Raw genomic sequence first — 57671 nt, 5'->3', positions numbered from 1 at the left:
AAACGGATATAAAAAATATGCTTACTTTCTACCTTACAACCATAGTAAAAACACAGTTACCAATAACCCTGTAAAGATAAATTTAAGGTGGAGTTATAATAATGAAGAAGGATTTGAAACTAAACTTTTAAACAAGCCTTTAATTGAAACGCAACAAATTAATAACAAAACATTTTTACTATTAAAAGAACGCGTTCATAACGGAAATATGTACAATGCTGTTGTTACAAAAGTTTTTGAATTAACTCCTAAACTCGACATGCAATTAAAATTTTGTTTTGAAGAAGTTTCTCAGTTAACTTTTGAAGAAACAATGATTAACCGACAATTTTCTAAAAACAAAATTGACTCTTTTATTAATGGTAAACTTATAGGTTCAGTAACAATTGATATTGAAAAAGGAGTTATTATAAACAGTAAATGTATAAACAACGATTACTGTAATTACCTGATAAAAAGCAGTGGCGAAAATCAATCTGATTTCTTAAAAAAAGGATATGAGGTTTGGTATTAAACACTATTCTTAACACTAATACTTATTCCTAAACCATACTTTTTGCCACTCTCTTTTTAATATTAAAAAGGCAACCTGCTCACTAAGGTCAGCTATATCGCTACCATCTAAAGCCCTTATCTCTTTTTCAGGAACATCTATTATATACAACAGGTTTAAGTATTCAGCAAAACGATGCTGAATTAAAGTATATATCTTTTCATGCAACCCTATTTTCAGGTTTATAGGGGTAATATCCAAAGGAAAATCAAGCAACTCGTTAGCCAGTGAAAAGTCTTTGTTTAACTGTTCAACCAGTTTTACATAAAGTGCTTCTTTCTGTGCTTCACTAAGTAGTAAATCGGTACTTTTTGGCGCAATATATGTCATAGTAAAACTGAATATTACTCTAGTATTTTAAACATTTCTCCCCATAAGGAACTCACCAAAATTTCTTAAAAGCTCTTTTTTATCTTCATCTATTTCTAGTTTATTTAAAATATCAAAAGCTTTTTCAGTATAGTCCTTTATAGCATCTCTTGTAGCTGTATCGGCTTTTGTAGCTACAAAAAGTTCTTTTACATCAATTATTTTATCGGTAGTATCTTCCGGTTGCATGGCAAACCATTGTAATAAACGTTCTTTTTGGTACGGGTTACATTGTTGTAATGCTTTTAAATAAAGGTATGTTTTTTTATTCTCAATAATATCGCCCCCTACTTGCTTGCCAAATGTTTCAGGATTACCAAATGCATCTAAATAATCATCCTGCAACTGGAATGCCAAACCTAAATTTAAACCGAAATCATATATTAGGTCACAGTTCTGTTTAGTTGTTCGGGCAACTATACCTCCCATTTTCATGGCTGCACCTACTAAAACCGCCGTTTTATATTCTATCATTTTTAAATACTCAGGTATCGTTACATTGCTGCGCTCTTCAAAATCTACATCCCATTGCTGTCCTTCACAAACTTCAAGTGCCGTTTTACTGAATAGTTTTGCCAAATCTCTAAAAACATCAGGCTCATACTCTTCAAAATACTGGTATGCTAATATCAGCATAGCATCTCCGGAAAGAATACCTGTGTTTACATCCCATTTTTCATGTACCGTTTCATTACCCCTGCGTAACGGGGCATCGTCCATAATATCATCATGTACTAATGAAAAATTATGAAACATTTCTACTGCTATAGCTGCCGGTAAAGCTTTCTTACAGTCAGCATTAAAAACATCTGCTGCCATTAAGGTTAAAACGGGACGCATTCTTTTACCGCCAAGTGATAATATATACTGTATAGGTTCATATAAATTTTTGGGTTGTTTTACTAACGAAATTTGAGTAAAATAATCTTGAATTATCTGCTGATACTGCGCTATAGCCTGCATGAAATGTTTTTTTTGCTAAAGTAAACCTTTATACACTGATTTCAAATAAAGAAATTTTGTTACAAAAACTTTGGAAACTTTTTTTGTTTCTAAAGTTTCCTTGCTACATTTGCCACGTTAAAACAATTAAGTGTATGAAGGAGGCGATAGTAGACAAAGCAACTGAAATGTTTTTAAACCTTGGCTTTAAAAGTGTTACTATGGATGACATAGCCAACGAAATGGGAATTTCCAAGAAAACGATTTACAAATATTTTTGTAACAAGAATACATTGGTAAAAGCTAGTGTAGACAGCATTTTTGGAAAAGTCTGTTCAGGAATTGACGGAATAAAAAATCTGGATAAGAATTCTATTGAAGAAATTTTCATGATACGGGGCTTTATGATGCAGCAGTTAAAACATGAAACAACAGCTCCTATTTATCAATTACAAAAATTTTTCCCTAAAGCATTTTCATGCCTGCGTAAAAATCAGTTTGAAAAAGTACACAGCTCTATGATAGATAATTTACAAAAGGGAATAGACAACAAAATATACAGAGCAGACATAGATATAGAGTTTATATCGAGAATGTATTTTACAGGGTTAACCGGCATTAAAGACAACTATGTATTTCCTGCCGAAATATTTACAGCAGCGAACCTTACAAAGCAGTTTTTAGAATATCACCTACGGGCAATAGCAACGCCTAAAGGGGTTGAAATACTGGAATCCATACTTAAAAATGAGGACCTATAATTAACCCAAAATTAATTTTGAAAATTGGAGAGAATGCTCTTAAATTTGCATTTGACAAAAATGTCAAACAAAAAAGTTAAACAATAATGTCAGATAAAAAAGATAGCGTTACCGAACAGTTAATTAAAGACACCGCAAAAAAACTTTTTTTTGCGGAAGGGAGGTTTAACGCAACTACTCAAGAAATTGCAGATGCCGCAGGAGTAAACAGAACTCTAATAAATTATTATTTCCGTTCCAGAAACAAACTTTTTGATATTGTTTTTGAGGATGCACAGGAAAAAGAACTGGAAAGAGGGGAAATGATTGTAACCTCTGACTTGCCTTTTAAAGAAAAAATAAGCCAATACTTAGATTTCTTTTTTGAAGAGTCTAAAAGATATCCTTATCTGGAAATATATATGGTAACGCAGGTAAACCAAGGATGTCGATATAAGAGCGAAGAAAAAATGAGTAATCTTTTAGATAAATTTTATTTACAAATAGCATTGGAAATGGAAAACGGAAACCTCCCTAAAATGAGGCCCGAACAGTTTTTAATAAACTTTATATCGCTTACCTCCTTCCCTGTTTCTATGCGTCCACTTTTACAAAAAAGCATGGGGTATGGAGACGAAGCTTTTGATAAACTACTGGAAGAGCGTAAACAAATAGTAATGGACACACTTTTTAAATCATAATCATCAATCAATAAATCAAACAGTAATCTATGAAGAAAAACAAAAATCAAATTACACAGTATGTGTACCGTAGCTTTGGGCTGCTCTTGGTTTTCCTTTTACCTGTATGCCAGTTATGGGCACAGGAAGAAAAAGAAAACTACAGTATGAGTCTGCAAGAAGCCGTACAACATGCATTGCAATACAACCGTTCGGTTATTAATTCCGGACTGGATGTAGAGGCAGCCTACAAGAAAAAATGGGAAACTATTGCAGGCGGGTTGCCTCAAATAAGTGCAAGTGGTAATTACCAAAACAACTTTGAACTGCAAAAGCAGATAATTCCTGCTGAGTTCTTTGGTGGTGAACCGGGTACTTTTACTGAAGTCGCCTTTGGTACTAAACATACTATGGATGCCAGAGCTACCCTAAACCAACTAATTTTTGACGGTAGTTATATAGTGGGTGTAAAAGCTGCTAAAACATATCTTGATTTCTATAAAACATCTAAACTAAAAAATGATTTAGAAATTAAAGAGCAGGTTATTAATGCTTACGGCAACGTACTCCTTTCTCAGGAAAGTGTAAAAATATTTGAAAAGAACAAAGCTACACTGGAAAAAAACCTTTTTGAAGCTGAAGAAAGCTACAAAAATGGGCTTGCCGAAGAGGAAGAAGCAGAACAAATTGGTATTACACTGGCATCTGTAAACAGTTCATTAAATAACTCTAAAAGGCTTACCGAAATTACACTAAACATGCTTAAAGTATTATTGGGCATGGAACTGGAAGACGAGTTACAGCTTACTGATGGCTTAGAAGAACTTGCTAATGCTAATATGGATTTACTAATTACAGGCAGTAGCTTTAGTGTTAAAAATAATATTGATTATAAACTTGGGATTAATAACCGAGAGCAAAAAGAATTATTACTAAAACAAGAAAAGAGTAAAGCATTACCAACGCTTTCTTCTAACCTTACTTTTGGTTATAATGGCTTTAACGACGAGTTTAAATTTATACAAAAAGAACAAAGCTGGCTTAATTACTCTTACTTAGGCGTAAGTCTTAATGTACCAATATTCAGCAGTTTTGCCCGTAGCGCAAGAACGCAACAAGCTAAAATTGAACTTAAAAAGGCTGAAACTGATCTTATAGATTTAGAAGAAAACTTAAAACTTCAATACCAACAAGCAAAAAGCCAGTATGAATTTAGTGTTGAGCAATATACTACAGCCAAAAACAAACTAAGGCTGGCTGAGAGAATAGAAAACAAACAACAAATAAAGTTTAGCGAAGGTATTTCTACCAGTTTTGAATTTTCTGAAGCACAAAGACAGCTTTATTCAGCGCAACAGGAATATTTACAATCAATGGTTGATGTAATTAATGCAAAAGCCGCATTAGAAAAACTAACTTCCAATTAATCTGAAAAAAATATAGCAATGAAAAAAATAATATATATAACTTCTCTTTCACTTGTACTTTTTTCCTGCGGAAACGGAGATAGCGTGAACGTTGACGAAGTAATTGAAACAAAGGACGCAAAAAAGATAAAAGAAGCCCGAGAGGAAATTCATAAAAAATATGAAGAACTTAGCGTGAAGCTGGACTCTCTGGACGCTGCTCTAGATGAATTAAACCCTAACAAGAAATTCCCTCTTGTTAAAACCATAACTCTTAGTGATACTATATTTAAACACTATATAGAAATACAGGGTAGTGTAGATACTAAAAAGAACATTGTTATATACCCTGAAATGTCGGGTGTTTTACAACAACTTAATGTAAAAGCAGGGCAAAAAGTAACCAAAGGTCAGGTACTGGCACGCATTGACGATGGCGGACTTGCAGCCCAAGTAGCACAGGCAGAAACGCAACTGGCATTATCACAAACTACTTTTGACAGACAGAAAAGACTGTGGGACCAGAAAATAGGTTCTGAAATACAATTTTTACAAGCAAAAACATCTCTGGAAAGTCAGCAAAAAGCAGTAGCACAATTAAAGTCGCAACTGGCAAAAACAGTAGTGAGAGCTCCATTTTCAGGAACTATTGATGACGTGATGACAGAGCAGGGTAAAGTTGTAGCTCCCGGTCAGGAACTATTCCGTATAGTAAGCCTTACCGATATGTATGTTTCCGCTACAGTACCCGAAAATTACATAGGGCGTGTTAAACTTAACGCTCCTGTAGATGTTTATATAAAATCTATAGGTAAAACATACGAAGGTAAAATACGTCAGGTAGGAAACTTCATCAACCCAAACAACAGAACGTTTAGTATTGAAGTAGCACTACCAAACCCTGAAAACTTACTTCGCCCTAACCAGGTAGCTGTTCTTAAAATACTGGACTATACTACCGAAGATGCCATACTTATACCTGAAAACATAGTGCAGCAAAAAGGTAACGGCAGGCTGGTAGTTTATACACTGGAAGATAAAGAAGGAGAAGAACAACCTGTAGCGGTAGAAAAAGAAGTAGAAACAGGATACACAAGCGGCGCTTACACCGAAATAAAATCAGGTTTAAAAGTAGGTGATAAAATAATTACAGACGGAGCCAAATCAGTAGAAAACGGTAGCCCGGTAGAAGAACTTAAATAGTATTATAACTCATCTAAACACTAAAAAGACGAAATGAGTAATAAAAAAATAGAAAAAAGCTTCGGTATATCTACCTGGGCAATAAATAATAAAATGACGGTATATGTTATCATTGCCATCATTTTCATAGGCGGACTTCTCTCCTACTATTCCATGCCGAGAGAAAGTTTCCCCGAGATAAAAGAGACTAAAATATATGTTAGTTCATTAAATCCCGGCAACTCTGCTGAGGATGTGGAGAAACTGATAACAAAGCCTCTGGAAGAAGAGTTTAATAATATTTCGGGGGTTACAGAGATTACTTCAAATACACTGGAAGATTATTCAATGATTCTGGTGGAATTTGAAGAGGATATTACCATAGAAAATGCCAAGCAAAAGGTAAAGGATAAAGTTGACTTAGTAAAATCAGACTCAGAGTGGCCTACTCTTGATGGTGGGGCTAAGGTAGAACCTAACGTTTTCGACCTTAACATTGCCGAAGAATTCCCGATACTTGGTGTTAACCTTACAGGAGATTTTACATCGGTACAGTTAAAAGAGTTTGCTGAATATCTGGAAGATCGCATAGAGCGTTTACCGCAAATAAAGGAAGCTGCCATTCGCGGTGCTGATGACAGAGAAGTTGAAATTGCTGTAGACATGTACAAGATGGCTGCTGCGCAAGTTAGCTTTGATGATATTATTAATGCCGTAAAATTTGAAAACAAAACTATTTCGGGCGGTAGTGTTACCAGTAACGGTATTAAAAAGAACATCCGTGTTATTGGGGAAATAGAAGAACCTTCGCAATTGGAAGACATTGTTGTAAAAAAACAAGGCGGTAAAATACTTCTTAAAGATATAGCCACAATTACTTTTAAAGAGAAAGAGCGTACTACCTATGCCCGTGAATATGGCGAACCTGTAGTAATGCTTGATATTAAAAAACGTAGTGGTAAAAATATGGTTGAAGCCGTAGACGGGCTTAAAGAAATAGTAAAAGACGCACAGGAAAACTACTTCCCTAAAGGGTTGGAAATAACCTATGTTAACGACCAGTCTACCCGAACTATTGCTCAGGTAAACGACTTGGTAAACAATATTATATTCGGGGTACTACTGGTTGTTATAGTATTAATGTTCTTTTTAGGACTGCGTAATGCACTATTTGTTGGTGTAGCAATACCGCTATCAATGCTTATGTCCTACATGATATTAGCAACACTGGGTATTACTCTTAACACTATGGTACTATTCGCACTGGTTATGGGGCTGGGTATGTTGGTAGATAACGGTATTGTGGTAGTTGAAAACGTCTACTCGTTAATGGCACAGGGTATGTCCCGTAAAAAAGCCGCTATTGAAGGTATTGGAGAAATTGCATGGCCTATTATCGCTTCTACAGCTACTACATTGGCAGCTTTCTTCCCGCTGGGGTTATGGCCGGGAACTATGGGTAAATTCATGATTTACTTCCCTATGACACTTTCTATAGTATTAGGCTCATCATTATTTGTGGCATTAATAATTAACGCCATGCTGACGTCTGACTTCATGAAACTGAAGGAAAACGAGATGTCTCGCAAAAAAATGATTCGCATGAGCCTTATTCTGGGAATTATAGGTGTATTAATATTAGTGGCAGGAATAAGTACAGGAGCAGGAGCGCTAAAAGGTATAGGTAACCTAATGATATTCTTTGTAATAATGCTATGGTTATATAAATATGTATTAGTAAAAAGAATTGAACGCTTCCAAAATAACGGGCTTGTTTGGTTAGAAAACAAGTATAAAAACTTTTTAGATTTCGCCTTGTCAGGAATCAAACCAAGGCTTTTCTTCATCGGTACATTTGGTTTACTTATTCTTTCTTTTGTTGCAGTAGGAATACGCGGTCCTGAAACACTTTTCTTCCCGGAAAACCAGCCTAACCAAATTATGGTTTATATCGAATTTCCGGAAGGTACTGATATTGATAAGACTAATGCCTTTACTAAAGTTATAGAAGAAAAAGTATATAAAGTAGCCAAGCGCTATATAGAAGACGGTGAAAACTATATGGTAGAGAGTGCCATTGCACAAGTTGGCGAAGGTGCCGGTAACCCGAACACTGAAGGCGGAGCACAAAACGAAATGCCACACCGTGGTAAAGTTACCCTTACATTACGAGAGTATAAATACCGTAAAGGAGTAAACAGCCTTGATGTAATGGAAGAGGTGCGTAAAGCTGTAAAAGGTTATGCAGGAGTATCGGTAGTTGTAGAAAAAGATGAGGCAGGGCCTCCGGCAGGTTACCCTATTAATATTGAAATATCAGGTGAAGACTACGACCAGATGCTTGCAGAGGCGCACCGTATGCGCAACTTTATAAATAATACCAGCATACAGGGTATTGAAGAACTTAAAGTTGACGTAAACAAACAAAAACCGGGCGTTGATATAGTTGTGGATGTAGAAAAAGCAGGAGAACTGGGCATTACATCAGGTCAGGTAGGGCAAACATTAAGAAGATCAGTATACGGAGAGAAAATTTCTACTTATAAGGAAGGTAAAGATGATTATGAAATAAACGTAAGGCTGGAAGAAGAGCAACGTAATAATAAAAGTATACTTTACAATCAGCCGGTAACCTTCCGCGACCAGGCAACAGGACAATTAGTGCAAGTTCCTATTTCTGCTATTAGTGAACCTAGCAACTCTGTTACTTTTAATACAATTAAGAGAAAAAACCTTAAAAGGATTATTACTATATATTCTAATGTATTAAACGGGTATAATGGTAACGAAATAGTACAACAGTTAAAAAGTGAGTTAACTGATTATGAAACACCTGACGGAATAAACTATGCCTTTACAGGAGAACAAGAAGAGCAGGCTAAAAATATGAGCTTCCTTATAAAAGCCCTGCTTATAGCCGTTGGTGGTATCTTGCTTATTCTGGTTGCGCAATTCAATTCGGTATCTAAGCCTGTAATAATAATGGTTTCGGTACTATTAAGTTTCGGAGGTGTATTTTGGGGTATGGCAATATCCGGCGATGACTTTATTATTATCATGACAATGATGGGGATTATATCTCTCGCGGGTATTGTGGTAAATAACGCCATTGTACTTATTGACTATACGCAGTTACTTATAGACCGAAAACTTGCCGAAAAGGGCATGGAGGAAGGTGAATTACTTACAAAAGAAGAATATAGAGATATTATTGTAGAAGGTGGCCGCTCACGTTTACGACCTGTATTGTTAACAGCTATAACCACAGTATTGGGGCTTATTCCGCTGGCTATAGGTTTAAACATTGATTTCTTTGAATTATTTATAGATTATGACCCTAAAATATATTTTGGAGGTGATAATGTAATATTTTGGGGACCTTTAGCCAAAACAGTTATTTACGGACTTATATTCGCTACGTTCTTAACATTGGTAATCGTTCCTGTTATGTTCTATATATTACATAAAATAAAAATCAGGTTTAAAAGAAAGCCTGAAGCTGCATAATAGCAAAATTGAATAAAAAAAGTTTAAAAGTCGGTTTCTAAAAATTGAGACCGGCTTTTTTTTATACTAAAAATTTTAACAGTTATTAACATTTTCCACACATCAATAATTATTTACTATATAAATCTTGCTTTTTTTTCATATATCGTAGTAAAAAGAACGAAATAGAGTTTTATTTAGAATAAATTAAAATAACTTGTCTGCTATAATATTGACTATTACCTTTGCACCCGATAAATTTAATTATTAACTGCATTTATGAACACATCTAATATTAACAGGTTATTTATACTATTATTTATGCTTGTTCCTGCACTTATGTTTGCACAACAAACAGGTAATATAAAAGGTATAATACAGCTTAGCGACAACACTCCTGCTGAGAACATTTCAGTAGCGGTAATTGGCACTTTTTACTCTACTAATACTGATGCAAAAGGTCAATATGAAATTAAAAATGTAAAACCGGGCAATTATACAGTAAGAGTTTCTGCTGTTGGTATTACTACTATTGAAAATAATGTTACTGTTATTTCAGGAGAAACTGTAACTAAAAACTTCACGCTTTCAGAAAGTCAGGAAGAACTTAACGAAGTTGTGATTGACGGTAAAACAAACAAGTTTAACAGAAACAAAAGTGTGACCGTATCTAAAATGCCTTTAAGAGACCTTGAAAACCCTCAGGTTTATAACACTATTACAAATGAGTTACTTAAAGAGCAGGTAGTTACAAACTTTGACGATGCACTTAAAAACGTTCCCGGGCTTGATAAACTTTGGGAATCAACCGGTAGAGGTAATGACGGTGCAGGCTATTACTCCCTTAGAGGTTTCCCTGTACAGCCTACTATGGTTAATGCTTTACCTAGCCTTTCTAACGGTAGCCCGGACCCTGCAAATATTGAACGAATTGAGGTAATAAAAGGTCCTTCAGGAACATTATTCGGTAGTAGCTTAATATCATACGGAGGTCTTATAAATGTTACTACCAAAAAGCCATATGATGTTTTTGGAGGTAATATATCATTTACAGGCGGTAGCTACGGGCTTAACCGTTATACTGTAGACATAAACACACCATTAAGCACAGAAAGAAAAGTTGCTTTACGTGTTAATGCTGCCTACCATAATCAGGAAAGCTTTCAAGATGCAGGATTTAAAAAATCATTCTTTGTAGCACCTTCACTTTCATATGAAGTTAACGACAGATTATCATTCTTTGTAAATACAGAGTTCTACAATGGTAAAAGCACTAACCAAACGATGCTTTTCTTAGACAGAGGTTCTGAACTTAGAACGAATAATATGGATGAATTGGGTTATGATAATTACCGTTCGTACACAAGTAATGACCTTTACATTGAAACACCTACATTCAACATTCAGGGACAAATGAACTACAAACTTTCTGAAGAGTGGACTTCTCAAACAGTAGTTTCAAGTACAAGTACAAAATCAAATGGGTTCTATTCTTACCTGTATGAAGCAACTGCTACAGGTGAAACTGTATTAGGAGAATCATTAGAAGGAGTTGTATTCGCTCGTTATGTAAGCAACCAAAATTCTAAAACTTACGCTACCGATTTACAACAAAACTTTATTGGTGACTTTAAAGTAGCCGGTATAAGAAACAGAATGGTAGTTGGTTTTGATTACTTTAATCGAAATGTAGTTAACAACAGCTCTGCATACGTTGGTAACGGTTATGTTTATATAGGTAACAACATTGATAAATTCAACACATTATTAGGGGCACTTGGTGCCAGTAACCCTAACGGAGGTGACGATTCAGGTATACTTTCTCAAGCAGGTATGAATGCTATTTTAGCAGGTTCTCAAATTAACCCTAGCAAAACAAAAGAAGAAATATTTAGCGCCTATGCATCTGATGTAATTAATGTGCTTCCTTCATTATCGGCAATGGTTAGTTTAAGACTTGACCGTTTCTCTAATAAAGGAGATATAACAGATCTTTCTGATGATTATAACCAAACAGCTTACTCGCCAAAATTCGGTTTAGTATGGCAACCTGTAATGGATAAGGTTTCGTTATTTGCTAACTATATGGATGGTTTCAGTAATGTGGCGCCTAGCGAAAATGGCAGTGAAATAATCACGTTTAAGCCTGAGCATGCAAAGCAATTTGAAGGAGGAGTTAAATTAAACCTGCTTAACAATAAACTGGCTGCTACTTTAAGTTATTATAATATAGAAGTGAGTGATAAAGTTTACTCAATAAGACAAGACAATGTGATTAGCTTCTTCCAGGATGGTGAGCAAAAAAGTAGTGGTTTTGAAACATTTATTACTGCAAACCCTATAAACGGGCTTAACATTGTAGCGGGTTACAGCTATAACGATAGTGAGTTAACTGAAGGTGACGCTGACTTTAAAGGCAGAAGGCCTGAAAGTGCAGGACCGCAAAACCTTGCTAACCTTTGGGCAAGCTACAGGTTTACAGGTGGTAAACTTGATGGATTTGGTTTAGGCTTTGGTGGTAACTATGGTAGCGAAAACAAAATATTTAACCGAAATGTAGCGGGAACTTTTGTACTACCGGAATATACTGTACTAAACGCTTCGGCATTTTATAATGTAGATGCATTTACCATTACGTTAAAACTTAACAACTTAACTGATAAAGAATACTACAAAGGTTGGAGTACAATAAACCCGCAAAACCCAAGAAACTTTGCGGCAAACATTACTTATAAGTTTTAATAAATAAAAAAACACCTGTATAAGTTATTTATACAGGTGTTTCCTTTTCTCTTTTTACTACCTATGGCAGGAAAGAAAAGCAAACTTAAAAAATGGACATTTCAAGTCCATAAATGGCTCGGATTGGTTTCCGGGCTTATTGTCTTTATAGTAGCTGTTACAGGAGCTATATTTTGTTTTCAGGATGAAATAAAAGATGCTTTATATTCCTGGCGTAAAGTTGAAAAAGAAAATAAGCCTTTTGTATTACCATCAGTACTGCACCAAAAAAGTCAGGAACTTTTTCCTGATGCTGAAGAGCAAATGGTATTTTATGCAGGTAAAGAACGCCCTGCACTGGTAATACAAGCTGAAAATGATACTTATTACTATGCTTACTTTAACCCTTATAGTGGCAAGTTTCTTTACAGGGAAGACCTTTCCACAGAGTTCTTTACTGTTATTGAGGAAATACACATGCACCTTCTACTGCCTGAGCCTATAGGAAAACAAATAGTAGGTATCAGTACTATTATTTTTGTAATACTGCTTATAACGGGGGTTATACAATGGTGGCCAAAAAAGAAAAAACACCTTAAAGACAGGCTTCGTATAAAATGGAAAGCAAAATGGAGAAGGGTAAATTATGACTGGCATAATGTAACAGGGTTTTACATTGCGCTAATAGCTTTAATTATAGCTTTAACAGGGTTATCATTCTCTTATGAGTGGATGCATGAAGCTTTCTATAAAGCAGGAAATTTAGGTACAGAATATCCTGAAGAAAAAGAAGTAGCTATTGTAGATACCACACTTACCGCAACTACCAATACACCTGTTCTGGATATAGCATTTACCGAAATTGTGAAAGCGAAACCAAATAGTGAAATGTTTTTTGTTTGGAAGCCTGATAATAAAAACGCTATAATGACGGGAGCTTACCCGCAGTCTCTTAATTACGAAAAGCAGTCTAACCTTTACTTCCACCCTGTTACAGGAGAGTTATTGAAAAAACAACTGTATGAACAAAAAAGTTCAGGGTTAAAGTTTCAGGAACTGAGCTATGCATTACACACCGGGCAATATCTAGGCTTTTGGGGTAAAATAATAGCTTTTACAGCAAGCCTTTTAGCTGCTGCGCTACCTGTAACCGGATTTATTATGTGGTATGGCAGAAATAATAAGAAAAAAGCCTGATGACAAAGAAGAAGAAAAAAAGTGCTTTTAAAAAATTCATTGGTAAAGTCCACCTTTGGCTGGGGTTAGCCTCAGGGCTTATCGTTTTATTCCTCTCTGTAACAGGATGCATTTATGTATTTAGTCAGGAAATCACAGAGTGGTTAAGACATGACGAAATGTATGTTCAGGAAGTTAAAGACGATAAACTACCTGTTAGCCAGCTGTGGAAAACAACCCAGCAAACTATAGGTACAGACAAACCAATAAGTAATGTAATAACCTATAATGAACCTGAAAAAGCATTTGTATTTACTGTTTACCATAAAAATGAAAATAGTGACTCTATTTTCTATTTTGATACTATAGACCAATACTACTCTGTATACGTAAACCCTTATACTGGCAAAGTTTTAGGCATTTATGATGAAAAAAACGACTTTTTCCATATTGTAAAAATGCTGCACTGGAGCTTTCTGCTTAAAACCGAAATAGGGCAACCTATAATAGGCTGGGCTACTTTCATTTTTGTTTTTATGCTTATTACAGGTATAATACTGTGGTGGCCAAAAAACAAAGCAGCCAGAAAACAACGTTTCTCATTTAAGTGGAAAGACTCTACTAAATGGAGAAGAAAAAACTACGATCTGCACAACATTCTTGGCTTTTACATTAGTACTATTGCCATAATTATTGCCTTTACAGGTATGGTATTCTCCTTTTTCTGGTTTAAAGCATTAGTATATATAGCTACTTCAGGCACTACGGTATACCCTGACATTAAAAAAGAAACATCTGTAATTAGTGAAGGAAATAAGGAAACAGCACTGGACAAGGCTTACTTTATGACAAAAGAGCGCCACGCTACTGCCAGTGCTTACCGTTTTACACTACCTGCCTACAGCACAGGGGTTATTGATGTGTATGTACAGCAAAATCCCGGTGTATATTATAAAACGCATAATATGCAGTTCAACCAATATACGGGAGAGTTTTTACTGGAACGCACGCATGATGATAAAAACTTCGGAGAAAAAGTTGTTACCGCTAACTACGATATACACGTTGGAGCTATACTGGGTATACCCGGAAAAATAATTGCTTTTATAGCCAGTTTTATTTGCGGAATGCTACCCGTAACAGGCTTTATGATTTGGTTGGGAAGGAAAAATAAAAAAACTGTAAAAGCAAAAGTGGTGAGAGTATAAAAGAAAAGATTTAAAAAATAAAAAGAGCTGTAATAAATATTACAGCTCTTTTCGTCTTACATCTTATTAATAGAAACTATTATTTGTTCACGACAACAGCTTCAGAAGACCATTTTCTTATTCCGGCAACTTTGCTCTCTTTATAGTCTACTTCGCTAAGCATCGCGTCATCTGTCCAAAAAAACCATTTACCGATTTTTTTTCCGTCTTTATATTCTCCTAATGATTGTTTTGTACCATCCTCATTATAAGCTACCCATTTACCGTGTAGCTTACCATCTTTATACCAACCTTCTTGTTTTACATTACCATTATCATAATAGTATGTAGTCTTCACCATTTGGTTTTCTATTTCATGTTTAGGCTTTATCTCTTGTGCTGATAAAACACTAGCTGATAGCATCAACAATCCTGTTATAACAATCTTTTTCATATCAGTTCTGTGTTTAGGTTGAAATTATATACACAAATATACCAAATTAATTTACATTAAAAAAACATTCAGTTAACAATTTGGTAACATTGTAAATATTTAACACATTTTAAGAATCAACCTAACACTATAAACCTCTATTTCAATAAGTTATTTAATAGTTCTTGTAGCGCTGCTTCCGATGGTCTTGGTGCATCAGCATTAACTACATTACCCTTAGGGTCTATAAGTATAAATCGAGGTATCGATTTTATATTATATGCAACAGCAAAATCAGATTCCCAATCTTTATCTGCTATAAGCTGCACACCTCCTAAAGATTCTTTTTTCACAAACTCTTTCCACTTATCGTGGTCTTTCTGCTTGTCTATAGAAAGGCTTATAAAAACAATATTTTTATCATGGTATTTTTCCTCTATTTCTTTAAGGTAAGGAATTTGTCCTCTGCAAGGTCCGCACCAAGTAGCCCAAACATCTATATAAACATATTTACCTTTAAAATCAGAAAGGCTCGTAGTGCCTCCCTTATAGTTCTCATAAGTAAAATCAGGAGAAGCATTACCTTCCAGTTTAGCTACTGCTATTTCATAATACAACTCATCCAGCAAAGCCTTTCCATTTAAACGGGCAAAACTAAAACCCATAGAACTTTTAAAAAGAAACTGAAAAGGACTATTATTTAGCGTCGATTTCCATTTTTCAATCATTTCATTAGCAGGTTGTTGCAACTCTTCTCTACTCACTCCGTTTTTAAGTTTATTCGTCAACTCCGCTTTATCACGCTCTATATTTAAAAGATATATATTTTCTTCAATCCCTTTACCTTCAAAGTGCAACGTTTCTAATAAATTGTTTGCATCAGCGGTAATAGTAATATCAGTATCATTGCCTAAAAATAAAGTAATCTGTTTTTTACCATAATAAAGGTCAAACATACCTAACCCCTGTTGTAGCCTTCCCGAAAAATTACCATTCTTGTCCAGTGCATAAGCTTCACGCCAAGTACCTCTTTGTTTTTCAACTATTATAGAGTCAACAGTACTATTTTTTATAGTCCCTTTAAAATTTTTAATCTCTGATTGAGCATATACACCTGTACACACTAATAACAGCAATACGATTATTCTCATCTAACTTTAACTATTTAATACTCTATTTCAGGCGTTTGTCCAGTACTTGCTGTAATTTAGGGTCTGAGGGTCTTGGAGCATCAGAATCTACCACCTTGCCCTGAGGGTCTATTAAAATAAAACGCGGTATAGAGTGTATATCGTAAATTTTAATAAAATCAGAACTCCAGTCTTTATCTGCCATAAGCTGTATTCCTCCCAATGCGTTTTTATCTACAAAATTTTCCCACTTTGCGTGGTCTTTTTGCTTATCAACAGATATACTTACAAAGGCAATATCCTTACCATGATATTTTTCTTCAACCTCTTTAAGGTAGGGTATCTCTCTTCTGCAAGGTCCGCACCATGTAGCCCAAACATCTATATATACATATTTACCTTTAAGATCACTTAACTTAGTGGTGCCTCCCTTATGATTTTCATACTCAAACCCCGGCGATTTTTTACCTTTCATTTTTTGTGCTACCATGGTTCTTTGCACTACAGCGGCCAATTGCTTTTCTTCAGCACTAATGTATTTCTTCATTAACTCCTTAAAATCATCATCCGCTTTAGAGGCTTCCAGTGCCGAAAGTAGTTTTTCAGTCCTTTCCTTTACAATTTTAGAAGCATCTCTGGGCTTCTCATCCGAATCTTCTATGTTTTCCATAAATACTTCATCATCCAGCATTTTCATGGCTAAATAATTATTAGCCTCAGCACCTTTACCTGTAAATTTTATACTTTCATCAAACTTATCAGCATCAAGGTTAACCGTAAGGTCATAATCATTCTTTAAGTACAGTAAGGCATACTCTTCTCCATCAAAAAGTTGGTATAATCCCGGTTGTGCATCGAAACTGGCTTCAAAATTACCATCACCATTGTTGGTAAGAACCTGTTTCATAGTTCTCGACATTACAAAAAGAGAATCGCTATTGCGGTTTTGTATTTGTGCTTTAAGTTTAAATTGCGACTGGGCATACCCTGCACCAAACACAAATAAAGAAAGTAATAATGCTAATTTTTTCATGGATGTAGTATTTAGGTTTCAGTAAAAATAAAATATTTAAGGAGTTCTGCCAATAGATTAACAAAAAAGCCTAAAGATGACTACTACTATATAACCAATATTCAAAAGATTATTTTATTTTGCGACTCCTATCATAATAACTATACATGAAAAAGTTTATATTATTAATTACAATTTCCACAATACTATTATCATGTGGTGGTAACAGTAATGAAACACAAACTATAAAAGTTAAAAACCTTTACTCAATAGAAATACCGGGATATTTTGAAAAAGCATCAAATCTTAATAAAGATGCATCATTAGAATATCAAAATATTTTTAAAGATATATACATCATGGTTATAGATGAGCCTAAAAGCGAGTTCAATGATGTTATTGAGGAAAATGGAATGACATATCTATATGAGCCTAACCTTTCCGGCTACGCTAAAATAGTAAAAGAGACTTTTGGAAACTCAGGCACTATGGATAGTATCCCCAATTTAAAAGACCGTACTATTAATGGACTAAAGGCAAAAACATTTCACTGCACAGGAACAGTTGAAGGTGAAGATATATACTGGGTTTCTGCCTGTCTAGAAGGAAAAGACCATTATTACCAAATAGTTTCATGGACTCAGGCTGGCAGTAAAGAGGACTACAAGCCTGATATGTATGCAATGATTAACTCTTTTAAGGAGTTAAACAAGAGTAAAAAATAAACCTTTTAATATTTTTTGTTCTCGCAGGGCTTTATTACTAATAGTTACTAAATTTGCACTCTAAAATCAGATTAAAAATGTATAGAAGCCATAATTGCGGTGAGCTTACAGCCGCTAATATTAATGAGGAAGTAACTTTAGCCGGATGGGTACAAAAAACACGTAACAAAGGTTTTTTAGTTTGGACAGACCTTAGAGACCGTTACGGTGTGACGCAGCTTATTTTTGATGAAGAACGTACTGATAAAAAAGTATTTGAGCTTGCCGAAACACTGGGCAGAGAGTTTGTAATACAAGTAAAAGGTACGGTTATAGAGCGTGAGTCTAAAAACCCAAACATGCCTACCGGTGATATAGAAATTCTTGCTAAGGAGCTTACTATACTAAACACCTCTATAGTTCCACCGTTTACTATTGAAAACGAAACGGATGGCGGCGAAGACCTGAGAATGAAATACCGTTACCTTGACATTCGCCGAAACCCTGTAAAAAACAGTTTAATGTTTCGCCACAAGGTAGGTATAGCAGTACGTAACTACCTTTCTGAAAAAGGATTTATTGAGGTAGAAACTCCTGTACTTATAAAATCGACACCGGAAGGTGCTCGTGACTTTGTTGTACCATCGCGTATGAACGAAGGGCAATTTTATGCACTACCACAATCACCACAAACATTTAAGCAATTATTAATGGTTGGTGGTATTGATAAATACTTCCAAATCGTAAAATGTTTCCGTGATGAAGATTTACGTGCCGACCGTCAGCCTGAGTTTACTCAGATAGACTGCGAAATGGCTTTTGTAGACCAGGAAGATATCATACAAACCTTTGAAGGGCTAACAAAGCACCTTTTAAAAGAGCTAAAAGATGTAGAAATGGGAGATTTCCCTCGCATGACGTATGATGAGGCAATGCGCAAATACGGTAACGACAAGCCTGATATTCGTTTCGGTATGGAGTTTGGCGAGCTAAACGAAGTTGCACAACATAAGGATTTCGGAGTATTTAACAACTCTGAACTTGTTGTAGGTATTGCAGTACCGGGTGCAGCAGCATACACCCGTAAAGAAATAGATAAACTTATAGACTGGGTTAAACGTCCGCAAATAGGCGCTACAGGAATGGTGTATGTAAAATATAACGAAGATGGTTCACTTAAATCATCCGTAGATAAATTTTACGATGAAGAAGACCTTAAAAAATGGGCAGAAGCTACCAACGCACAACCGGGAGACCTTATACTTATATTAAGCGGAGAAACTAATAAAACCCGTGCGCGCATGAGCGCACTGCGCATGGAAATGGCAGAACGCTTAGAGTTGAGAAAACCTGATGAATTTGCACCGCTTTGGGTTATAGACTTCCCACTATTGGAATGGGATGAAGAAACTGAAAGATACCACGCAATGCACCACCCGTTTACTTCTCCTAAAAAAGAAGACATGCACTTACTTGATACCGACCCCGGTAAAGTAAGGGCAACAGCTTATGACTTAGTACTAAACGGTAACGAAATAGGTGGTGGCTCTATAAGAATACACGATAGAAAAACGCAGGAGTTAATGTTTAAGCATTTAGGCTTTACTGAAGAAGAAGCAAAAGCACAGTTTGGCTTCCTTATGGATGCTTTCCAGTACGGAGCACCTCCACATGGTGGTCTTGCTTTTGGTTTCGACAGGCTTGTAGCTATATTAGGCGGGCAAGAAACTATACGTGACTTTATTGCATTCCCTAAAAACAATTCCGGTCGTGACGTTATGATTGACGCGCCGTCAACCATTGATAATGAACAGTTAAAAGAATTACATATAGCACTTAATTTAGAAGTGTAATTCTTGTTTAATTTATTTTTTTAGTAAAAAAGTTAAATTTATAGCAATATTTGATTTTAATAAATTAGGAAAGATAAAGCCCAATATTAATATTTTGTAATTTTTTTAATATTTTCTTTGTAGTGTGATAATAAAGATTACCTTTGATGATTATTAATTATTTTTTTTATTACACAATGCGAACAGGCAAAGTAAAATTTTTTAATGAATCTAAAGGTTATGGATTCATTACAGACGACGAAACAGGAAGAGACATCTTCGTACACGCTTCAGGTCTAAACGGAACAGAAATCCGCGAAGGAGATAGCGTAAGCTATGAAGAAGAAGACGGAAGAAAAGGTAAAGTAGCTGCTCAGGTAGCAACTATCTAATATATAAAATATTATAGTTACCTAGTTTAGAAAAGTTAAAGCCACCCAAATGGGTGGCTTTGTTTTTTTACATATCATTCAACTCTATACACAAAATATCCTGTCTATCAATATAAAACAGAATTTAAATTCTTTATATTTATTCGTTCTAAATAAAAATTAATCCAATAAAACAATACCTAAACAAAAGGATTATTTAGTTTGCAAATTGACATGTATATTTGTGAATTATTTACTAAAACTAAGCCGAGATGCAAACTACACAAGTAGACTACTTCCCAATAATTATGCAGTTGTTACTGGCAGTGGGTTTTGTTGCCGGAACTATTTTTGTTTCTAACTTTTTGGGACCAAAAAGACATTCCATGAATAAAGACAAAAACTGGGAGTGTGGTGTAGAATCAATTGGTAACGCACGTATACCATTTTCAGTAAAATATTTTTTGGTAGCAATACTTTTCGTTTTGTTTGACGTTGAAGTAATTTTCATGTACCCTTGGGCTGTAAATTTTAAAGCAATGGGTGCCGAAGGACTTATTAAAATGAGTATCTTCATGCTGTTACTTGTAGTAGGTTTCTTCTATGTAATAAAGAAGAAAGGCTTAGAGTGGGAATAAAATAATATTATCAGGCACATAGGAACGCTTTTTGCAGCTAACTAACTGATAATTAAATTAAAATTAAAATGAGTAAATCTTCAGACATAAAAATGGTTGATGCACCTGCGGGTGTACAAGGAGAAGGATTTTTTGCTACTAAGCTGGATGAAGTTGTAGGATTGGCTCGTGCCAATTCACTTTGGCCATTACCATTTGCAACATCATGTTGCGGTATTGAGTTTATGGCAACTATGGCATCACACTATGACGTGGCCCGTTTCGGTTCTGAACGTATGAGTTTCTCTCCGCGTCAGGCCGATATGCTTTTAGTAATGGGAACCATTGCTAAAAAAATGGCTCCTATTTTACGTCAGGTATACGAGCAAATGAGTGAGCCAAGATGGGTAATTGCAGTAGGTGCATGTGCTTCATCAGGCGGAGTGTTTGATACATACTCTGTACTGCAAGGTATAGATAAGGTAATTCCGGTTGATGTATATGTACCCGGATGCCCGCCAAGACCCGAACAAATACTTGATGGTATAATGGAACTTCAGGAATTGGTAAAATCAGAATCTGTAAGACGAAGAAGTTCGCCGGAATATAAAGAACTTTTAGCATCTTACAATATTTCATAAGACAACTATGGCTTTAGAAACATCTGTTATACAGGACAAGCTTACAAGTAAATTCGGCGAAAGCGTTACCGGATTTATCCAGATAAAAGATATATTTTCATTTGAAGTAGCACCAAGTGCCATGAAAGAGGTAATGCGTTACCTTAAAGAGGACGAAGAGTTACGCTTCAATTTCCTAACCGACCTTTGCGGAATTCATTATCCTGATAATGAAAAAGAAAGACAGTTTGCCATGGCTTACCATATGCACAACTGGGTAGATAATGTACACATAAGGTTTAAATCATACCTAAACGGAGACAACCCTGAAATAGATACTGTTAGCGATTTATTTTTAAGTGCTAACTGGCAGGAACGTGAAACGTATGATTTTTACGGAATAATTTTTAAAGGGCATCCGCAGTTAAAGAGGATTTTAAATATGGATGAAATGACATCCTTCCCGATGCGAAAAGAGTTCCCGCTTGAAGACGGAGGACGAACAGATAAGGATGACCGCTTCTTCGGAAGAACAACCGATAATAACTAATAATGAACCTGAATTAATTTTGATATAAAATGTCAGACCTGTTATTACCACCAGAGCACCGCTATGCCAAGATAATAGAGCAAAGAAAGAATGAAGACGGAAGCGAGCTCTCTGTACTAAACCTTGGGCCAACGCACCCTGCCACACACGGTATCTTTCAAAACATCCTGCTTATGGATGGTGAAAGGGTGTTAGATGGTGAAGGAACTGTTGGTTACATACACCGTGCATTTGAAAAAATTGCCGAAAACAGACCTTTTTATCAAATTACTCCACTTACCGACAGGATGAACTACTGTTCCTCCCCTATTAACAATATGGGATGGTGGATGACACTGGAAAAAACACTTGATATAGAAGTACCTAAACGAGTACAATATATGCGAGTTATTATTATGGAGTTGGCACGTATTGCCGACCATATAATATGTAACTCAGTACTGGGTGTAGATACAGGAGCATTAACAGGTTTCTTATACGTTTTTCAATACAGAGAAAAAATTTACGAAATATACGAGGAAATATGTGGCGCAAGGTTAACAACCAATATGGGTCGTATAGGTGGTTTCGAGAGAGACTGGACTCCTGAAGTATTCAAAAAAATAAACGAGTTTTTAGAAGAGTTTCCTGCAATATGGCAGGAATTTGAAAACTTACTTACCCGTAACCGTATTTTTATGGACAGAACTATAGGTGTAGGACCTATTTCTGCCGAAAAAGCTATGAGTTATGGTTTTACAGGTCCTAACCTTCGTGCCGCAGGTATTGATTATGATGTTAGAGTCATGACGCCTTACAGCTCTTACGAAGATTTTGATTTTGATATTCCTGTAGGAGAATCAGGAGACACGTATGACAGGTTCTGTGTACGTAATGCAGAAGTTTGGGAAAGCTTAAAAATTATACGTCAGGCTATTGATAAAATGCCTGAAGGTCCTTTCCATGCTGATGTACCGGATTACTACCTGCCACCAAAAGAAGATGTTTACAATAATATGGAAGCGCTTATTTACCATTTTAAAATAGTAATGGGCGAAGTACCTGTACCTAAAACCGAAACCTACCACGCGGTAGAAGGCGGTAACGGTGAACTTGGTTTCTACCTGATAACAGATGGTAGCCGTACACCCTACAGGTTACACTTCCGCAGGCCTTGTTTTATATATTACCAGGCTTTTAACGATATGATTAAAGGTCAGATGTTATCTGATGCCATTGCAACACTATCAAGCCTCAATGTAATTGCAGGTGAATTAGACGCTTAATTGATTATGGAGATTTCAAACGCAAAACAGGAAATAAATATAACACCTGAGCTACAAGCAAGGATAGACGAGCTTTTAAGCCACTACCCTGCTGATAAGAAAAAATCAGCACTATTACCGGTGTTACACGAAGTACAGGATGCACACGACAACTGGCTAAGTGTACCACTACAGGATAAAGTAGCCGAAATACTGGAAATAAAACCAATTGAGGTGTATGAGGTAGTTACATTTTATACTATGTACAACCAACGTCCTATAGGTAACTATATGTTTGAGTTTTGCCGTACATCGTGCTGTTGCCTTCGTGGTGCGGAAGACCTTATGGAATATACCTGTGAAAAACTGGGTATTAAAGAAGGTGAAACTACACCGGACGGTAAGTTTACCGTAGTAGGTGTAGAATGTTTAGGCGCTTGTGGTTATGCACCTATGTTACAAATAGGCGATTACTACAAGGAGCACCTAACAAAAGAAAAAATTGACCAGCTTATAGAAGAATGTAAAGCAGGTCAGGTTAATTTACACTAATAAACGACCCTTACACAAGTAACAATGGGAAGAAAAATATTATTAGAACACGCAAACGTACCGGGAATCAAGTCATATGAAGTATATCGCAAAATGGGCGGTTATGCTTCTGTGGAAAAAGCTTTAAAAAGTATGACTCCGGACGAAGTTGTTGAGCAGGTAAAAACTTCCGGGCTTAGAGGTCGTGGAGGTGCAGGTTTCCCTACCGGACTTAAATGGAGTTTCATTGATAAAAAATCAGGTAACCCAAGGCACTTGGTTTGTAATGCAGATGAGTCGGAACCGGGTACATTTAAAGACCGTTACCTTATGGAGTACATTCCTCACTTATTAATCGAGGGGATGATTACTTCCAGCTACGCATTAGGGTGTAACCTATCGTACATATATATTCGTGGGGAATACATGTGGGTATTCCGCATACTGGAACAAGCAATTAAAGAAGCCTATGCCAACGGTTGGTTAGGTAAAAATATAATGGGTACAGGTTGGGATTTAGACCTGTATGTACACTGCGGTGCAGGAGCTTACATTTGTGGTGAAGAAACTGCACTAATCGAATCACTTGAAGGAAAAAGAGGTAACCCAAGAATTAAACCTCCGTTCCCTGCCGTAAAAGGTTTATGGCAAGAGCCTACTGTGGTAAACAATGTAGAATCTATAGCAGCAGTGCCTTGGATTGTAAACAACGGTGGCGAAGAATATGCTAAAATAGGAATCGGTCGCAGTACAGGAACAAAATTAATATCAGCATCAGGGCATTGTAAAAACCCGGGTGTTTATGAGATAGAATTAGGGCTAAGTGTTGATGAGTTTATGAACTCTGATGAATACTTAGGCGGAATGATGGATGACAGACCTTTAAAGGCTTTAGTACCGGGAGGTTCGTCAGTGCCAATTTTACCGGCAAACCTAATATTTAAAACTACCGAAGGTAATGACCGTTTAATGACGTATGAATCATTAAGCGAAGGTGGTTTTGAGTCAGGCTCGATGCTGGGTTCTGGTGGTTTTATTGTGTATAACGATACTTCTTGTATTGTTCGTAACACATGGAACTTCTCAAGATTTTACCATCACGAAAGTTGCGGACAGTGTTCGCCATGCCGTGAAGGTACAGGATGGCTTGAAAAAGTATTACACCGAATTGAAACCGGCGAAGGCCGTGAAGAAGATATAGAGCTACTGTGGGATATTCAGCGTAAAATAGAAGGGAATACTATTTGTCCGCTGGGTGATGCAGCAGCATGGCCGGTAGCAGCAGCTATTCGCCACTTTAGGGAAGAATTTGAATATCACGTTCGTTTCCCTGAAAAAATTAAAAACCGTGACCACTATGTAAACGAACCTTTTGAAAAGGTAAGACATTTGGTTACGAAACAAACAGTATAAGTCATAAAGTTTAAAAGTAGAAAGTCTTAAAGCCATGAGCTTTTCCACTTTCAAACAGATAAAGAGATGAAAGTAACAATAGACGGTCAAAGTATAGAAGTAGAACCGGGGACTACCATCCTACAGGCTGCTCGCATGATAGGTGGGGAATCAGTACCACCGGCAATGTGCTATTATTCTAAACTGAAAGGAAGTGGGGGTAAATGCCGTTGCTGCCTTGTGGAGGTTACTAAAGGTAGTGATGCTGATACACGCCCTATGCCTAAATTAATGGCATCGTGTGTAACCGGTGTTATGGACGGTATGGAGGTGAAAAGTATTACTTCGGAAAGGGTTTTAGATGCAAGAAAGTCAGTTACAGAGTTTCTTTTAATCAACCACCCGTTAGACTGCCCTGTTTGTGACCAGGCGGGAGAGTGTGACCTGCAAAATCTTAGCTTTAAGCATGGTTCTGCCAACACCCGTTACATTGAAGACAGAAGAACTTTTGAGCCTGAAAATATAGGGGATAATATACAGCTACACATGAACCGTTGTATACTGTGTTACCGTTGTGTAATGACAGCAGACCAGCTTACAGATAACAGGGTTCATGGTGTATTAAACAGAGGCGACCACGCACAAATTTCAACATACATTTCTAAAGCTATTGATAATGAGTTTTCAGGAAATATGATTGATGTTTGTCCTGTAGGTGCGCTTACTGATAAAACATTCCGTTTCAAATCGAGAGTTTGGTTCAACAAACCGTACAATGCACACAGAGATTGTGATAAGTGTTGCGGAAAAACCACACTTTGGATGTTTGGAGATGAAATACAAAGGGTTACGGCTCGTAAAGATGAATACCACGAAGTAGAGGAATTTATTTGTAACGAATGCCGTTTTGAACACAAAGACCCTGCTGACTGGGTTATTGAAGGTCCTAGAAAATTCGAAAAAAATTCTGTTATTAACCAGAACAATTATACCAGAGATATGAAACCGGTTAAGATAGAAACAGAAAAAAATATACTTTTGGGGCGCGATGAAGACAGAAAGAAAATAAGCATGTCGGAAGTTCCGCTAAAAGGACAAGAAAAGAAAGAATTTAAAGAAGGTAACGTATAGGTATGGAAGAAGCTATAATCATAGAAAAGAGCGTTATTATTATTGCCGTTTTTGCACTTACCATGCTTATGGCAATGTACTCTACACTAGCCGAAAGAAAAATTGCAGCATGGCTTCAGGATCGTGTTGGTCCTAACCGTGCCGGTAAAGGTGGTATACTGCAACCACTGGCAGATGGTTTAAAACTATTTGCTAAAGAAGAGTTTGTACCTAACACACCAAACAAATTTTTATTCTTTGTAGGTCCTGCCATATCTATGAGTATGGCTTTAATGACCAGTGCTGTTTTACCTTGGGGAGACAAGCTACACCTTTTTGGTCGTGATATTATACTACAAGCTACAGATATTGATGTTGCCTTACTTTATGTGTTTGGTGTACTATCAGTAAGTGTATATGGTATTATGATTGGTGGTTGGGCATCTAACAACAAATTCTCATTGATGAGTGCCATGCGTGCTGCATCTCAAATGATATCATATGAGGTTGCAATGGGGCTATCCATCATCGCACTTATTATGATGACGGGAACATTAAGTATAAGGGAAATTGCTTTAGGGCAAAATGGTATGAACTGGAATGTATTTTACCAGCCAGTAGGTTTCCTTATCTTTTTAATATGTTCATTTGCGGAGGCTAACCGTACTCCTTTTGACCTTGCAGAATGTGAGGCAGAACTTATTGGGGGATACCACACAGAATATTCATCAATGAAAATGGGCTTTTACCTGTTTGCTGAATATGCTGCTATGTTTATATCATCAACTATCCTTGCTGTACTGTACTTTGGGGCATACAACTACCCGGGTATGGACTGGGCAGAGAAAAACTGGGGTGTTAACATAGCCAACGTAATAGGTATTTTTGTACTGTTTATAAAAATATGTTTCTTCATCTTCTTCTACATGTGGGTAAGATGGACAATACCGAGATTCCGTTATGACCAGTTAATGCGTTTAGGCTGGAAAGCACTAATACCACTATCTATAGCTAACATTATTATTACAGGTATTGTAATGCTGTTAGTAGACTAAGGGAACGAAAAAGAAAAAATGAACTACCTGTAAGAGCAGACAGGTTAAATAATATAGAAATGGCAATAGAAACCATATCATTATCGGGAAAAAAGAAAGAGGTTTCCAACAAAAAGATGAATTTTTGGGAGAGCCTTTACCTTATTGCGATATTTAAGGGGTTAATGATTACCATAAAACACTTGTTTAAAAGAAAGGTAACCATTAAATACCCGGAACAAACAAGGTCGCTTAGCCCTGTATACAGAGGTCAGCACACGCTAATGCGTGATGACGAAGGCAGAGAGCGTTGTACTGCCTGCGGACTTTGTGCACTTTCGTGCCCTGCAGAAGCTATTACAATGAAGGCTGCGGAAAGAAAACCGGAAGAAAAGCATTTATACCGTGAGGAAAAATATGCTGAAATATATGAAATAAACATGCTTCGCTGTATTTTTTGTGGGCTTTGTGAGGAAGCTTGTCCTAAACAAGCTATTTATCTTACAAAATCGCGTACTATGGTAAAGGCACAAACTGACAGAGAAGATTTCATATACGGAAAAGATAAACTGGTTATGCCTTTAGATATGGCTATTAAAAACACTCAAAACCAAGCGGCTAATTAATATGTTAACACTATTCTATATTTTATCGGCCATAACTCTAGGGACTGCGTTTTTAACTATTTTCAGTAAAAACCCTATCCACAGTGCTATTTACCTTGTACTTTGCTTCTTTTCAATTGCAGGACATTACTTAATGTTTAATGCACAGTTTTTAGCTATAGTACACATTATAGTATATTCAGGAGCTATTATGATATTGATGCTCTTTACCATAATGCTTATGAACCTGAATAAAGAAGGAGAAAAAAGCAAAAATGCATGGTCGCAAATTGCGGCAGTTATATCCTTCTGCCTTTTAGCCCTTGTATTACTGGCTACATTTATTAAAGCACAACAACCGGAATATAATTACGCAACTAAAGGAGCAGACTTCCAGTCTATTAAAGTACTGGGGCAGGTATTGCTTAATGATTATATGGTTCCGTTTGAATTTGCATCGGTACTGTTATTAGTATCAATGATAGGTGCTGTACTATTGTCTAAAAAAGAACACATCAATAATTAATATGGAAAATATACTGGAACAAATAGGTATAGACAATTATATTTACCTTTCCACATTACTATTTTGTGTAGGTGCATTTGGTGTGCTTTACAGGCGTAACGCCATTGTAATGTTTATGAGTATAGAAATTATGCTTAATGCTGTAAACCTGCTATTAGTAGCTTTCTCTACTTATCATCAGGATGCTGCGGGGCAGGTATTTGTATTCTTCTCTATGGCAGTAGCCGCAGCAGAGGTAGCCGTTGGGCTTGCAATACTTGTAGCGGTGTACCGAAACATTAAGAATATTGATATTGATAACTTAAAGAAACTAAAAGGATAACGCCTGATGGATACAAACTTGGCTTTACTATTACTACTGGCACCTTTAGCAGGGTTTTTACTTAACATTTTTATAGGAAAGAAATTAAGCGGAAATGTATCGGGTATTTTAGGCTCGGTAGCTGTAGCAGTTTCTTTTGCTGTAACACTAAAATTCTTTTTACAGGTAAATGGTGGCGGAGAGCCCATCAACGTAAACCTGTTTAAATGGATGACGCTGGCTAATTTTGATGTAAACTTTGCATTCCAGCTAGATCAGCTTTCATTACTTTGGTTAATGTTTGTTACCGGTATTGGTACACTTATACATATATACTCCATCAGCTATATGCATGGTGATGAGAATATTCATAAATACTTTGGTTACTTAAACCTGTTCGTATTCTTTATGATTACACTGGTAATGGGTAGCAACTTATTAATAATGTTCATCGGTTGGGAAGGCGTTGGTCTTTGTTCGTACCTGTTAATCGGGTTCTGGTACAAAAACCACGATTTTAATGATGCTGCTAAAAAAGCATTTATAATGAACCGTATTGGTGACCTTGGTTTTCTTATCGGTATCTTTATCATCGGTTACCTTTTCCACAGTGTAGATTATATTGACATTAAAAACGCTATTACCTCAGGTAATCTTGATATAGATATGACTTGGTTAGGAATAGCAACATTATGCTTATTTATAGGAGCTTGTGGTAAAAGTGCACAAATACCACTTTACACTTGGCTACCTGATGCGATGGCAGGACCTACTCCTGTATCGGCACTTATTCACGCTGCAACCATGGTAACAGCAGGTATATTTATGATTACCCGCTTAAACTTCCTTTTTGACCTTACACCCGATGTACAAAATATTATAGCCATAGTTGGTGCATTTACATCGTTGATTGCAGCATCTATAGGTTTAGCACAAAACGATATTAAAAAGGTACTGGCCTACTCTACCGTATCGCAGCTTGGTTTAATGTTCCTTGCTTTAGGTTTAGGAGCATACCATGTAGCGGTTTTCCACGTAATAACACACGCGTTCTTTAAAGCATGTTTATTCCTTGGTTCAGGTTCTGTAATACATGCTATGCATGGCGAGCAGGATATGCGCTACATGGGTGGCTTACGTAAAGTGATGGGTGTAACATTTATAACATTCCTAATCTCTACACTGGCAATATCAGGTTTACCGCCATTCTCAGGGTTCTTCTCTAAAGATGAAATATTAATGACAGCTTTCCACCACAACAAAGTACTTTGGGTTGTTGGTTCGATAGCGTCTATAATGACAGCATTCTATATGTTCCGCTTACTTTACCTTACTTTCTATAAAGATTTCAGAGGTACAGAAGAACAGAAGAAGCACTTACACGAATCGCCTTCGCTTATTACTTTCCCGCTTATAGTACTTGCTATATTAGCATTAGTAGGTGGTGCAATAAGCTTACCGGGGCACAGCTGGTTAAACGAATATTTATCACCAATACTTACAAACCATATAGAGCACCATGAACTTGGCACTACTGCATATATGTTAATGGGAATAGCTATAATAGGTGCCCTTATAGGTATTGGTATTGCTTACTTTAAATATATTAAGCAAGGGTTTGTACCCGGTAAGGACGAAGAAATTACAGGATTTAGTAAAGTATTATACAATAAGTTTTATGTGGATGAAATATATACAGCCATAATTGTAAAACCAATATATGCGCTTGGAGCTTTCTTCAAAAATGTAACTGAAGTAGCATTCTCAGGCTTTATATTTGGTTTAGGCCGTTTGGCAAATGCACTTAGCACACAAGGCAAAGTAATACAAAACGGTAGCATTGGTTTCTACCTGCTTGTATTTGTACTGGGCATATGTTCAATAATAGCTTATATATTTCTAAAATAATTACCTGATGGACGTATCATTTATACTAATTATCTTATTATTCGGAGCAGTTGCCACCTATTTTGTAGGTGATAAATGGGCTTCTAAAGCAGCATTGATTTTTAGCACTTGTGCCTTTGCAGCTACACTATATGTTATATACCGCTATAACATGGGTGAAAAAGTAAGCTACCTGCAAACATGGATGAGCAGACCGCGTATTGTGATTGGACTTCAGGCTGACGGTATGTCGCTGCTAATGCTATTACTTACTACAGCATTAACTCCAATAATAGTACTAACTTCTTTTGGTAACCTTTTCCCAAAATCAAGGTCATTTTATGCTCTTATACTTTTCATGGCATTTGCTATGGCAGGAACATTCCTTGCTGTAGATGGGTTATTATACTACATATTCTGGGAACTTTCACTAATCCCTATCTATTTCATAGCACTAATATGGGGTAGCGGAGAAGCGGAAAGAAGAAAAAAAGACGTTGTAAAATTCTTTATATACACATTTGCAGGTTCGCTGTTTATGTTAGTAGCGTTTATATACTTATATACAAAAACAGGAAGTTTCTTAAACCTGCACTTATATAATGCAAAACTTACTGATACGGAACAACTGTGGATTTTCTTAGGGTTCTTTTTAGCGTATGCTATTAAAATTCCTATTATACCATTCCACACCTGGCAGGCTAATGTGTATCAAAAAGCACCTGCTGCCGGTACTATGCTGTTATCAGGTATTATGCTTAAAATGGCATTGTACAGTATTATAAGATGGCAACTGCCTATCGCGCCAAAAGCGGCACACGATTATAAATATATATTTATAGCACTATGTGTTGCAGGGGTTATATATGGTTCTATACTGGCATTAAAACAAACTAACCTTAAAAAGTTACTGGCTTACTCCTCATTAGCACACGTTGGGCTAATTGCTGCCGGAGCTTACACACTTACTATTGACGGTCTTCGTGGTGCATTTGTACAAATGATTGCGCACGGTTTTGTAGTAGTAGGTTTATTTTACGCTGCTGAAATTATAAGCAGACGATACAAAACAGAAGAAATTGCTGAAATGGGTGGTATACGTATCCAGTCAGCTAAATTTGCCTCAATGTTTATGATATTAGTTATGGCATCGGTAGCGTTACCGGGTACATTTAACTTTATAGGTGAGTTTGAATTATTATACAGTTTGGCTCAGGCTAATATATGGTTAGCTGTTTTAGGCGGAACTACTATTATACTGGGTGCTTTTTATATGTTAAGAATGTTCCAGCAGGTTATGCTTGGCGACAAAGGCACTAAAGTTTTTAAAGATGTTACGTTTGGTGAAGGTTTTACTTTTGTATTGATTATTGCCGTTTTACTATTCTTTGGTTTGTACCCAAGACCTATAACCGACTTTGTTACACCAAGCCTTCAAAAGGTTTTAGTTTACATTAATCAGATTAATTAAGTCCGAAAGAAATGAACACATTAATAGCTATTGCAGGATTAGGGATTATATGCCTTATAGCTGAAATATTTAATTTAAGGAAAGTTATTGTTCCTATTACTATTATTGGTTTGCTTGCCGTATTAGGGCTTCATTATACTGATTATAGTGTATTGGGCTTAGAAACTACTGCTGAACAGACAAAAGGGCTGTACAACAGTATGATGGTTAATAATGGCTACAGTAAAGCCTTTACAAGTTTATTTATACTGCTTACAATATTTTTAATAGCATTAACGCCACACTTTCAAAGAGAGCATAAATCAAAACTATCTGATTTTGTTGCTATAAAACTATTCCTTTTAACAGGAGCTATCGCTATGGTTAGCTTTGGTAACCTTGCCATGTTCTTTTTAGGTATAGAAGTTTTATCAATTGCACTATATGTACTGGCTGCTAGTAACCCTAAAGATACTAACAGTAACGAAGCAGGTATGAAATACTTCCTTATGGGAGCATTTGCATCAGGTATATTATTATTTGGAATAACATTAGTGTACGGAGCAACAGGTTCTTTTAATTGTGATGCTATATATACTGCCGTTCGTGGCGGAGAAGTGCCAAGCTGGTTCTTTATTGGTATTGTTATGTTAAGTATTGGTTTACTGTTTAAAATTGCAGCAGCACCATTCCATTTTTGGGCTCCTGATGTTTACCAAGGTTCACCGGCACTTAGTACGGCAACCATGAGTACACTGGCTAAAGTTGCGGCTATGGCTGCTTTCTTTAAACTAATGCACGACCTTAACTATAAAGTACCGGGTACATATACTACAATAATAATGACGGCTGCTATACTATCTATGACAATAGGTAACATTATGGCGCTAAAACAAGACAGCGTAAAACGTATGTTAGCCTTTTCAGGTATATCGCATGCCGGTTTTATGCTAATGGTTTTCTTTAACCCTCCTGCAATGTCGGGTGTGTTATTTTACTATGCTGCTGCTTATGCCTTGGCTGGTATTGCTGCATTTGCTGTATTACTATATGTTGCGGAAGACAAAAAAGGAGAAAGCATCTACAACTTTAACGGGCTTGGTAAAACCAACCCTATGATGGCTGCCATACTTACTTGTGCATTACTGTCTATGGCGGGTATACCAATATTCTCAGGGTTCTTTGCAAAATTCTTCCTGTTTACCGAAGTATTAAAAACAGGACAGGTAGCTATAGTAATTGTAGCAGTAATTAACTCCATAATAAGTGTTGGGTATTACTTTAAACTGATATTAGCTATGTACAATAAAGAAGCTACTACCGAAACAAGTAAAGTTCCTGCTATGTACAGCATAGTAGCTATAATAGCTATACTGCTTAATATTGCAATGGGACTTTACCCTGACTTTGTTTTAGGATTATTAAAATAAAAAACAATATTTTTTATATAAAAAAGGCTGCTTATAATTAAGCAGCCTTTTTATTTTATTCTCTTTTATAATTTATACTGCGGTATAACCACCATCAGCAATAAAGTACCCTCCTGTAGTGAAGGATGATTTATCAGAGCTAAGGAAAACCACTAAATCGGCAACTTCCTCAGGTTTACCAAGCCTGTTCATTGGTGCTTTTGCAGCTACGGCTTTCATCATATCCTCATCAAGGTTGTTATCTAACAAAGGTGTATGGATATAACCCGGTCCTACTGCATTACAACGGATGTTTTTCTGGGCATATTCAGCCCCTATATTTTTAGTAAGCCCCACTACCCCATGCTTGGCAGCAGTATAGGCACTATTATTAGGTGCAGCAACGGTACCGTGAATAGAAGCCATATTTACAATGCTTCCGCCACCATTTTTCTCCATTTGCTCCAACTGATAACGGCAGCCATAAAATACACCGTTAAGGTTTAAGTTGATAACCTTATCCCAACCTTCAATATCATATTCGCCCGCAGGAGCAGCAGGACCGCCAATACCGGCATTGTTACAAGCAAGATCCAGTCTGCCGTACTTTTCTACAGCCGCTTCTACCAGCTTTTTGTTTTCTTCTGCACTCGATGCGTCTGCTTTAAAAAAGAAAGCATCACCACCTGCTTTTTTAATTGCTTCAACGGTTTCATTAGCCCCTTTTTCGCTAATGTCTGATACTACAACTTTTGCTCCTTCTTTTGCGTAAGCCTCTGCTACAGCACGACCAATACCGGAACCGGCTCCTGTAACAATAGCTACTTTATCTTTTAATAATGACATAATTTAATTTTTTCGATTAGTACTTTAAAGTTAAGCAATTAACACAACACACTTGTATATACAACTGTTAATTAATATGAACTTAACTAATTTTAAAGCCCGTTTAAAATAAATACTAATTCAATACAAACAGGAAGAATAAAAACCTTACTTAAGTTCTGCTACTATAGAAGTAAAACACTATAAAATGAGGGTAAGTAAATTAATCCAAATATGAAGGGCAATACTATATTTAATATTGTTTGTTTTTAGATAAATTAAACATAAAAAAATACTGCCTGTAAAAAATATCAGAATATTATTTATATCTAAATGGCTAATACTAAACAAAGCACTTGTAATAACTACAGATGAAAAAAAGCCATACTTACTATTTAAGTATGATAAAATCAACTTTCTGAAAACCAGCTCCTCCAATATCGGGGTTATAATAAATATCCTAACTATATGGTAATTAAAAAAATGATTACTGTTTATTATACTGTTCAATCCATTATGAAGAATTTTAATTTCTGAGAAATTAAAACTTTCCTGTAAAAAAGGATATCTTAATATTGGGCTACTATATACCCAGAGTAAAGTTATAAGGAAATATATACTTATTGCTTTAAAATTTAAGTTTGATTTACTTTTTGAGATATGATTTTTATCAACCAAAAAAGTATTTCCAATTAAAAACGTGAGTAGAAGACTTACATCTATAGCAACCTGAACAACAACTTTCAAGTTTGATTTCGGCAAAAAATAATAGCCTAAAAATGTTATAAAAAACTCTAAAACCAACAATAACATTACAAGTATAACAACTTTAAAAATTATAGTAATACCGCTATTAATGTTATAGTTATCCTTCATTATATGTGATGATAAATTGAACTGCTTCTCGAATTAAATACAAATAGTATTTAGTAAAGAGATACTGAAGTTTTTCAAAATCAGTAGTTGCCCGCAAATTTGTAAAAGTAAGGTATTTTAAACAGAGAAGAATTATATACGAGTAATACCAAAACACTAATAAAAAAGGAGATAAGTTCTTAGCTTATCTCCTTTTAAAACCCAATTAAAAATAAACTTTAATGCTGCAAAAACCCGCTTACTGCAACAGCAGTAGCTTCAAATACATTTATAATATGAGAAACATGCTCATCTGTAGAAGAATCATAATTGGTTAGGATAAAAAATCCTGAACCTGTACTTGCATCAAACTCTAAGTTACACGTTAAACCGGGATCAGAACCATTGTGACTAATGCTGCTACCATCGCGCTCCCAAAATAGCCCGTGACCAAAAGCATCTTCGTTAAAAAGCATATCGTAATAGGTTGCGTCAAACAACACTCCTGAATTGCCTGTTGCTCCCTTAATCATATCTAATAGGTAGTTAGCCATATCATCGTTATTTGTTTTCAGGAAACCATCAGGAAAAGAGTCGCAGTTATATCTCGGTAATGCTAAGTCATCAAAATATAATGTAGCATACATATTTTGCTGCGCAGGATTGTAAAAATAGCCTGTACTTTCCATTTGCAGCGGGGTTAATATATACTGGTCTACAAAATCTTGATATGGCATACCTGCTGCTACCTCTACAATATAGGCAGCCAGTGATGATGCTATGTTAGAATAACTAGCCTGTGTACCTACCGCAGCAGTACTAAAATTATCAGTACTGTATAAATCGCCCCCTTCATAATAGTATGCGTTAACTAAAGCTGCCAAACCTTGGGGTGCTCTTTGCGATATTCCTACTTGTTGCATAAGCGAGGCACCTTCGGTAGAAGTGTTTTCTCCTTGCAATATATAGTAGGTGTCCATTATTATTTCATCATTATCCACAAGGCTTGATGTGTGGTTTACCAAGTGTTTAATTTTAATAACATCATTTGGATGATTAGGGTTAACTATAGCATTCGGCAATACATCGTTAATAGGAGTTTCTAAAGTGAAATATCCTAACGAAACACCTTTTGCAACAGCAGCTCCTATAAATGTTTTACTTATTGACCCGATTGGTTGAAGTGTTTGATTGGTATAAGCAACTCCGTTTGCCACATTTTGGAAACCAAAACTTTTTTGATAGGCTATTGTTCCATTTTTTACAACTCCCACAGTAAAACCTTTTACCTGAGAGTTATTGTGAATTGCCTGTAAAGCTTCGGTTAACGTTTCTGCATCGGTTACATCAGGAACTTGGGTTACAGCATCATCATCACTACTGCATGAGGTAAATGATAATGCGATAAAGAATACAGTAAACAGTTTAATAACGTTCGTTTTCATTGATTTTTGATTTAGATTATATGATTTTTAATTAATTGCGACAGTTAAAATTTATTAAGCAAAAACTTACTTAAAAATGACTGCGCAAAAATAAATACAATTCTACATCCCTGAAAACGAAGACTTACAGTTCAGTAAGCTATTTCGACAGTTCATCCTATTTATAATAGGAACAATTATACACAATAGAGCTAACGGAATAATAAAGCATGAAAAACAAACAGTTAAAGTATTTATAAAACTGTAACATAATAGGGCAACTAAGATAACTTACACAACCCGAAAACGTTTTCTTTTATTTATATTTACAGCACTAAAAATCAATTAGCACATGAGTAACGCTTACAAACTTACGGTAAACGGCTCCACTTCTTTTGATGTTACGCAAAACGAGGTTAATCAACTCGACGCCATCAGTACCGGACCCGCTCATTACCATATTTTAAAAGACAAAAAGCCTTTTAAAGCGGAAATCACTGAAACAAACTTTCTTGCAAAAGAGTATACTGTAAAAGTAAACGGAAACAGCTATACTGTAGCTATTGCCAACCAACTGGATATGCTTATTAAAGATATGGGCTTTGAAATTGGGGCATCTAAACAAGTTAACGAAATTAAAGCACCTATACCGGGGCTTATACTGGAAATTAGCGTTAGCGAAGGACAGGAAGTAAACGAAAACGACAAACTACTGGTACTGGAAGCTATGAAAATGGAAAACACCTTTAACTCGCCAAGAGCAGGTGTTATAAAATCAATCGCTGTACAAAAAGGCGATGCTGTAGATAAAGGTCAGTTACTAATAGAATTTGAATAACACACAATGAAAAAAATACTTGTAGCCAACAGGGGCGAAATTGCCATAAGGGTAATGCACACAGCTAAAAAGATGGGTATTAAAACCGTTGCTGTATTTTCAACTGCTGACAGAAATGCCCCCCATGTAAAATTTGCCGATGAGGCAGTTTGCATAGGTGAAGCCCCTTCCAGTCAGTCATATCTTTTAGGAGACAAAATAATAGAAGTAGCAAAATCACTTGATGTAGACGGTATCCACCCGGGATATGGTTTTTTAAGTGAAAATGCCGACTTTGCCGAAGCTGTAGAGAAAAGCGGAATCACTTTTATAGGACCACGCTCTAAAGCCATAAAAATAATGGGGAGTAAGCTTGCAGCGAAAGATGCTGTAAAGGCGTATGATATACCTATGGTTCCCGGAGTTGATAAAGCAATTACTGATATAGAAGAAGCGAAAAAAACAGCTTTAGAAATAGGTTTCCCTATTTTAATAAAAGCCTCTGCCGGTGGTGGTGGTAAAGGGATGCGTATTGTAGAAAAAGCAGAAGAATTTGAATCGCAAATGGAGCGTGCCGTTAGTGAGGCAACCTCAGCATTTGGCGATGGTTCTGTATTTATAGAAAAATATGTAGGTTCACCCCGCCACATAGAAATTCAGGTAATGGCGGACAATCACGGTAATATCATTCACCTTTTTGAAAGAGAGTGCAGCGTACAGCGACGTCACCAAAAAGTAGTGGAAGAAGCGCCATCATCTGTACTTACACCCGAAATACGTAAAGCAATGGGAGAAGCTGCCGTTAAGGTAGCAAAATCATGTGACTATGTAGGTGCCGGTACTGTAGAGTTCCTTTTAGATGAAAACAAAAACTTCTACTTCCTTGAAATGAACACCCGTTTACAGGTAGAGCATCCTGTTACGGAAATGATTACAGGGCTGGACTTAGTAGAACTACAAATAAAAGTAGCTCGCGGCGAAGCATTAGATATTAAACAGGAAGACCTTGAAATTAACGGTCATGCTTTAGAGTTGCGTGTATATGCCGAAGACCCGCTTGCAGACTTTGCACCAAGCGTAGGTAATTTAAGCACTTACAAACTGCCTGTAGGTAAAGGTATACGTGTAGATAACGGTTTTGAACAAGGTATGGATGTGCCTATTTATTATGACCCGATGCTTGCTAAGCTTGTTACCTATGGTAAAACCCGTGAGGAAGCCATAGAGCTTATGATTGAAGCTATACAGGAGTACGAGGTGGAAGGCGTTAGCACTACCCTGCCATTCGGTACATTTGTGTGTGAACATGAAGCATTCCGTTCCGGTAATTTTGATACGCACTTTGTTAAGAAATATTATGATGCTGAAAAACTGCAATCGACTATTGATAACGAAGCGGAAATTGCTGCTTATATAGCCCTTAAGCAATACATGGAAGACCAAAAAGTTTTAAGACTCCCAATACAGTAAAACCAATGGAAGACAAAATAAAAGTATTAAACGATAAAATCGCTCAGGCACATTTAGGCGGAGGCGAAAAACGTATAGAAAAACAACATGCCAAGAAAAAGCTAACAGCCAGAGAGCGTGTTAACTACCTTATGGACGAAGGTTCGTTTGAGGAAATAGGCATGCTGGTAACACACCGTACTACTGATTTTGGTATGGAAAAAGAGCAATACTACGGTGATGGTGTTGTTACTGGTTACGGTACTATAAATGGCAGACTGGTATATGTTTTTGCACAGGATTTTACAGTATTTGGTGGAGCATTATCAGAAACCCATGCGGAGAAAATATGTAAAATAATGGATATGGCACTGAAAAACGGCGCACCTATGATTGGGCTTAACGATTCCGGTGGGGCACGTATTCAGGAAGGTGTACGTTCATTAGGTGGTTATGCCGATATATTTTACCGTAATGTACAGAGTAGTGGTGTAATTCCGCAAATATCAGCTATTATGGGACCTTGTGCCGGTGGTGCGGTATATTCGCCTGCCATGACTGATTTTACCATGATGGTAGAGAACACCAGTTATATGTTTGTTACCGGTCCTAACGTGGTAAAAACCGTAACGAATGAAAATGTAACCAGTGAAGAACTGGGTGGTGCAAGTACCCACAGTACAAAATCAGGGGTGGCACACCTTACGGCAGCAAATGATGTAGAATGCCTTGAAGATATTAAAACACTTTTAAGCTACCTGCCACAAAACAACAAGGAAACCACTCCGAAAATGGAATATGGTTTTGATGATGAAATAAGAGAAGAATTAAAAAATATAATACCGGACAGTTCTAACAAGCCGTATGATATGCATACTGTAATAGGTGGTATTATAGATAAAGATTCGTTTTACGAAGTACATAAAAACTTCGCTGAAAACATTATAGTAGGTTTTGCTCGCATTGGCGGAAGAAGTATTGGTATTGTTGCCAACCAGCCTATGCACCTTGCAGGAGTGCTAGATGTTGACAGTTCTACCAAAGCGGCACGCTTTACCCGTTTTTGCGACTGTTTCAACATACCATTATTAGTATTGGTAGATGTACCGGGCTTCCTTCCGGGTACTAATCAGGAATGGAATGGTATTATAGTACACGGTGCAAAACTTTTATATGCGCTTAGTGAAGCTACCGTACCAAAAGTAACCGTAATTACCCGTAAGGCTTATGGTGGCGCTTATGATGTAATGAACTCTAAGCACATTGGTGCCGATATGAATTACGCATGGCCAACTGCCGAAATTGCGGTTATGGGTGCAAAAGGTGCCAGTGAAATTATATTTAAAAAGGAAATTGCGGAAGCAGATGACTCTGCTGCAAAATTATTAGAGAAAGAAGCGGAGTATGCTGAGAAATTTGCTAACCCATACAGGGCAGCACAACGTGGCTTTATAGATGAAGTAATTTTACCTGAAAATACGCGCAGAAAGCTGATTAAAACATTCAGTATGCTGGAAAATAAAGAAGTGGAAAGACCTAAGCGTAAGCACGGGAACATACCACTTTAATTACTTAAATTCAGTTAATAGCAGAAAGCCATCCTTCGGGGTGGCTTTTTGCTTTAAAAAGGAAAATGCCCAAACCAAGCGGCTCGGACATTTTCACATACCAATTAAAAAAACCAATCATGAAAAAACTATCTGTAATGGACAGCTATCTGTCCTATCTGTCCTATTATTTTAAACGAATCTTTAAATGAAAGTTTAGACCCGTCTGCATGTATCCATCTTTTAAGCGGTTGTTCGCAAAGCATTTTTTGAGCTTCTTCATTCCCGAACAACTTTTTCATTCTCATAAAGATTTCAACATCAAACAACCACTTGGTTAAGAATTTCTTGTTGAATAATATCTCAACCATATCTTTGGTCATAACTTTAGCACCACATTGTGTATCTCTAAACTCCATACCCAGTGTCTTTCTTATTATAAAGTTTATAGACATGCTTATTATTTTTCTTGCCGATTCTTTTGTAATATCAGCACCCATTCTGCTTATTCTTGAGCCACTTACAATTTTAAACTCTGAATTAGTTATAGTAGTTACAAGGTCTCTGAAATCATCAAAGTTAGTAGAAAGGTCGGCATCCAAAAAGCCTATGTAATCAAACTGGCTTTCTTTTGCTAAGTGCAGCATTCCCTGTCTTACAGCTTCCGCTTTACCACCGTTTTTCTCACAGTCATATACACTTATTCTTCCTTCGTAACCTTTTTCAAGTTCTCTTAGCACCTCAAGTGTGTTATCAGTACTACCATCGTTTACAAAACACAGGTGGTAGCCTAAATTTCTATGCACAAAACTTTTAAACTCTTCATTCAGTAAACGCTTTTCCTCATTATAACAAGGTATGACAACTCCTACACAAGCGTTTTGTATAAAACGTTCTTTTTCTTCTTCTTTTTTAACTCCGGGAGCTTCACCTCCTATAAGCCTTCTTACTCGTATTCCTATTTCGTTTAGGCTTAACGGCTTTTTCATATAGTCGCTGGCACCAAGCTCAAAGCCTTTTTCTATTATCTCTTCATCAACATTACCCGAAAGTATCATAACAGGAGTATCATCCTCTTTTACAAACCTTATGTATTTTAGTACTTCCAGCCCTGCTGCTTTCATATTTATAATAGTAGCAGTATCATCTTCTTCAGTTCCTTCAGGCATAACAGGCATATTAATATCTGCTATAACTAAATCCGGTCTGTAATCATCATATACCAGTACGGCATCAAACACATTATCACAGCACTTTACTTCGTATCCTAAATCGGTAAAAGCTTTTTCTAATGAAAGTAATACTAGCTGCTGGTCATCAATTACTAATATTTTCATGTTCTCTGGTTTTTTAGTTGCTTAATTACAGTACAAACATACTACTGAATAACAAGGCGTTATGTGATATTTAGTTTAATACCTTTTATCTGTCGATGAATGGCAGTTTTGTGTAGCTGCGTTATTTTCAACTATTTATTACCTTTACTTTATTGATACTAAAATGTTACTGTGAGGGAAACCACTAACAAATATTTAATAGCAGCACTCTTAATAGGGGTAGTATTTCATTCGGCGCTAATATTCTTTACGCTGGAAAATACATATGATGCCCTTATCCATTTGTTTTTTGGTAACCACTATGCCAACAATTGGTTTGAGAGCTGGAACTACAGTTGGTACACCGGTTTCACCGTAATGGGCTACCCGCCGTTGGTACATCAGGCAATTGGTTTACTCTCTTATATAGGCGGGCTTAAGTTCGGGCTATTTACAGTAGCCATTATAGCCATAATACTCTTTATTACAGGAGTTTTCCGGTTTACACTCATTATAACGGGAAACCGAACAGTGGCAGGCTATGCCTCCCTCATCGCTGTTTTCTCCTCCTCGTTTGTAGAAACATTGCATATATTCGGGCAACTGCCCAGTATAGTAGGGATATCTATACTAATGCATGCCCTCCCCGAAATTTATTTATGGATTAGAACCGGGCGAAAACACTATTTGTTTACCTCACTATCGTTAATAGCGGTTACCGTAACATCACACCATGTTACCCCTATATTTGGGATGGTGTTTTTTATCTTTCCATTATTGGGTATGGCAGTAATGGATACGGCACGCGATAAAGTAAACAGCTATAAAGAAATTACCCTGAAACTATTTATACAAACGGTATTCTCCCGATTGAAACGTATTATCATTTTTGGGGGTTGCTCGTTAGTATTAATTGTATTTTGTATTCTACCTTACTGGATAAACTCCAAACAAAACCCGATTACACAGGTCCCCATACCACATGGCAGTCGCGATAATTTTCTGGAGGTTACTTCATCGGGGTTAGTGTTCTTTTTAATTCCTTGGGGAATATTACTGTTTTTACTGCCTTATATTTTTTACCGCTACTACAGCAAGCGTTATATATTTTTCGGGTTGTCATTAACCTTACTTACCGTTTTAGGTACAGGGGGTACTACACCCATACCACTAAAAATGCTCGGTGAAACAGCTTTTAATATACTAACCTTGGACAGGTTTACGCTTTGGGCATCTATCATCAGCCTGCCCATTGCGGGTGAATTTGTGTACCGCCTTGCTGAAGGCGACCTTAAAAAAGCATTACAGCAACGTTTCGGCACGGTTTATACCCGCATTATATCAGGTATTTTTGCCGGTGCTTTTCTGTCCTTTGCTTTATTTACTATTAGTTTAGGATATTTCCGCCCCTTCCAGCCACCTAAAATAAATATGCTGCCTATTGTTAATTTCCTGAATCAGGATCAGCATGATAAATGGCGTTTTTTACCCTTAGGCTTTGGTGACCAAATGGCATTCCTGTCTACTAAAACAAAGGCAATGACGGTTGATGGTAATTACCACTCGGCAAGAAGATTACCGGAATTAACCAGCAGAGCGGTAGAACGACTGGAAAACTCAAAATTCAGAGGCATGGAAGGTATAGGTTCCTTACAGCAGTTCCTTACCGTTCCGGAAAAATACAACCTGAAATACGTTTTTTCTAACGATAAATTTTACGACCCTATACTGTACTTTTGTGGCTGGCACAGGCTTACCCAACTGGAAAACGGTATTATGGTATGGGAAAAGCTAAATGTACAACCCTTACCAAAAGTACTCCCGAAAGAAGAGGCTGCACTACCATTACGCTTAATGTGGGGGATAATTCCGTTGCTTACCGTACTTATAGCCTTTATGCTTAATATACAAATGATATGGCTGCAAGCATTAAAAATAAAAGTACTACCCCGCCCCGACTTTTTTAAATTTGGTGTTTTATATTCCGGTTACCCCCGTAAAATAATGGTTATCTCTAAACTGTGGACGTTCTTTTTAATTGGGGTAACATTATGGGGAGTATACAAACTCTACATCTATACAGCAGACCAAATAAGTCCTGAAAATGTAGTACGTGCCTATTATAACGATTTGGATTTTAAACGGTTTGAAAAAGCACATTCACTTATAGTTCCTGATGAAGATTATCCGCTTTCGCAGTATTTGCTTGAAATTTCGGTTTCTGATGGTATTATAAACTCTTATGGTAAAATGGATGCCATAAAACTGGATGTTCCTTATGAAACTAAAAATACCGCTATTGTAAAAGCTAAAACCAAGTGGATAACTCCACTGGAAATTATAACAAAGGAGTATACCCACCGTGTAAAAAAATTAAAGGGCAAATGGTTTATAGTACCCGAAAAGAAAGACCCGGATATTCCGCCCGACCAGTTTTTCTCTGAAAATATCACGAAGTATTACAATCACGGGCGCAGGCGGGTTACTACCCAGCAAACCCACCATGAAGATGTGTTGAAACAACCCGTACTGGAAATACTGTCAGCTAAACTTATTGAGTATAACGGGGAGTATATGGTTATAGGAGAAATACAGAATATAGACAACGTTCCTGCTGATGTGGTAATTAATGCCTCTTTATACAATAACAGCGATGAAAAGCTGGCATCATACAATGCTAAATATGTTACCAAACATAAACTAATGCCTAAAGAGGTTACACCGTATCGAATTAATTTTGAAAATGTGGCATGGCTGGATAGCGAATCGGTTAAGCCTGAAACGTTTAACCCTGACGAGTACACTCCGCTTGATGTTGCGGAAACACCAACCGATTTCGAGATACAAAGTGCGGGAAATGTGGCTATTAAAGATTTATACAACGGGGTAGCCATTTCAAACCTATTTTTTAAAGGAGATACAATACAAGGAAAACTATTTAATTACGGACTGGAAGAAGTAACCGTACCGGAACTATTGGTGTCCTATTACGATGAAAATAAAGAACTACTGTACATAGACCATGAGTTTATACGAGAAGGGGTACGCATACAGCGCAGCCAACGGTTTACATACCAATTAAAAGACCTTAGTAAACTGAAAAGCCTGCACAGCTCATTGGAAAACTGTTTTGTAAATGGTCTCCGAAATAAAGAAATAGCACGAAGCGAAATTACAGCACGTATTGATGGGCATGAAAAAAAGGAACTCCAAGCCATAGCGGGTAAAGGATACTCGTATATTAAAATTGAAGTAAATAACTATATTGGTAATCCGCAATGATAAGGAAAACAGTCATACTATCCGTACTTGTTTTGATTGGGCTTCTGTTGCTCTCTGTCACGCTATTGCCACAATCTGAAAGTAAACCGTACAGTAAAGCAACACCTCAGTTAACATTGCTTACCAATACAAAACAATTTACAGCCGGTAATCCCATCAACCTGAAATTTAAAGGAGTTAAAATAGAAGGCACAACTCTCCTGCTAAAATCATCCTACGCTACTTTATTAGTAGAGCCTCAGGTAAAATGCGATACTATTAGCTTTACTACTCCTGAGTTTTTCAATAGAAAAACAGGAACAGTAAGCTGGTCGGTTATTGTATATAATAAACCGCAATTAAAAGGAACATTTGAAATTATTCCGCAACAGGAAACCGCACGAATAGAAAATTATTTAGGGCCGCGAAGTACTCCTGTAGGCGATGGGCATTATACTATGATGGTGGCAATACCCGAAGACAAATACGGCAACCCTATGCCCGACAGTACTGCAACTACTATCAGCAATCAGTTTTTGGGCAGGATAAGCAATTATAACTTGCCTACTGAACATTTTATATCGTGGAAACGGCTATATGCTCCTGAAAAATCGGGTAAAATGTTAACCTCGGTTACCTGCCAAAATGCAGAAACTAAAGAGACAGAAACAGATATATTTCCTGCCCCTCCTGTTCCGTTTACCATAAGCTATACCCGAAATCATGCCTTTGCAGACGGTAACCAGCTTACTACATTTAAAACCTCAACATTACGGGATAAGTTTAATAATATAGTTAGCGACGGTACTATGGTTTATTTTGTTGTAACCACAGAAAAAGGGACTAAACTTAAAAGTTTCGGCGCTACAGTATATGGTATGGCAGAGGCAAAATTCCCGGCTCCCGAACACGAAGCTACTTATACTGTAAAAGCCTATGTTACAGGAATGGCGGAAAGCAAAAGCATTAGCATTAATTACAAAGCTGTGCCTGCGGTTATACCGTACAGTTTTGATACCGATAAAAGAATAATCACCGTTGGCGAAGTGACCAGTTTTATGGGGCAAATTGCCCCCGAAGGGACTACCGTAACAGCAAGCCTTTATGCAGCAGATAAACATATTGCTACATTAACGGAGTATACTGAAAAAGGTTTTGTAACTTTTAAACTCCCGAAGGAAGAATATCCTGAGAAAAAATATAGACTGGAAATAAGTGCTTTTGGTAAAACAATAGAAGGCGAAATTGAGCCGAATGAAGGAGTAAAAAAGAAACAGATAAATGTAAATGGGGAAGAGTAAGATTAACAATAAAAATATATATCGGGCATCGCTTATCATAACATTTATCCTAATAAATGTATTGCTACTCTTTGCTTTGGGTAAAATACTGGGCTACCTCAACACGGGGGCTGAACGCACCGGCATGCTGCATTTGGAACGCGAAACGGTAAATACCTACTTACCAAAAGTAAACTGGAGCAGTCTTGAAAATCCCGGTAGGGAAATGGAAAAGCAAACGCTTGGTGAAATAGAGAACGACTACCTGTTTTCCTGGTATGTAAAAAACAAAGCCCTGATGAATAATAACCGGGAGGGCATTGAGGATTTTTATACCGATAGCGCAAGGGTTAACCTTTTTAGGCTGGTAGCGCATAATAAAGAAAATAAAGTACATATTGAGGGGACTACACTTAAGCACAACCCTGCTTTGGAATTTTACAGCGCCGATGGGCAGTTGGTTGTTTTTACCGACAGAAATATTGTTGAATACCAACAAATCTACAACGATAAACAACTGGTTACTAAAGTTCGCGATACGGCAACCTATAAGGTAATGATGCTTTTGGAAGATGGCTTTTGGCGCATCAGGCACATGAAGCGTATGGACAAAGTAGCTTTAGAACCTGAAACTACAGAGGCTAACCCGATATACACCTCACAAAACAATCAGATTTTAAAAAACGGAAAGAAGTTTACTATAAAGGGGATTAACTATTACCCTAAAAACTCCCCTTGGGATTTATACGGGGATAACTTTAATACGGATACCATAAAAGCAGACTTCAACATTATAAAAAATGCGGGGTTGAATACCATACGTATTTTTATACCGTATGAGGAATTTGGTAAAGCCGACATCAACCAAAGTAAAATAGAAAAACTGCAACAGGTTTTAGATATTGCTCAACAGAAAGATTTGGCGGTTATTGTAACACTGTTTGATTTTTACGGCGATTATTCTCCGGAAACGTGGACGTTAACCCACCGCCATGCAGAAAAAATAGTTTCCCGCTTTAAAGACCATGATGCTATACTTGCCTGGGATGTGAAAAACGAACCTGACCTCGACTTTAAAAATCGTGGAGAGGATAATGTGACTGATTGGCTGGCTACCCTTATCCCTATGATTAAAGAGTGGGACAGTGAACATTTGGTTACCGTAGGATGGTCTAACATTGAAGTGGCTACTACTTTACAGCAAGAGGTTGACTTTATATCCTACCATTACTACGACAATATTGACCATTTTGAAGATAAGCTGAAAAAACTGGAAGCAAAAACAAGTAAACCTCTTGTATTGCAGGAGTTCGGTATATCATCCTACACCGGGTTTTGGAACTGGTTTGGCAGTGACGAGGAAGACCAGGCGGAATACCATAAAAAAATGCAAGCCATCTTCAAAAGAAAACAGCTTGCATTTGTATCCTGGACGTTATATGATTTCCCTAGTGTTCCCAGCCGTGTGGTGGGTAAAAAGCCATGGGTGCGCAATAAGCAAAAGGAGTTTGGTTTTATAGATACCGATGGTAACAAAAAACCATCCTTTTTATATATCTCCTATTAAGGCTTCTTCTTTAGTTTCAGGCTGTAATGCTTTAAAGTGGTTTAAATACATTTCGGCAATTTTATCCATAGAAAGTGCTCCAGCAGCTTTATAATTTGCTTGTGCAATTTCTCTTCTGTAAGCATCATCACCTAGTATGTTGCCTATAGCTTCCGCCATTGATTCTACTGAATCAGGAGCAAAAAATTCACCTCTGTACCCTTCATCTTTTACTAAGTGTGCAAGGTCGCCTATATCCGGCATTACTACCGCTCTACCATAACTTCCTGCTTGGTGTAACACACCTGAACTTCCTGTTGTAGCGGTATAAGGGAACACTACTACTGCGCTTTCAGTGAATATGCGCTCTACATCATTTTCTTCTACGTACCCTGTAAAAGTAAGTCCCTCTACATTAATGTACTGCTCCCTTACGCTACTTAAATACCCCGGCGTGTTGGGGCTGTCAGTTCCTGCAATCACCACCTCAATATCTTTCATTCCGTTTCTTCGTAACAGCTCTACTGCTTCAATCATTCCTTCTACCTTTTTGTAAGTACCAAACTTACCAAAAGCCATTACTTTTTTCGGTCCTTTAGGCAAATTGAAATCAATTTGTTTTACCGATTCGAAAGTACCATGCGGAACTAACACTACATTCTTAGCATTGTATTTTTCATTTAATATTTCAACATATTTATTAATGGTTACTGCCAGCACATTCGCTTTTAATAAGCATCTTGTTAATGTTGAGCCTATAAATCCGTATATTTTTTTCAGGAATTTATTTTTAGAGAAACCAGCCTGCTCAAGGTCTACAGTTTCCATTATATTGTGTAGCAGTACTACCGTTTTAACTCCGGCGAATCTAAGCAGCATTGGTAACATTAGCCCCAATGCCGCAGGGATTTTTTTATCGCCAAACTTTACAAACTGTAAGTTAAAGAAAACTACATCCGGCTTTTCTTTATATACTGCTGCAATAATTTTAAATATAGTTGTGTAACTGTTAAACTCCCAGCACTCATTTACTTTTACTTTATCGCTGTTATCAAAATCAAGTTGTTTTTCAGCTTTAGTTTTATCAGCAAGTAAAACAAGTTCTGATATATCTTCTTTGTTTACAAAATTCTTTACAAGGTGGTAACCATATTCATTTAAAGTTACTTTGCTTGGTGGAAACGATGTTACGATTGCTACTTTCATGATTCTACTGTTTTTAGTTGATGGTGTAAAATTAGTATGTTGATGCTGTGACGATTATCGCATTTCGACGAAATGCGGTTTAGCTTCGTTGGATGCTTTTCCTGTTTTGATAAAAGAAATAAGCCAACTGGAAGGTTAACAGCGTTAGCATAGCAATTATCTGCATTACAACCACTTGTTCTAAAGAGTTGTGGTATAAAACTATTAATGCTATTTGCGTAAGCCCTAACAAGGCTGATAGTATTACCGGTACATATTGCCCCAGTGAAAGGAAGTAGTAGGCAAATATATTAGCTATAGCAAATACTGAAGTTGCCAATGCATATTGCCATAGTAAAGGTGCTATACTTATATATTCCTCACCAAACATTAGCTTTACTACTGTAACAGGGAAAAGGAAAGCTCCTAATACTATACAGGCAGAAAGTCTTGCTATGTATGCTACATACTTCATTAATATACCCTTGGTGTTTTTACCTTCTTTTTTAAGGCGTATTACTTTAGGCAGCATCAGCATTACAAACATCCATGCTACAAAGTACACTACCCTGCCTATTAATGCCAGTGATGCATATAAACCTGCCGGTTCACTATCAAAGTAATGTTTAACCAAAAGTATATCACTGTTATTTATAATAATCTGTGTAAATTCATAAAATGCAGTAAGCGCAAAGAATGAAAGTATCGTTTTGCTATCAAAATCTTTTACTTTAAAAGCTGTAGTGTTTACAACTACTTTCTTTTGAAAAGGCATTAACCCGAATAATAAAGAAACGGTAATACCTGCCGCTACAATTAGTGATGAGCTTATTGCCGAAAAAGCATACAGTAAAGCAAAGGTTATAAACAACCTGCTAAACATTTCCGCCTTATAAGTAAATGAGAGTTTTTTAAACTCTTCACGCCCCTGATATACCCCTCTGTTAATACTCATAAGAAAGTATAAGGGTAGCCCCGCACCAAATACTATAAACATTATTGGGGACTGGGTGTGAAATATATTTTGCAGCGATTGGCTGAATATTACTATAGCTGCACCTAACAATACACCCGAACCAATTGCTAACTGCGATATGAATTTTAAAAAGGTAAAAAAACTTCGACCGTTATATAGTACTGAATATTTAGCCGTAACAATTTGGAAAGTCATCCCAACAAAAGAGAGGATAAGTAACATAGTAATTAATAAAGCTGCTTCTGCAAAAGCAGCAGGACCTAAAAGCCTGCCTAAAATTAAATTGTATAAATAGTTACCTGCATTTACTATTAATATAGAAACAAAAAACATCTGTTCCTGGCTAAGCCTTTTAACAGATAACCATAAATTCTGTGTAGTTTTTGTTAACATGACTGTAATGATTTAGTTTGGTAATTGTTTTAAAAACATCTCGTTTATGCGGGATATCTGATGCAAAGTTGTCCTGATTTTCAACCAGATGAAGGTTGTTTTCGATGAACAGCAATTTACTGTAGATGAAATATCTTATGGTTATGTTTAACTTGCAGTAAGTAAAAATTAAAACATCCGCCACTAAATGAAATTATTTAAAAGCATATTATTTTTCGCACTTTTTCTGTTTATAACTAAAGGAACAGCTCAAGATATGAAAGAAGGATTTGGTTATTTGGAAGAAGGTAAGTTTGCGAAAGCAGAAGTTTTTTTTAATGATATACTAAAAGAGTATCCTGATAATAAAACGGCAAAACTATGTTATGCCAGAGCACTGGGGTTAAACGGAAGTCCAAAAGAAGCCAACACTATGTTTGCAAATATGTTAAACGAATATCCCGGTGATTTTGAAATTCAGCTAAACTACGCTGAGTCCCTTTTGTGGAATAAAAAATATGAGGACGCTAAAGCGTATTATAGTGATTTAGTAGCCGAGCACCCCGATAGCTTCCCTGCATTACTGGGTTATGCAAATACACTATCAAACTTAAAGGAATATCCGGAAGCATTAGAATATGTAAACAAAGCACTAGAGGTTTCTCCGAGCAATGGTAATGCTATGGTATCCCGAAAATATATACGATTAGGATATGCCTATACCCTATCTCAAAACAAGCAGTATGAAGAGGCTTTACACCTATTGAACGACAACCTTGTTGACTTCCCTAACGATAAAGACACCTTATTAAACAAGGCGAATGTATACCTTATTATAAAAGAAGGTGAAAAAGCAAAACAGGCATACTTTGCTATGGCAACTACTACTGCCGATAGTATAAAGGCTATAAATGGTGCTGCACTGGCAGAACATACCATACATAAAGAAAAGAAAGCCTTACACTGGGCAACTATGGCTGTTGATAAATCAACAACTTTAGGTGATGAAGAATTGATAAAAAAATCAAAGGAGCGTTATGTGCAAGCTCTGATATGGAACAGAAAGTATAAAGAAGCTGAAAAAGCTGTTAATGAACTGGCTAGCCAATATCCTGATGACAGTAGCGTACTAGCACTATGGGCTACACTGGGCATGTATCGCAGCGATTTCAGAGAAAGTATAAGTAGCTACCAAAGGATTTTAGAGAAAGACACAACTTCTTTTGATGGTAATCTGGGTATTGCCAATGCTTACTTTGCTACAGGTAAACACGATAGTGCGTATGTAGCGGTAAACAAGACGCTGCAAATATTTAAAGAGCAAAAAGATGCTATGTCCTTTTTAAGCAAATTGAATAACACCTACTCTCCTACTGTAGAAGAAAAAGCAGGCTATGCATTTGATAACGGTGATAACAAAGCCTACTTTTCTACCACTACAATAAACTTCCCTGCCAGTTTACGTTGGTCTTTTACAGGGATGTATAAGTACAGGGAAACCGAAAATAAAGTAACAGGGAATTCAGCTACGTCAAATGACTATGCTGTAGGAGCAGAATACCGCTTTCACCCAAAAGCAAGCTTTAATGCCATATTGGGTACTACGCATGTTAGCTCTTACTTAAATAATTATACGCAGGTTATGGCTCAGGCGTTTATTAAAGCTAAACCATTTAAGCTACAGGATATGGAACTGGGATATAAAAGAGATATACAAAACTTTAATGCCGACCTAGCTGATAAAGAAATAACAGCTGATAATATATACCTTAATTATAACATCAGCTCTAACTTTAACTTAGGTTGGTTTACACAATATTTTTATACCAACCAGTCTGACGGTAACGAAAGAAATTTACTGTTTACCTCTTTGTATTATAACTTTTTACAGCGACCGGTACTTAAAGGTGGAATAAACTATCAGTATATAGCGTTTAAAGAACGTAAAGCCGAAGTATACTTTAGTCCGTTACGGTTTAATCTTGCTGAAGTGTTTATAGACTTTTTAAAAGATGAACAAGCAATAGAAAGTAAAGGAATGTACTATAATCTTAATGCCGCAGCAGGATATCAGTTTATAGAAGATAATGATAAACAAGGTACTTACAGGCTCCAGGGGAAGCTCGGGTACAAATTTTCAGGTAGGTTTATGGCAAATGCCTATGCGCTGCACAGTAATATAGCCTCTGCAACAGCAGCAGGATTTACCTATACAGAAATTGGATTCCGTTTAAAATGGATAATTACCTCAAAGCCTGCATTTAACAAATTTTAGCATCTAAATTTTGAATATTTTTTTAACAAGAAACCACTCAACGATCGAAAAGTACCATTAGTCGATACTGGCACCCCTTCTATCGAATATAATAAATTTAAAAAATATCTAAGAGTACTTTTGTTACTTGCAATAATACACGAAAAAAATGCCTAAATCACTTAACATATTATTAATAGAAGACGATGCTATTGAGGTTATGAAATTCCACAGAGTTTTAAAAACGCTGGAACGTAACCACAAAGTTGAAGAGGCAAACAACGGAGAAGAAGCGCTGGTGTTGCTAAAAGAAAAAGAAATAATACCGGATATTATAGTCTTAGACCTTAATATGCCTAAAATAAACGGTATAGAATTTTTAGGCATACTTAAAAAGGATGAAGTTTTAAAATACATCCCCGCTATTATATTAACCACCTCTAATAATCATAGAGATGTATTAGAATGCTATAAAATAGGTATTGCAGGCTACCTTATAAAGCCTTTAAAATACGAGGAATACGTAGACAGAATAAAACGACTAATTGAATACTGGAGTACTAATGAGTTAATTTCCCAATAACTATGTACGGAATAATAAATGTTGCTATTGAGAATTATGTGCTTAATAATTACGGAGAGAATACATGGGAGAATGTAAAGTCCCGCTATGGCACAGACATTGATTTCTTGTTAACAGAGCAGCCTTATAATGAAGCGGTATTTTATAAGCTTGCAGCATTGTTAGCAGAGGAAACAGGTATTACTGTTGATGAGGCTCTTTTTAACTTCGGGGAACATATTATGAAAACAACCCGCGAAAAATATAGCGGTGTTATGGAATCAAGAGGTAGTAATTTAAAAGAATACCTTATAAACCTACCCAATTTCCATAACCGCATAATGCTTATTTATCCTAACCTTTCGCCCCCTGAGTTTGGAATAAGTAATGTAGAAGATAACAGCATTTGTGTACACTACATGTACAAACAAAAAGGAATACGTAGCTTTGTTTTAGGCTACCTTAGCGGGCTAATTTTTATTTTTAAAGAAAAAGCTACTGCAAAATGGTTAAAAACTATTGAGTCTGGACAACCACAGGAGGTTTTTAAAATAAGTTGGTAAATAATATTATATGGGGGCATTTGTTTTTAGTTTTGATGAAGGTAACTTCGGCAAAATATTTCCGTTTTTTATTCTTTTAGATAAAGAATTAAAAATTCAATCATTTGGTAATAGTATCAGTAAAATATATCCTGTGGTAACTACAGGAAAGCTATTTACTGATTACTTTAATATTAAAAGACCATATATTGATGAACCTACCTTAACTAAACTAAAAAACAGTGCTAACCAGTTACTCATTATAGAGTGTAAATCTCCGGAATGTAACTGTACAGATTCAGGATGTGACGTTACCCTGAGAGGTCAGTTCTCTGTAATGAACGATAATATAGTTTTTATAGGGTCACCTTGGTTTGTTTCGCTGGAAGAAATAAAGAAAAACAACCTTAATTTATTTGATTTTGCAAGCCATGACCCATTACTGGATTTATTACAGCTTTTAAGAAATCAGGAAGTTACAACAACAGAACTCCAGGAACTTCTTAAAATTAATAATGAACAGAAAAACGAACTAAAGCGCGATAAAGAAGAACTTAACAAACTGTCTTTAGTAGCGAGTGCAAACGAAAATGCTATAGTATTTACACACCCTGATGCTGAAATATTTTGGTGTAACGATGCTTATACAGAATTAACAGGTTTTGAGGTAGATGAAGTAATAGGGCGCACCCCGGTTGAAATTGGAATAACAGATAAAACCAACAGGGAGGCTTTAAAACAAATGATTGAAAGTTTTTATAGCGGTAAATCGTTTGATGTAGAAATACCACACGGGCGCAAAGACGGTTCTTATTTTTGGTCCAGAACAAAAGGGCAGCCCATATATGATGATAATGGTAAAGTAGTACAATACTTTGCTATGATTGAGGATATGACCGAAGCAAAAAAACAGGAAGAACGCCTGCAACTGCTTTCGCTTATCGCTCAAAAAAATATAAATGCAGTAGTTATTTGCAACGAAGAAGGAAGGATTGAATGGGTAAATAACAGTTTCCTTGAAATGTCCGGTTATACCGAAGAGGAGGTAAAAGGACAAAAACCGGGAGAAATGTTACAGGGAGAAGAAACTAATCCTGAAACCATTAAATACCTTAACCGTCAAATTCACCAAGGCAAACCCTTTAACTGCGAAATAGTTAATTACTCTAAATCGGGTAAAAAATACTGGGCCAAAATACAAGGGCAGGCAATACACGATAAGTATGGCAACATAAACTGCTATTTTGCTATAGAAGAAGATATTACAAAAGAAAAAAATCTTGAAAGGCAAAAAGAAGAACTGCTGAAAAGCCTTGAAAAAAGTAATAAGGAATTGGAGGATTATGCACAAATCGTATCGCATGACCTTAAATCACCTTTAAGAAGTATCAGCTCGCTTATAGCATGGATTAAAGAAGATAACGAAGAAGAGCTTAACGAGCAAACTAAAAGCTATCTCCAAATGATAGATGATAAGTTAGAGAAAATGGATCACCTTATACAAGGGGTCCTCACCTACTCTAAAATTGATAAAACTGATATAGCTAAAGAAAAAGTAAATGTACACGATGTAGTAAGTAATATTATTAATATAATTCACATACCTCCACACATCAGTGTTAAAATAAAAGGAAAACTACCTGTTATAAAGGCAGACCGTTTCAGAATGCATCAGCTATTTCAAAACCTTATAGGTAATGCAGTAACCTATATTGATAAACCTGAAGGAAATGTAGAAATAGCAGTAAAGGAACTTAAACAACATTATGTGTTTTCGGTTAAAGATAACGGTCCTGGAATTGCTGAAGCAGACAAAGAGAAAATTTTTAAAGTATTCCACTCCCTGGTAAAAAGTGAAAAATCATCCGGATTGGGGCTATCCATAGTAAATAAAATTGTTGACAATTATAAAGGTAAAATCTGGATTGAAAGTGAAGTTGGTGTTGGCTCTGTATTTTTTGTAAAAATTCCTAAAACGTAAAAAGATGAAAGTAGTACAAGCTTATAGAAAAAAGAGTAATGAATGGTTTTACCATAATGAAAAAGAAAAATTAAACAATCCTTTAGTATTGGTTTTTGCCGACAGGCACTTACTGGAAGAAGCAAGTACTATTGAAGCTATTAAAGAAGAATTTCCATACGACCATATTGTTTTCGGTTCCAGCGCCGGCGAGATTATGAACATTCAGGTGGTTAGTGACTCCATTACCGTACTCGCCATAGAGTTTGAAAAAGCAACGTTTGTTGTTGAAACTGAAAATATACTGGAGCATGATAAAGACACTGAAAAAGCTGCCGAAGCATTGAGTAAAAAAATGCCGCAGGAAGGGTTAAAACACTTAATCATAATATCTGAAGGCAGTTATGTAAGTGGTAGTGCGTTAATTAAAGGATTACAAAAAGGGCTTAAAGAAATAGTACCTATTACCGGAGGGCTTTGTGGTGACGGTGGTAACTTTGAAAAAACAATAGTTTCGTATAAAGAAAGACCGAAAGAAGGTGAAATTGTACTTGTAGGACTTTACGGAGAGTCGCTTGAAGTGAGTTTTGCCAGCTTCTGTAGCTTTACTCCTTTCGGACCGATAAGAACCATTACAAAATCTGAAGGAAACATGGTTTATGAAATAGACGGCAGACCTGCGCTGGATTTGTATACAGACTATTTAGGGGATAAAGCAAAACAACCACAGTTTACACTACTATACCCACTATATACTACAATACCCGGAAGAAAAGAAGGAGTGGTAAGAACAATACTATCTGTAGATAAAGAGAAAAATGCGCTTATTTTCCCTGATGATATGCCACAAAACTCTATAGTACAGCTTATGATGGTATCTCAGGATGCCATTGCCGAAGGTGCTAATAAAGCAGCAGGTGTAGCAATGGAAAACCGTAAAACAAAACCTCAACTGGCTTTTATAGTTAGCTGCATTGGCAGGAAATTGGTAATGAACCAACGTGTTGAAGAAGAAATAGAACAGGTTGCAGAAGTTGTAGGAGATCAGGTTTCATTAGGTGGTTTTTACTCTTACGGAGAGATAGGACCTTTCGCTAAAAATCAAATCTGTCAGTTACACAATGAAACCATGGCGCTAACATTAATTAGTGAATAATGGATAAAATGAATTCGTTACTGAAAAGACAAATGAGGAAGTTTCTGGATACTGAAAACGTACCCGGAACAGAAGCCTTTTTGGACGCAGTAAACGAATCGTACTCAAACTATGAAGACCAGATAGCATTGCTGCAAAGAGCTATGATGTTAAGCTCTGATGAACTTTTTGTAGCGAACCAAAAACTACGTGAGGAAGCTGAAAACCTTAAGGAAATAAATAAAAACCTGGAGTTTATTTTAAACTCCATGAGGCGGGAAAAAAACGGCGACAGTAGTGGTAATTTTAACCCTGCGCATTATATAAAAAAGCAATCGGCTGAGATTGTAAAAATTACCCGACAGCGTGAAAAGCTATTAAAAAGTCTTGAAGCCCAAAATCAGGAACTTAATGAATATGCTCATGTAGTTTCGCATGATCTTAAATCGCCCTTAAGAAACATCAATACCCTTATTACATGGGTGATTGAAGACAGCGAAAATAAACTAAGTGAGGACAGTAAAAACTCATTGGACATGATACTTTTCAATATTGAAAAGATGGACTTGCTGGTAAAAGGTATCTTAGACTACTCTTCTATTGACAAGCTGGAGTCGGAAAACAGAGTAGTTGATTTCAATAATTTAATTGAAGAAATAACCCGAACAATTGCACTGCCTGAAAATATTAAAATAAAGATAAAGAACACCTTACCTAAGCTATACGGTAACTTTTACCGTTTTAGGCAACTGTTTCAAAACCTTATAGAGAATGCTATAAAATATAATGATAAAGAGGAAGGAATTATAGAAATAGGTTCTGAAGAATATGAAAAAGAGGTGAAATTTTATGTAAAGGATAACGGAGTTGGTATACCGGATACTTACTTTAATAAAATATTTAATATCTTCACGAAACTGGACAGTAACGACCAGTCATCAGGAATAGGGCTATCCATAGTAAAAAAAATTGTAACTTTTTATGGTGGCAAAATATGGCTGGAAAGTACTGAAAACATAGGGACAACTTTTTACTTTACAATATCAAAGCATGGAACAGCCTAACACCAACTATATAGATGAACTTGCAGGAGACGACACCATCTTTAGAAATAAACTCATAAATACTATAAAAGATGAGCTCCCGCAGGAAATTAATATTTATA

The 57671-nt window shown here is 36.4% G+C and carries 50 protein-coding genes (2 of these 50 cut by a window edge); 39 read left to right on the top strand and 11 right to left on the bottom strand.

Features of this window, described 5'->3' with window-relative positions:
• On the top strand, window positions 1–514 hold the 3' portion of the coding sequence (locus IEW45_RS10090) for a hypothetical protein (RefSeq protein WP_188621122.1). The gene continues 245 nt to the left of window position 1, outside the view; the window shows 514 of its 759 coding nt (coding positions 246–759); the start codon falls outside the window, past its left edge; its stop codon occupies window positions 512–514.
• 15 nt (window positions 515–529) lie between these two features.
• Here the strand turns inward: IEW45_RS10090 and IEW45_RS10085 are convergent, their stop codons facing one another.
• Together IEW45_RS10085 and IEW45_RS10080 are read right to left on the bottom strand one after the other, a co-directional pair.
• Entirely contained in the window at window positions 530–883 is a 354-nt protein-coding gene (locus IEW45_RS10085; RefSeq protein WP_188621121.1) for a hypothetical protein, read from the bottom strand.
• Window positions 884–910: 27 nt separating this feature from the next.
• Window positions 911–1885 (bottom strand): polyprenyl synthetase family protein, encoded by a 975-nt coding sequence (locus IEW45_RS10080; protein ID WP_188621120.1) that lies wholly within the window; start codon window positions 1883–1885, stop codon window positions 911–913.
• A gap of 134 nt (window positions 1886–2019) precedes the next feature.
• Here IEW45_RS10080 and IEW45_RS10075 point away from each other — a divergent pair, with 134 nt between their 5' ends.
• The 8 genes from IEW45_RS10075 to IEW45_RS10040 all read left to right on the top strand — a co-directional run bounded on the left by IEW45_RS10075 (window position 2020) and on the right by IEW45_RS10040 (window position 14463).
• Window positions 2020–2625, top strand: a complete 606-nt coding sequence (locus IEW45_RS10075) for a TetR/AcrR family transcriptional regulator (protein WP_188621119.1) — start codon at window positions 2020–2022, stop codon at window positions 2623–2625.
• 86 nt (window positions 2626–2711) lie between these two features.
• The gene (locus IEW45_RS10070; RefSeq protein WP_188621118.1) at window positions 2712–3305 is read left to right on the top strand and encodes a TetR/AcrR family transcriptional regulator; all 594 of its coding nucleotides are present in this window, start codon (window positions 2712–2714) and stop codon (window positions 3303–3305) included.
• A gap of 29 nt (window positions 3306–3334) precedes the next feature.
• Entirely contained in the window at window positions 3335–4711 is a 1377-nt protein-coding gene (locus IEW45_RS10065; protein WP_188621117.1) for a TolC family protein, read from the top strand.
• 18 nt (window positions 4712–4729) lie between these two features.
• A complete protein-coding gene (locus IEW45_RS10060; protein ID WP_188621116.1) occupies window positions 4730–5893 on the top strand; it encodes an efflux RND transporter periplasmic adaptor subunit in 1164 nt (387 codons plus the stop codon).
• 33 nt (window positions 5894–5926) lie between these two features.
• The gene (locus IEW45_RS10055) at window positions 5927–9379 is read left to right on the top strand and encodes an efflux RND transporter permease subunit (protein WP_188621115.1); all 3453 of its coding nucleotides are present in this window, start codon (window positions 5927–5929) and stop codon (window positions 9377–9379) included.
• Window positions 9380–9637: 258 nt separating this feature from the next.
• Entirely contained in the window at window positions 9638–12100 is a 2463-nt protein-coding gene (locus tag IEW45_RS10050; protein WP_188621114.1) for a TonB-dependent receptor, read from the top strand.
• Window positions 12101–12163: 63 nt separating this feature from the next.
• Window positions 12164–13276 carry a PepSY-associated TM helix domain-containing protein gene (locus IEW45_RS10045; RefSeq protein WP_188621113.1) on the top strand — a complete coding sequence of 371 codons (1113 nt, stop codon included), beginning with the start codon at window positions 12164–12166 and terminating at the stop codon, window positions 13274–13276.
• Window positions 13276–14463, top strand: coding sequence for a PepSY-associated TM helix domain-containing protein (locus IEW45_RS10040; RefSeq protein WP_188621112.1), 1188 nt, complete (start codon window positions 13276–13278; stop codon window positions 14461–14463). The genes IEW45_RS10045 and IEW45_RS10040 overlap by 1 nt, the downstream gene beginning before the upstream one ends.
• A gap of 79 nt (window positions 14464–14542) precedes the next feature.
• On the opposite strand, the gene IEW45_RS10035 is transcribed toward IEW45_RS10040, so the two are convergent.
• From IEW45_RS10035 to IEW45_RS10025, 3 genes are all read right to left on the bottom strand, one after another.
• On the bottom strand, window positions 14543–14896 hold the full coding sequence (locus IEW45_RS10035; RefSeq protein ID WP_188621111.1) for a toxin-antitoxin system YwqK family antitoxin: 354 nt from the start codon (window positions 14894–14896) through the stop codon (window positions 14543–14545).
• Window positions 14897–15033: 137 nt separating this feature from the next.
• Window positions 15034–16026 (bottom strand): TlpA family protein disulfide reductase, encoded by a 993-nt coding sequence (locus IEW45_RS10030; RefSeq protein WP_188621110.1) that lies wholly within the window; start codon window positions 16024–16026, stop codon window positions 15034–15036.
• Between the two features lie 22 nt (window positions 16027–16048).
• Window positions 16049–17038, bottom strand: a complete 990-nt coding sequence (locus IEW45_RS10025) for a TlpA family protein disulfide reductase (RefSeq protein WP_188621109.1) — start codon at window positions 17036–17038, stop codon at window positions 16049–16051.
• Window positions 17039–17184: 146 nt separating this feature from the next.
• On the opposite strand from IEW45_RS10025, the gene IEW45_RS10020 reads away from it, so the two are divergent.
• The 17 genes from IEW45_RS10020 (at window position 17185) to IEW45_RS09940 (ending at window position 33221) form a co-directional block, all read left to right on the top strand.
• Window positions 17185–17742, top strand: coding sequence for a hypothetical protein (locus IEW45_RS10020; protein ID WP_188621108.1), 558 nt, complete (start codon window positions 17185–17187; stop codon window positions 17740–17742).
• Between the two features lie 77 nt (window positions 17743–17819).
• Window positions 17820–19574 (top strand): aspartate--tRNA ligase, encoded by a 1755-nt coding sequence (gene aspS / locus IEW45_RS10015; protein WP_188621107.1) that lies wholly within the window; start codon window positions 17820–17822, stop codon window positions 19572–19574.
• 176 nt (window positions 19575–19750) lie between these two features.
• Window positions 19751–19945, top strand: a complete 195-nt coding sequence (locus tag IEW45_RS10010; RefSeq protein WP_188621106.1) for a cold-shock protein — start codon at window positions 19751–19753, stop codon at window positions 19943–19945.
• 251 nt (window positions 19946–20196) lie between these two features.
• On the top strand, window positions 20197–20562 hold the full coding sequence (locus IEW45_RS10005) for an NADH-quinone oxidoreductase subunit A (RefSeq protein ID WP_188621105.1): 366 nt from the start codon (window positions 20197–20199) through the stop codon (window positions 20560–20562).
• A 68-nt stretch (window positions 20563–20630) separates the two neighbouring features.
• Window positions 20631–21182, top strand: a complete 552-nt coding sequence (locus tag IEW45_RS10000) for an NADH-quinone oxidoreductase subunit B (protein ID WP_188621104.1) — start codon at window positions 20631–20633, stop codon at window positions 21180–21182.
• A gap of 7 nt (window positions 21183–21189) precedes the next feature.
• Window positions 21190–21711, top strand: a complete 522-nt coding sequence (locus IEW45_RS09995; protein ID WP_188621103.1) for an NADH-quinone oxidoreductase subunit C — start codon at window positions 21190–21192, stop codon at window positions 21709–21711.
• 29 nt (window positions 21712–21740) lie between these two features.
• Window positions 21741–22976 carry an NADH-quinone oxidoreductase subunit D gene (locus IEW45_RS09990; RefSeq protein ID WP_188621102.1) on the top strand — a complete coding sequence of 412 codons (1236 nt, stop codon included), beginning with the start codon at window positions 21741–21743 and terminating at the stop codon, window positions 22974–22976.
• A 6-nt stretch (window positions 22977–22982) separates the two neighbouring features.
• Complete coding sequence (locus IEW45_RS09985) at window positions 22983–23507, top strand: NADH-quinone oxidoreductase subunit NuoE family protein (RefSeq protein ID WP_188621101.1); 525 nt, start codon at window positions 22983–22985, stop codon at window positions 23505–23507.
• Between the two features lie 24 nt (window positions 23508–23531).
• Window positions 23532–24899 carry an NADH-quinone oxidoreductase subunit NuoF gene (nuoF, locus tag IEW45_RS09980; RefSeq protein ID WP_188621100.1) on the top strand — a complete coding sequence of 456 codons (1368 nt, stop codon included), beginning with the start codon at window positions 23532–23534 and terminating at the stop codon, window positions 24897–24899.
• A 66-nt stretch (window positions 24900–24965) separates the two neighbouring features.
• Entirely contained in the window at window positions 24966–26009 is a 1044-nt protein-coding gene (locus tag IEW45_RS09975; protein ID WP_188621099.1) for an NADH-quinone oxidoreductase subunit G, read from the top strand.
• 2 nt (window positions 26010–26011) lie between these two features.
• A complete protein-coding gene (gene nuoH / locus IEW45_RS09970) occupies window positions 26012–27043 on the top strand; it encodes an NADH-quinone oxidoreductase subunit NuoH (protein ID WP_188621098.1) in 1032 nt (343 codons plus the stop codon).
• Between the two features lie 59 nt (window positions 27044–27102).
• A complete protein-coding gene (locus IEW45_RS09965; RefSeq protein WP_188621097.1) occupies window positions 27103–27648 on the top strand; it encodes a NuoI/complex I 23 kDa subunit family protein in 546 nt (181 codons plus the stop codon).
• 1 nt (window position 27649) lies between these two features.
• A complete protein-coding gene (locus IEW45_RS09960; protein ID WP_188621096.1) occupies window positions 27650–28153 on the top strand; it encodes an NADH-quinone oxidoreductase subunit J family protein in 504 nt (167 codons plus the stop codon).
• A 1-nt stretch (window position 28154) separates the two neighbouring features.
• Window positions 28155–28475, top strand: a complete 321-nt coding sequence (nuoK, locus tag IEW45_RS09955; protein ID WP_188621095.1) for an NADH-quinone oxidoreductase subunit NuoK — start codon at window positions 28155–28157, stop codon at window positions 28473–28475.
• 6 nt (window positions 28476–28481) lie between these two features.
• Window positions 28482–30362, top strand: a complete 1881-nt coding sequence (nuoL, locus tag IEW45_RS09950; RefSeq protein WP_188621094.1) for an NADH-quinone oxidoreductase subunit L — start codon at window positions 28482–28484, stop codon at window positions 30360–30362.
• 7 nt (window positions 30363–30369) lie between these two features.
• Window positions 30370–31812 carry a complex I subunit 4 family protein gene (locus tag IEW45_RS09945; RefSeq protein WP_188621093.1) on the top strand — a complete coding sequence of 481 codons (1443 nt, stop codon included), beginning with the start codon at window positions 30370–30372 and terminating at the stop codon, window positions 31810–31812.
• An 11-nt stretch (window positions 31813–31823) separates the two neighbouring features.
• Complete coding sequence (locus tag IEW45_RS09940; protein WP_188621092.1) at window positions 31824–33221, top strand: NADH-quinone oxidoreductase subunit N; 1398 nt, start codon at window positions 31824–31826, stop codon at window positions 33219–33221.
• Between the two features lie 72 nt (window positions 33222–33293).
• Here IEW45_RS09940 and IEW45_RS09935 read toward each other — a convergent pair whose 3' ends face one another.
• From IEW45_RS09935 to IEW45_RS09925, 3 genes are all read right to left on the bottom strand, one after another.
• Window positions 33294–34046, bottom strand: a complete 753-nt coding sequence (locus tag IEW45_RS09935) for an SDR family NAD(P)-dependent oxidoreductase (protein ID WP_188621091.1) — start codon at window positions 34044–34046, stop codon at window positions 33294–33296.
• Window positions 34047–34226: 180 nt separating this feature from the next.
• Window positions 34227–34838 (bottom strand): CPBP family intramembrane glutamic endopeptidase, encoded by a 612-nt coding sequence (locus IEW45_RS14900; RefSeq protein WP_373283184.1) that lies wholly within the window; start codon window positions 34836–34838, stop codon window positions 34227–34229.
• Between the two features lie 281 nt (window positions 34839–35119).
• On the bottom strand, window positions 35120–36325 hold the full coding sequence (locus tag IEW45_RS09925) for a serine hydrolase domain-containing protein (RefSeq protein ID WP_188621089.1): 1206 nt from the start codon (window positions 36323–36325) through the stop codon (window positions 35120–35122).
• A gap of 331 nt (window positions 36326–36656) precedes the next feature.
• Between IEW45_RS09925 and IEW45_RS09920 the strand changes: the two genes are divergently transcribed.
• From IEW45_RS09920 to IEW45_RS09910, 3 genes are read left to right on the top strand one after another with little or no spacing between them, the layout of a single operon-like run.
• Window positions 36657–37142: an acyl-CoA carboxylase biotin carboxyl carrier protein subunit gene (locus IEW45_RS09920; protein WP_188621088.1), complete on the top strand. Its 486-nt coding sequence runs from the start codon at window positions 36657–36659 to the stop codon at window positions 37140–37142.
• A 6-nt stretch (window positions 37143–37148) separates the two neighbouring features.
• The gene (gene accC / locus IEW45_RS09915) at window positions 37149–38591 is read left to right on the top strand and encodes an acetyl-CoA carboxylase biotin carboxylase subunit (RefSeq protein WP_188621087.1); all 1443 of its coding nucleotides are present in this window, start codon (window positions 37149–37151) and stop codon (window positions 38589–38591) included.
• A gap of 5 nt (window positions 38592–38596) precedes the next feature.
• Window positions 38597–40138 (top strand): acyl-CoA carboxylase subunit beta, encoded by a 1542-nt coding sequence (locus IEW45_RS09910; RefSeq protein ID WP_188621086.1) that lies wholly within the window; start codon window positions 38597–38599, stop codon window positions 40136–40138.
• Between the two features lie 128 nt (window positions 40139–40266).
• Here IEW45_RS09910 and IEW45_RS09905 read toward each other — a convergent pair whose 3' ends face one another.
• On the bottom strand, window positions 40267–41454 hold the full coding sequence (locus IEW45_RS09905; protein ID WP_188621085.1) for a glycosyltransferase: 1188 nt from the start codon (window positions 41452–41454) through the stop codon (window positions 40267–40269).
• Between the two features lie 171 nt (window positions 41455–41625).
• Here IEW45_RS09905 and IEW45_RS09900 point away from each other — a divergent pair, with 171 nt between their 5' ends.
• The 3 genes from IEW45_RS09900 to IEW45_RS09890 are packed head-to-tail and all read left to right on the top strand — an operon-like array spanning window position 41626 to window position 47541.
• The gene (locus IEW45_RS09900; RefSeq protein ID WP_188621084.1) at window positions 41626–44715 is read left to right on the top strand and encodes a putative glycosyltransferase family protein; all 3090 of its coding nucleotides are present in this window, start codon (window positions 41626–41628) and stop codon (window positions 44713–44715) included.
• A complete protein-coding gene (locus IEW45_RS09895; RefSeq protein WP_188621083.1) occupies window positions 44712–45995 on the top strand; it encodes a hypothetical protein in 1284 nt (427 codons plus the stop codon). Before IEW45_RS09900 ends, IEW45_RS09895 begins: the two co-directional genes overlap by 4 nt.
• Window positions 45982–47541 (top strand): cellulase family glycosylhydrolase, encoded by a 1560-nt coding sequence (locus tag IEW45_RS09890; RefSeq protein WP_188621082.1) that lies wholly within the window; start codon window positions 45982–45984, stop codon window positions 47539–47541. Before IEW45_RS09895 ends, IEW45_RS09890 begins: the two co-directional genes overlap by 14 nt.
• Here the strand turns inward: IEW45_RS09890 and IEW45_RS09885 are convergent.
• Both IEW45_RS09885 and IEW45_RS09880 read right to left on the bottom strand, forming a co-directional pair.
• Window positions 47524–48726, bottom strand: a complete 1203-nt coding sequence (locus tag IEW45_RS09885; protein WP_188621081.1) for a glycosyltransferase — start codon at window positions 48724–48726, stop codon at window positions 47524–47526. The two genes, IEW45_RS09890 and IEW45_RS09885, sit on opposite strands and share 18 nt — an antisense overlap.
• A 79-nt stretch (window positions 48727–48805) precedes the next feature.
• Complete coding sequence (locus IEW45_RS09880; protein ID WP_188621080.1) at window positions 48806–50074, bottom strand: oligosaccharide flippase family protein; 1269 nt, start codon at window positions 50072–50074, stop codon at window positions 48806–48808.
• 187 nt (window positions 50075–50261) lie between these two features.
• On the opposite strand from IEW45_RS09880, the gene IEW45_RS09875 reads away from it, so the two are divergent.
• The 7 genes from IEW45_RS09875 to IEW45_RS09845 all read left to right on the top strand — a co-directional run.
• A complete protein-coding gene (locus IEW45_RS09875) occupies window positions 50262–52328 on the top strand; it encodes a tetratricopeptide repeat protein (RefSeq protein WP_188621079.1) in 2067 nt (688 codons plus the stop codon).
• A 148-nt stretch (window positions 52329–52476) separates the two neighbouring features.
• Window positions 52477–52890, top strand: a complete 414-nt coding sequence (locus IEW45_RS09870) for a response regulator (RefSeq protein ID WP_188621078.1) — start codon at window positions 52477–52479, stop codon at window positions 52888–52890.
• 2 nt (window positions 52891–52892) lie between these two features.
• Window positions 52893–53432: a heme NO-binding domain-containing protein gene (locus tag IEW45_RS09865; protein WP_188621077.1), complete on the top strand. Its 540-nt coding sequence runs from the start codon at window positions 52893–52895 to the stop codon at window positions 53430–53432.
• A gap of 10 nt (window positions 53433–53442) precedes the next feature.
• Window positions 53443–55392 carry a PAS domain S-box protein gene (locus tag IEW45_RS09860; protein ID WP_188621076.1) on the top strand — a complete coding sequence of 650 codons (1950 nt, stop codon included), beginning with the start codon at window positions 53443–53445 and terminating at the stop codon, window positions 55390–55392.
• A gap of 4 nt (window positions 55393–55396) precedes the next feature.
• On the top strand, window positions 55397–56527 hold the full coding sequence (locus IEW45_RS09855) for an FIST signal transduction protein (RefSeq protein WP_188621075.1): 1131 nt from the start codon (window positions 55397–55399) through the stop codon (window positions 56525–56527).
• Window positions 56527–57570 (top strand): sensor histidine kinase, encoded by a 1044-nt coding sequence (locus tag IEW45_RS09850; protein ID WP_229665931.1) that lies wholly within the window; start codon window positions 56527–56529, stop codon window positions 57568–57570. Before IEW45_RS09855 ends, IEW45_RS09850 begins: the two co-directional genes overlap by 1 nt.
• Window positions 57557–57671 carry the 5' portion of an Hpt domain-containing protein gene (locus IEW45_RS09845; protein WP_188621074.1) on the top strand. Its footprint extends 203 nt past the window's final position, so the window shows 115 of its 318 coding nt (coding positions 1–115); it begins with the start codon at window positions 57557–57559; the stop codon falls past the right edge of the window. Before IEW45_RS09850 ends, IEW45_RS09845 begins: the two co-directional genes overlap by 14 nt.

The organism is Flavobacterium suaedae (assembly GCF_014642915.1).
In the GTDB taxonomy this organism is placed as follows: Bacteria; Bacteroidota; Bacteroidia; order Flavobacteriales; family Flavobacteriaceae; genus Flavobacterium; species Flavobacterium suaedae.
This window is presented reverse-complemented; position numbering and strand designations above follow the sequence as displayed.

Bases quoted from the DNA above. Each gene is read 5' to 3' on its own strand.
- IEW45_RS09965 (WP_188621097.1), top strand. From the start codon at position 27,103: ATGGCAATAGAAACCATATCATTATCGGGAAAAAAGAAAGAGGTTTCC.
- nuoF (WP_188621100.1), top strand. From the start codon at position 23,532: ATGGGAAGAAAAATATTATTAGAACACGCAAACGTACCGGGAATCAAG.
- IEW45_RS09850 (WP_229665931.1), top strand. From the start codon at position 56,527: ATGGATAAAATGAATTCGTTACTGAAAAGACAAATGAGGAAGTTTCTG.
- IEW45_RS09975 (WP_188621099.1), top strand. From the start codon at position 24,966: ATGAAAGTAACAATAGACGGTCAAAGTATAGAAGTAGAACCGGGGACT.
- IEW45_RS10050 (WP_188621114.1), top strand. From the start codon at position 9,638: ATGAACACATCTAATATTAACAGGTTATTTATACTATTATTTATGCTT.
- IEW45_RS10085 (WP_188621121.1), bottom strand. From the start codon at position 883: ATGACATATATTGCGCCAAAAAGTACCGATTTACTACTTAGTGAAGCA.
- IEW45_RS09920 (WP_188621088.1), top strand. From the start codon at position 36,657: ATGAGTAACGCTTACAAACTTACGGTAAACGGCTCCACTTCTTTTGAT.
- IEW45_RS09880 (WP_188621080.1), bottom strand. From the start codon at position 50,074: ATGTTAACAAAAACTACACAGAATTTATGGTTATCTGTTAAAAGGCTT.
- IEW45_RS10005 (WP_188621105.1), top strand. From the start codon at position 20,197: ATGCAAACTACACAAGTAGACTACTTCCCAATAATTATGCAGTTGTTA.
- nuoL (WP_188621094.1), top strand. From the start codon at position 28,482: ATGGATACAAACTTGGCTTTACTATTACTACTGGCACCTTTAGCAGGG.
- IEW45_RS09875 (WP_188621079.1), top strand. From the start codon at position 50,262: ATGAAATTATTTAAAAGCATATTATTTTTCGCACTTTTTCTGTTTATA.
- IEW45_RS14900 (WP_373283184.1), bottom strand. From the start codon at position 34,838: ATGTTATTGTTGGTTTTAGAGTTTTTTATAACATTTTTAGGCTATTAT.
- IEW45_RS10065 (WP_188621117.1), top strand. From the start codon at position 3,335: ATGAAGAAAAACAAAAATCAAATTACACAGTATGTGTACCGTAGCTTT.
- IEW45_RS10070 (WP_188621118.1), top strand. From the start codon at position 2,712: ATGTCAGATAAAAAAGATAGCGTTACCGAACAGTTAATTAAAGACACC.
- IEW45_RS10000 (WP_188621104.1), top strand. From the start codon at position 20,631: ATGAGTAAATCTTCAGACATAAAAATGGTTGATGCACCTGCGGGTGTA.
- IEW45_RS10080 (WP_188621120.1), bottom strand. From the start codon at position 1,885: ATGCAGGCTATAGCGCAGTATCAGCAGATAATTCAAGATTATTTTACT.
- IEW45_RS09960 (WP_188621096.1), top strand. From the start codon at position 27,650: ATGTTAACACTATTCTATATTTTATCGGCCATAACTCTAGGGACTGCG.
- IEW45_RS09885 (WP_188621081.1), bottom strand. From the start codon at position 48,726: ATGAAAGTAGCAATCGTAACATCGTTTCCACCAAGCAAAGTAACTTTA.
- IEW45_RS09855 (WP_188621075.1), top strand. From the start codon at position 55,397: ATGAAAGTAGTACAAGCTTATAGAAAAAAGAGTAATGAATGGTTTTAC.
- aspS (WP_188621107.1), top strand. From the start codon at position 17,820: ATGTATAGAAGCCATAATTGCGGTGAGCTTACAGCCGCTAATATTAAT.
- IEW45_RS09865 (WP_188621077.1), top strand. From the start codon at position 52,893: ATGTACGGAATAATAAATGTTGCTATTGAGAATTATGTGCTTAATAAT.
- accC (WP_188621087.1), top strand. From the start codon at position 37,149: ATGAAAAAAATACTTGTAGCCAACAGGGGCGAAATTGCCATAAGGGTA.
- IEW45_RS09985 (WP_188621101.1), top strand. From the start codon at position 22,983: ATGGAGATTTCAAACGCAAAACAGGAAATAAATATAACACCTGAGCTA.
- IEW45_RS10030 (WP_188621110.1), bottom strand. From the start codon at position 16,026: ATGAGAATAATCGTATTGCTGTTATTAGTGTGTACAGGTGTATATGCT.
- IEW45_RS09940 (WP_188621092.1), top strand. From the start codon at position 31,824: ATGAACACATTAATAGCTATTGCAGGATTAGGGATTATATGCCTTATA.
- IEW45_RS10010 (WP_188621106.1), top strand. From the start codon at position 19,751: ATGCGAACAGGCAAAGTAAAATTTTTTAATGAATCTAAAGGTTATGGA.
- IEW45_RS09990 (WP_188621102.1), top strand. From the start codon at position 21,741: ATGTCAGACCTGTTATTACCACCAGAGCACCGCTATGCCAAGATAATA.
- IEW45_RS10035 (WP_188621111.1), bottom strand. From the start codon at position 14,896: ATGAAAAAGATTGTTATAACAGGATTGTTGATGCTATCAGCTAGTGTT.
- IEW45_RS09935 (WP_188621091.1), bottom strand. From the start codon at position 34,046: ATGTCATTATTAAAAGATAAAGTAGCTATTGTTACAGGAGCCGGTTCC.
- IEW45_RS09995 (WP_188621103.1), top strand. From the start codon at position 21,190: ATGGCTTTAGAAACATCTGTTATACAGGACAAGCTTACAAGTAAATTC.
- IEW45_RS09890 (WP_188621082.1), top strand. From the start codon at position 45,982: ATGGGGAAGAGTAAGATTAACAATAAAAATATATATCGGGCATCGCTT.
- IEW45_RS10020 (WP_188621108.1), top strand. From the start codon at position 17,185: ATGAAAAAGTTTATATTATTAATTACAATTTCCACAATACTATTATCA.
- IEW45_RS10040 (WP_188621112.1), top strand. From the start codon at position 13,276: ATGACAAAGAAGAAGAAAAAAAGTGCTTTTAAAAAATTCATTGGTAAA.
- IEW45_RS09870 (WP_188621078.1), top strand. From the start codon at position 52,477: ATGCCTAAATCACTTAACATATTATTAATAGAAGACGATGCTATTGAG.
- IEW45_RS10025 (WP_188621109.1), bottom strand. From the start codon at position 17,038: ATGAAAAAATTAGCATTATTACTTTCTTTATTTGTGTTTGGTGCAGGG.
- IEW45_RS09945 (WP_188621093.1), top strand. From the start codon at position 30,370: ATGGACGTATCATTTATACTAATTATCTTATTATTCGGAGCAGTTGCC.
- IEW45_RS09925 (WP_188621089.1), bottom strand. From the start codon at position 36,325: ATGAAAACGAACGTTATTAAACTGTTTACTGTATTCTTTATCGCATTA.
- IEW45_RS09910 (WP_188621086.1), top strand. From the start codon at position 38,597: ATGGAAGACAAAATAAAAGTATTAAACGATAAAATCGCTCAGGCACAT.
- nuoK (WP_188621095.1), top strand. From the start codon at position 28,155: ATGGAAAATATACTGGAACAAATAGGTATAGACAATTATATTTACCTT.
- IEW45_RS10075 (WP_188621119.1), top strand. From the start codon at position 2,020: ATGAAGGAGGCGATAGTAGACAAAGCAACTGAAATGTTTTTAAACCTT.
- IEW45_RS09905 (WP_188621085.1), bottom strand. From the start codon at position 41,454: ATGAAAATATTAGTAATTGATGACCAGCAGCTAGTATTACTTTCATTA.
- IEW45_RS10055 (WP_188621115.1), top strand. From the start codon at position 5,927: ATGAGTAATAAAAAAATAGAAAAAAGCTTCGGTATATCTACCTGGGCA.
- IEW45_RS10060 (WP_188621116.1), top strand. From the start codon at position 4,730: ATGAAAAAAATAATATATATAACTTCTCTTTCACTTGTACTTTTTTCC.
- IEW45_RS10045 (WP_188621113.1), top strand. From the start codon at position 12,164: ATGGCAGGAAAGAAAAGCAAACTTAAAAAATGGACATTTCAAGTCCAT.
- IEW45_RS09860 (WP_188621076.1), top strand. From the start codon at position 53,443: ATGGGGGCATTTGTTTTTAGTTTTGATGAAGGTAACTTCGGCAAAATA.
- nuoH (WP_188621098.1), top strand. From the start codon at position 26,012: ATGGAAGAAGCTATAATCATAGAAAAGAGCGTTATTATTATTGCCGTT.
- IEW45_RS09895 (WP_188621083.1), top strand. From the start codon at position 44,712: ATGATAAGGAAAACAGTCATACTATCCGTACTTGTTTTGATTGGGCTT.